The 57,671-nt window shown below is 47.8% G+C and carries 46 protein-coding genes (1 of these 46 running past the window's edge); 16 read left to right on the forward strand and 30 right to left on the reverse strand.

Annotated features, from left to right (window positions below):
* The 4 genes from IDZ20_RS01310 to IDZ20_RS01325 all read right to left on the reverse strand — a co-directional run.
* The coding region (locus tag IDZ20_RS01310) for a retention module-containing protein (RefSeq protein WP_188149629.1) at window positions 1–3,017 on the reverse strand (3,017 nt) is incomplete at its 3' end.
* Between the two features lie 39 nt (window positions 3,018–3,056).
* Window positions 3,057–4,349: a TolC family outer membrane protein gene (locus IDZ20_RS01315; RefSeq protein WP_188149630.1), complete on the reverse strand. Its 1,293-nt coding sequence runs from the start codon at window positions 4,347–4,349 to the stop codon at window positions 3,057–3,059.
* A gap of 341 nt (window positions 4,350–4,690) precedes the next feature.
* Window positions 4,691–6,070 (reverse strand): HlyD family type I secretion periplasmic adaptor subunit, encoded by a 1,380-nt coding sequence (locus IDZ20_RS01320; RefSeq protein ID WP_188149631.1) that lies wholly within the window; start codon window positions 6,068–6,070, stop codon window positions 4,691–4,693.
* A 4-nt stretch (window positions 6,071–6,074) separates the two neighbouring features.
* Window positions 6,075–8,240: a type I secretion system permease/ATPase gene (locus tag IDZ20_RS01325; protein WP_188149632.1), complete on the reverse strand. Its 2,166-nt coding sequence runs from the start codon at window positions 8,238–8,240 to the stop codon at window positions 6,075–6,077.
* A gap of 347 nt (window positions 8,241–8,587) precedes the next feature.
* On the opposite strand from IDZ20_RS01325, the gene IDZ20_RS01330 reads away from it, so the two are divergent.
* A complete protein-coding gene (locus IDZ20_RS01330; protein ID WP_188149633.1) occupies window positions 8,588–8,818 on the forward strand; it encodes a hypothetical protein in 231 nt (76 codons plus the stop codon).
* A gap of 110 nt (window positions 8,819–8,928) precedes the next feature.
* Here IDZ20_RS01330 and IDZ20_RS01335 read toward each other — a convergent pair whose 3' ends face one another.
* From IDZ20_RS01335 to IDZ20_RS01345, 3 genes are all read right to left on the reverse strand, one after another.
* Window positions 8,929–9,441 (reverse strand): regulatory protein RecX, encoded by a 513-nt coding sequence (locus tag IDZ20_RS01335; protein ID WP_188149634.1) that lies wholly within the window; start codon window positions 9,439–9,441, stop codon window positions 8,929–8,931.
* Between the two features lie 140 nt (window positions 9,442–9,581).
* The gene (recA, locus tag IDZ20_RS01340) at window positions 9,582–10,625 is read right to left on the reverse strand and encodes a recombinase RecA (protein WP_188149635.1); all 1,044 of its coding nucleotides are present in this window, start codon (window positions 10,623–10,625) and stop codon (window positions 9,582–9,584) included.
* Between the two features lie 192 nt (window positions 10,626–10,817).
* Window positions 10,818–11,357 carry a CinA family protein gene (locus IDZ20_RS01345; protein ID WP_188149636.1) on the reverse strand — a complete coding sequence of 180 codons (540 nt, stop codon included), beginning with the start codon at window positions 11,355–11,357 and terminating at the stop codon, window positions 10,818–10,820.
* Between the two features lie 141 nt (window positions 11,358–11,498).
* On the opposite strand from IDZ20_RS01345, the gene IDZ20_RS01350 reads away from it, so the two are divergent.
* Complete coding sequence (locus IDZ20_RS01350; RefSeq protein ID WP_188149637.1) at window positions 11,499–12,005, forward strand: DUF4124 domain-containing protein; 507 nt, start codon at window positions 11,499–11,501, stop codon at window positions 12,003–12,005.
* Between the two features lie 174 nt (window positions 12,006–12,179).
* On the opposite strand, the gene IDZ20_RS01355 is transcribed toward IDZ20_RS01350, so the two are convergent.
* The 3 genes from IDZ20_RS01355 to IDZ20_RS01365 all read right to left on the reverse strand — a co-directional run bounded on the left by IDZ20_RS01355 (window position 12,180) and on the right by IDZ20_RS01365 (window position 15,912).
* A complete protein-coding gene (locus IDZ20_RS01355; protein ID WP_188149638.1) occupies window positions 12,180–12,839 on the reverse strand; it encodes a YiaD family glycine zipper/OmpA-like lipoprotein in 660 nt (219 codons plus the stop codon).
* Between the two features lie 145 nt (window positions 12,840–12,984).
* Window positions 12,985–13,695 carry a pseudouridine synthase gene (locus IDZ20_RS01360; RefSeq protein ID WP_188149639.1) on the reverse strand — a complete coding sequence of 237 codons (711 nt, stop codon included), beginning with the start codon at window positions 13,693–13,695 and terminating at the stop codon, window positions 12,985–12,987.
* A 150-nt stretch (window positions 13,696–13,845) separates the two neighbouring features.
* Window positions 13,846–15,912: an FG-GAP repeat protein gene (locus IDZ20_RS01365; protein ID WP_245792043.1), complete on the reverse strand. Its 2,067-nt coding sequence runs from the start codon at window positions 15,910–15,912 to the stop codon at window positions 13,846–13,848.
* Between the two features lie 249 nt (window positions 15,913–16,161).
* Here IDZ20_RS01365 and IDZ20_RS01370 point away from each other — a divergent pair, with 249 nt between their 5' ends.
* Window positions 16,162–18,603: a cadherin-like beta sandwich domain-containing protein gene (locus tag IDZ20_RS01370; protein ID WP_188149640.1), complete on the forward strand. Its 2,442-nt coding sequence runs from the start codon at window positions 16,162–16,164 to the stop codon at window positions 18,601–18,603.
* A gap of 89 nt (window positions 18,604–18,692) precedes the next feature.
* Here IDZ20_RS01370 and IDZ20_RS01375 read toward each other — a convergent pair whose 3' ends face one another.
* Both IDZ20_RS01375 and IDZ20_RS01380 read right to left on the reverse strand, forming a co-directional pair.
* Window positions 18,693–19,655, reverse strand: coding sequence for an HPP family protein (locus tag IDZ20_RS01375; RefSeq protein ID WP_188149641.1), 963 nt, complete (start codon window positions 19,653–19,655; stop codon window positions 18,693–18,695).
* Window positions 19,656–19,821: 166 nt separating this feature from the next.
* Window positions 19,822–20,364 carry a hypothetical protein gene (locus IDZ20_RS01380; RefSeq protein WP_188149642.1) on the reverse strand — a complete coding sequence of 181 codons (543 nt, stop codon included), beginning with the start codon at window positions 20,362–20,364 and terminating at the stop codon, window positions 19,822–19,824.
* 248 nt (window positions 20,365–20,612) lie between these two features.
* Between IDZ20_RS01380 and mutS the strand changes: the two genes are divergently transcribed.
* Both mutS and fdxA read left to right on the forward strand, forming a co-directional pair.
* Window positions 20,613–23,321 carry a DNA mismatch repair protein MutS gene (mutS, locus tag IDZ20_RS01385; RefSeq protein WP_188149643.1) on the forward strand — a complete coding sequence of 903 codons (2,709 nt, stop codon included), beginning with the start codon at window positions 20,613–20,615 and terminating at the stop codon, window positions 23,319–23,321.
* Window positions 23,322–23,511: 190 nt separating this feature from the next.
* Complete coding sequence (fdxA, locus tag IDZ20_RS01390; protein WP_188149644.1) at window positions 23,512–23,835, forward strand: ferredoxin FdxA; 324 nt, start codon at window positions 23,512–23,514, stop codon at window positions 23,833–23,835.
* Window positions 23,836–24,177: 342 nt separating this feature from the next.
* Here the strand turns inward: fdxA and rpoS are convergent, their stop codons facing one another.
* The 4 genes from rpoS to IDZ20_RS01410 all read right to left on the reverse strand — a co-directional run bounded on the left by rpoS (window position 24,178) and on the right by IDZ20_RS01410 (window position 28,134).
* Window positions 24,178–25,194 (reverse strand): RNA polymerase sigma factor RpoS, encoded by a 1,017-nt coding sequence (gene rpoS, locus IDZ20_RS01395; protein ID WP_188149645.1) that lies wholly within the window; start codon window positions 25,192–25,194, stop codon window positions 24,178–24,180.
* A gap of 276 nt (window positions 25,195–25,470) precedes the next feature.
* Window positions 25,471–26,292 carry a peptidoglycan DD-metalloendopeptidase family protein gene (locus IDZ20_RS01400; RefSeq protein WP_425443400.1) on the reverse strand — a complete coding sequence of 274 codons (822 nt, stop codon included), beginning with the start codon at window positions 26,290–26,292 and terminating at the stop codon, window positions 25,471–25,473.
* Between the two features lie 223 nt (window positions 26,293–26,515).
* Complete coding sequence (locus IDZ20_RS01405) at window positions 26,516–27,451, reverse strand: DUF368 domain-containing protein (protein ID WP_188149646.1); 936 nt, start codon at window positions 27,449–27,451, stop codon at window positions 26,516–26,518.
* A gap of 41 nt (window positions 27,452–27,492) precedes the next feature.
* Window positions 27,493–28,134, reverse strand: a complete 642-nt coding sequence (locus IDZ20_RS01410; protein ID WP_188149676.1) for a protein-L-isoaspartate(D-aspartate) O-methyltransferase — start codon at window positions 28,132–28,134, stop codon at window positions 27,493–27,495.
* A gap of 100 nt (window positions 28,135–28,234) precedes the next feature.
* On the opposite strand from IDZ20_RS01410, the gene IDZ20_RS01415 reads away from it, so the two are divergent.
* A complete protein-coding gene (locus IDZ20_RS01415; RefSeq protein WP_188149647.1) occupies window positions 28,235–28,384 on the forward strand; it encodes a hypothetical protein in 150 nt (49 codons plus the stop codon).
* On the opposite strand, the gene truD is transcribed toward IDZ20_RS01415, so the two are convergent.
* From truD to ftsB, 4 genes are read right to left on the reverse strand one after another with little or no spacing between them, the layout of a single operon-like run.
* The gene (truD, locus tag IDZ20_RS01420) at window positions 28,381–29,391 is read right to left on the reverse strand and encodes a tRNA pseudouridine(13) synthase TruD (RefSeq protein WP_245792045.1); all 1,011 of its coding nucleotides are present in this window, start codon (window positions 29,389–29,391) and stop codon (window positions 28,381–28,383) included. The genes IDZ20_RS01415 and truD overlap by 4 nt on opposite strands.
* Window positions 29,384–29,857 carry a 2-C-methyl-D-erythritol 2,4-cyclodiphosphate synthase gene (gene ispF, locus IDZ20_RS01425; RefSeq protein ID WP_188149648.1) on the reverse strand — a complete coding sequence of 158 codons (474 nt, stop codon included), beginning with the start codon at window positions 29,855–29,857 and terminating at the stop codon, window positions 29,384–29,386. The genes truD and ispF overlap by 8 nt, the downstream gene beginning before the upstream one ends.
* Before the next feature lie 8 nt (window positions 29,858–29,865).
* Window positions 29,866–30,591, reverse strand: a complete 726-nt coding sequence (gene ispD / locus IDZ20_RS01430; protein ID WP_188149649.1) for a 2-C-methyl-D-erythritol 4-phosphate cytidylyltransferase — start codon at window positions 30,589–30,591, stop codon at window positions 29,866–29,868.
* 42 nt (window positions 30,592–30,633) lie between these two features.
* Window positions 30,634–30,915: a cell division protein FtsB gene (gene ftsB, locus IDZ20_RS01435; protein WP_188149650.1), complete on the reverse strand. Its 282-nt coding sequence runs from the start codon at window positions 30,913–30,915 to the stop codon at window positions 30,634–30,636.
* Between the two features lie 173 nt (window positions 30,916–31,088).
* Between ftsB and IDZ20_RS01440 the strand changes: the two genes are divergently transcribed.
* From IDZ20_RS01440 to IDZ20_RS01455, 4 genes are all read left to right on the forward strand, one after another.
* Complete coding sequence (locus IDZ20_RS01440; protein ID WP_188149651.1) at window positions 31,089–31,592, forward strand: LEA/WHy family protein; 504 nt, start codon at window positions 31,089–31,091, stop codon at window positions 31,590–31,592.
* Between the two features lie 182 nt (window positions 31,593–31,774).
* The gene (locus IDZ20_RS01445; protein WP_188149652.1) at window positions 31,775–33,658 is read left to right on the forward strand and encodes a putative bifunctional diguanylate cyclase/phosphodiesterase; all 1,884 of its coding nucleotides are present in this window, start codon (window positions 31,775–31,777) and stop codon (window positions 33,656–33,658) included.
* The gene (locus IDZ20_RS01450; protein WP_188149653.1) at window positions 33,645–36,965 is read left to right on the forward strand and encodes a PAS domain S-box protein; all 3,321 of its coding nucleotides are present in this window, start codon (window positions 33,645–33,647) and stop codon (window positions 36,963–36,965) included. The genes IDZ20_RS01445 and IDZ20_RS01450 overlap by 14 nt, the downstream gene beginning before the upstream one ends.
* A gap of 82 nt (window positions 36,966–37,047) precedes the next feature.
* Window positions 37,048–38,655: an NAD-dependent malic enzyme gene (locus IDZ20_RS01455; RefSeq protein WP_188149654.1), complete on the forward strand. Its 1,608-nt coding sequence runs from the start codon at window positions 37,048–37,050 to the stop codon at window positions 38,653–38,655.
* A 147-nt stretch (window positions 38,656–38,802) separates the two neighbouring features.
* Here the strand turns inward: IDZ20_RS01455 and dbpA are convergent, their stop codons facing one another.
* Window positions 38,803–40,194 (reverse strand): ATP-dependent RNA helicase DbpA, encoded by a 1,392-nt coding sequence (dbpA, locus tag IDZ20_RS01460; RefSeq protein ID WP_245792047.1) that lies wholly within the window; start codon window positions 40,192–40,194, stop codon window positions 38,803–38,805.
* A 289-nt stretch (window positions 40,195–40,483) separates the two neighbouring features.
* Here dbpA and IDZ20_RS01465 point away from each other — a divergent pair, with 289 nt between their 5' ends.
* Both IDZ20_RS01465 and IDZ20_RS01470 read left to right on the forward strand, forming a co-directional pair.
* The gene (locus IDZ20_RS01465) at window positions 40,484–41,017 is read left to right on the forward strand and encodes a DUF2058 domain-containing protein (RefSeq protein WP_188149656.1); all 534 of its coding nucleotides are present in this window, start codon (window positions 40,484–40,486) and stop codon (window positions 41,015–41,017) included.
* 168 nt (window positions 41,018–41,185) lie between these two features.
* Entirely contained in the window at window positions 41,186–42,211 is a 1,026-nt protein-coding gene (locus tag IDZ20_RS01470) for an integron integrase (RefSeq protein ID WP_188149657.1), read from the forward strand.
* 75 nt (window positions 42,212–42,286) lie between these two features.
* Here the strand turns inward: IDZ20_RS01470 and eno are convergent, their stop codons facing one another.
* From eno to tilS, 4 genes are all read right to left on the reverse strand, one after another.
* Window positions 42,287–43,573 carry a phosphopyruvate hydratase gene (gene eno / locus IDZ20_RS01475; RefSeq protein WP_188149658.1) on the reverse strand — a complete coding sequence of 429 codons (1,287 nt, stop codon included), beginning with the start codon at window positions 43,571–43,573 and terminating at the stop codon, window positions 42,287–42,289.
* Between the two features lie 89 nt (window positions 43,574–43,662).
* Entirely contained in the window at window positions 43,663–44,514 is an 852-nt protein-coding gene (kdsA, locus tag IDZ20_RS01480) for a 3-deoxy-8-phosphooctulonate synthase (protein ID WP_188149659.1), read from the reverse strand.
* Window positions 44,515–44,542: 28 nt separating this feature from the next.
* On the reverse strand, window positions 44,543–46,165 hold the full coding sequence (locus tag IDZ20_RS01485) for a CTP synthase (protein WP_188149660.1): 1,623 nt from the start codon (window positions 46,163–46,165) through the stop codon (window positions 44,543–44,545).
* Between the two features lie 313 nt (window positions 46,166–46,478).
* Window positions 46,479–47,828 (reverse strand): tRNA lysidine(34) synthetase TilS, encoded by a 1,350-nt coding sequence (tilS, locus tag IDZ20_RS01490; protein ID WP_188149661.1) that lies wholly within the window; start codon window positions 47,826–47,828, stop codon window positions 46,479–46,481.
* Between the two features lie 151 nt (window positions 47,829–47,979).
* Here tilS and IDZ20_RS01495 point away from each other — a divergent pair, with 151 nt between their 5' ends.
* Together IDZ20_RS01495 and greB are read left to right on the forward strand one after the other, a co-directional pair.
* Window positions 47,980–50,298 carry a S9 family peptidase gene (locus IDZ20_RS01495; RefSeq protein WP_188149662.1) on the forward strand — a complete coding sequence of 773 codons (2,319 nt, stop codon included), beginning with the start codon at window positions 47,980–47,982 and terminating at the stop codon, window positions 50,296–50,298.
* Window positions 50,295–50,786, forward strand: coding sequence for a transcription elongation factor GreB (gene greB, locus IDZ20_RS01500; RefSeq protein WP_188149663.1), 492 nt, complete (start codon window positions 50,295–50,297; stop codon window positions 50,784–50,786). Before IDZ20_RS01495 ends, greB begins: the two co-directional genes overlap by 4 nt.
* A gap of 12 nt (window positions 50,787–50,798) precedes the next feature.
* Here the strand turns inward: greB and IDZ20_RS01505 are convergent, their stop codons facing one another.
* The 3 genes from IDZ20_RS01505 to IDZ20_RS01515 all read right to left on the reverse strand — a co-directional run bounded on the left by IDZ20_RS01505 (window position 50,799) and on the right by IDZ20_RS01515 (window position 54,864).
* Window positions 50,799–52,055, reverse strand: coding sequence for an HD-GYP domain-containing protein (locus IDZ20_RS01505; RefSeq protein WP_188149664.1), 1,257 nt, complete (start codon window positions 52,053–52,055; stop codon window positions 50,799–50,801).
* A gap of 15 nt (window positions 52,056–52,070) precedes the next feature.
* Window positions 52,071–53,288, reverse strand: coding sequence for an HD-GYP domain-containing protein (locus tag IDZ20_RS01510; protein ID WP_188149665.1), 1,218 nt, complete (start codon window positions 53,286–53,288; stop codon window positions 52,071–52,073).
* A 370-nt stretch (window positions 53,289–53,658) separates the two neighbouring features.
* Entirely contained in the window at window positions 53,659–54,864 is a 1,206-nt protein-coding gene (locus IDZ20_RS01515) for an amino acid aminotransferase (protein WP_188149666.1), read from the reverse strand.
* Window positions 54,865–55,228: 364 nt separating this feature from the next.
* On the opposite strand from IDZ20_RS01515, the gene IDZ20_RS01520 reads away from it, so the two are divergent.
* Window positions 55,229–55,693 (forward strand): Lrp/AsnC family transcriptional regulator, encoded by a 465-nt coding sequence (locus IDZ20_RS01520; RefSeq protein WP_188149667.1) that lies wholly within the window; start codon window positions 55,229–55,231, stop codon window positions 55,691–55,693.
* Window positions 55,694–56,091: 398 nt separating this feature from the next.
* Here IDZ20_RS01520 and IDZ20_RS01525 read toward each other — a convergent pair whose 3' ends face one another.
* Window positions 56,092–56,451: a diacylglycerol kinase gene (locus tag IDZ20_RS01525; RefSeq protein WP_188149668.1), complete on the reverse strand. Its 360-nt coding sequence runs from the start codon at window positions 56,449–56,451 to the stop codon at window positions 56,092–56,094.
* Window positions 56,452–56,590: 139 nt separating this feature from the next.
* Between IDZ20_RS01525 and IDZ20_RS01530 the strand changes: the two genes are divergently transcribed.
* Window positions 56,591–56,980 (forward strand): hypothetical protein, encoded by a 390-nt coding sequence (locus IDZ20_RS01530; RefSeq protein ID WP_188149669.1) that lies wholly within the window; start codon window positions 56,591–56,593, stop codon window positions 56,978–56,980.
* A gap of 106 nt (window positions 56,981–57,086) precedes the next feature.
* On the opposite strand, the gene pdxH is transcribed toward IDZ20_RS01530, so the two are convergent.
* A protein-coding gene (gene pdxH / locus IDZ20_RS01535) for a pyridoxamine 5'-phosphate oxidase (protein ID WP_188149670.1) crosses the window boundary here: on the reverse strand, window positions 57,087–57,671 show its 3' portion. 57 nt of this gene lie beyond the right edge of the window; 585 of the gene's 642 nt are visible here — the last part of the coding sequence; the start codon falls outside the window, past its right edge — the gene reads right to left on this strand; its stop codon occupies window positions 57,087–57,089.

The following is a 57,671-nucleotide window of genomic DNA, read 5'->3' on the forward strand; positions in this document are numbered from 1 at the left end:
AAATCGTTGAGATCAATAGTGTAGCTGGCGAAGTCTTCGGTAAGGTTTTGATCGGCCAGACCGGAAGTCGCAGGAACATCGTTAGCTCCCGCAATCGTAATCACGGCCTCTTGCGTAACACTTCCACCCTTGCCATCTTCAACGGTGTAGCTATATCGAATACTTTCAGTTTCGCCGGAAGCAAGGTAATTATAGGCGGTTGGGTCGATATTCAACGCGTTTCCGTTTACAGAAACACCTGACGAATTACCGCCAACTAAGGTTAGATTCGCTACATTAAGCGTATCGGAGGTATCAACATCGGAACTATTCGTTAAAAGATTTAAGCTGTAACTTTCATCATCCTCAGTTGCGGACGATAAGAGCGGGTCGCTAACAACGGGAGCATCATTGGCTCCGGTAATTGTTATCTGTGCCGTTTGTGCGATGCTGCCGCCATTTCCGTCAGCGATATTGTAGCTATACTCAATAACACTCGTTTCGCCTGCAGCTAAACTGTTGTAGCTATTTGGATCCATTAAAAGCGTATTGTTTTGAACCGTTACACCGATAGCGTCCCCACTTGCAAGCACAAGGTCAGAAACATTTAGCACATCGCTAGTGTCAACATCTGACGCGCCGGCCAATAAATTAATATCCAACGCCGCATCGTCTTCCGAGGCCACAACATTAATAGTTTGAGTAACCGATGGCTGGTCATTCACAGGCTCTACCGCAATACTCACGGTCGCCGTATCTAAGCCTCCACGGCCGTCGGTTACGGTATAGTCAAAACTGGCTGGGCCGGAATAATTTTCATCCGGCTGAAAGGTGATTGTTCCGGTTGCTTCATCGACGGAAATAATGCCATTTATTACATTCTGAGCGCTAACAAAACTAACCGTATCGCCATTTACATCGACGTCATTGGCCAACAAATCTGCGATCAGAATTTCTAAGGGTGTATCCTCTAGAACACTTCCGGAGTCGTTCACGGCATCTACCGCATCATTCAAACGTTCAACCGCGACTTGTGTAGCTGAAGACTCACTAAAGCGTCCATCGGTTACGTTAACAGAGACATCGAGCTGGGTAATATTTAACGTATCGTTGGCAATCGCAGCCTGGCCAGCAGCAGTGAGCACGACACTATCACCAACAATACTAAAAAAACCATTTTCATTGTTTTCTAAACTATAGCTAAGTGCGTCACCATCGCCATCTACCGCGACTATTGTTGCAACTACTGCACCTTCAACAAGGTCAGCTTCACTCATAGGTTCGGATGTCAGGGTAACTTGCGGCGCATACTCATTTACGTTTAAAAGATTAACGGCAATATTTTGAGTGTCGAACAAGGAGCCAAAACCGTCGTCGGTTGCAGTAATCGTAACCGCGTAGTTACGCAAGCTTGTTTCGTAATCTGGTGGATTAATAAAGGTTAAAACACCTTGCTGAGTAAGCGAAAATAGCGCGGCGTCAGCACCGGTTAAGACGTAGCTAATATTATCGCCATCGGGATCAACTGCCGGAAAGTTACCAACAAATAATGTGTTTTCTAATACATCAACACTGGTATCTTCTCCCAGCTGTGGAGCGACATTCCCGACTTTAACTGTTACGTCTGAGCTAGAAACGGACTCACCACCGTGGCCATCACTAATCGCATAAGTAATCGTGTCGATACCAACAAAGTCAGTATTCGGCTGATAGGTTATAGTGCCATCGGCATTAACCGTGACAGTGCCGGTTTGTGCGCCGGCGGCAATAATACTTATGGTATCGCCGTCGACATCGTAATCGTTCGCCAACACATCAATTGAGATCGGCTGATTAATATCGGTCATAACCAAACCGTCAGCAACGGCAACGGGAATATCGTTGACCGGAGCAACGATTAGATTCGCATTATTTGCAACCGGCGATGAGTTACCATCGGTGACCAAAAAATTAAAGCTTACAGTGCCATTCCAATTCTCTGTTGGTACAAAGGTAAATGTGCCGTCGCCATTGACAATAAGCTCGCCATCATTATTCGCGACGGAAAGTGAATCTAAGTAGAGAGGGTCTAAGTCTTCGTCAGATGCGCCAGCCAGTAAAGTATCTGTATCGAATGTGATTCGGCCGTCTTCATCAATTGTACCGAGTGTTACCGGATCGCCAACTTGCGGCAGATCGTTTGTCGGGGCGACTTGTATGATGAAGCGTTCAGTAATTGGCAGAACATTCGGATCTTCACTTGCAACGGTAATCGCAACGCTAAATACACCGCTATCGGTGAGGCTCGCGGCATTACTAGGCGCACCAGAAACAACACCTGTAGTGCTGTTTAATGTAAGCCCTTCCGGTAAATTTTCGGCGCTAAAAGTCAGCGTTTGTGGCCGACCATCGCTTGTTACAACTTGGGATCCAATATCCAGAGAGAACGGTAAATCTTCTGTAGCTGCCTGATCAAGTAATGCCAAACTTAATTCAGCAGGGGGAACGTTTACAGGGTCTGGGTTACTTCGTTCGGGATCAGTATTCGATGTCGAACTACGAGTAGTGGTTTCAAAACCGCTTTCTGGCGTGACGCTATTCCCTGTCATCTGTAACCGGGTAATAGCACCAGTTGCAGCTCCCGCCGCATTGGTTTGCCCGTCACCGGCCGCAGCTGCAGGTAAAATCTCATCTAGCGTCAGGCCTTGCTCTAAAGCTTGAGCTATTGCATCAAAATTAATAGCGTCGGTAAGCGAACCATCTTCTTTCAAGCGCGCTAGCAGATCCATTAATTGTTCGTCGAGCTTTAACGCTTGGTCATGGCCAAGCGTAAATGCATCAAAACCGTCTATAGCAACAACTGCGACACTACTGCCTCGAGTGAGAAGTTCATCGCCAATCTTTAGCTTGTAGCCACTTTTTACGGCTAATCGCTCACCGTTATTAACTAAATACACTCGGCCCCAAGTGCCAGACACAGTACCAATGGTTTCATTTGCGGGTGCAGAAACAGCCGGTGCCGTTGTGCCTGATTGGGTTTCGCTCAAATTGTCAGCCATACGCTTTAATGCCTCAACTGCCTACAAATAATCGGCAGACTACTCTGTTGCAACATTGAATGCGCTTAGCAACTCACCGAGCGCGTTCAATATTCGATAGCGGGTATAAATATGATCATAACGAGCGTTAATCAGCGCTCGCTCACTTTCCACCACTTCAGTTTCAGTATTCAATAAATCTAATAATGTTCGTCGACCTATATTAAATTGCTGCGCATAGGCGACCTTAGTGTTCGACGCCGACTGCACATGCTGCTCTAAAAATTCAATCTGCGCTGCCACCGCGTCCCAAGCATTCCAAGCCAAATGAAAGCTTTCTATTACTTGGCGTCGCGTGTTGTTGCGAATATCTTTAGCCTCTTCCATTAAGTAGGCTGTTTGCCCTCGCCGCGCTTTGTCGGCACCACCTCTATAGAGGTTATAATTCATACGAAGGGCAATAATTAAGTCCTCATCTTCGCCGACAATAGTGCCTACATTTTCGTCCCAGCGCTTATCGGCTTCTAAGGTAAAAGTTGGCCAATAACCACTCGCAGCCGCTCGGTATTGCTGTTTTGCGGCACCGACATCAGCATTAGCCGACATTAATGTTGGATGCCGCTTAATCGCTTTCGCGATGCCCTCATCGCGACTGACCGGAAGCTGACCGACTGCCTCTGGCATCGTCATATTTTCGAGATTAGGGTACAAACCCGTTACCCGAAAAAAGTTGGCTTGGGCATCCGCCAAATTGTTCTGTGCCACAATCATGTTGGCATTCGCAAGCGACAAGCGTGCAGAAATTTGCTCTAAATCTGCCTTACTGCCAACGCCTTTATCGCTGCGCAGCTTCATCTGATCATAGATATTCTGGTGCTCCCAAAGCGTCGCGCGTGTGAGATCCAACAGTTTCGAATATCGCAAAACGTCCAGATAAGAAGCCGCTGTTTTTAAGGCTACACGCTCTGCCGTAGCTTGGGCTTCATGACTTGCGCTCTGCTGTCTTGCCTTTTGGCGTCCAACTTCCGCCTGGCTAGAAAAACCGTCGAATAGCGTTTGACGCGCCTGTAATCCAAATTCTCGCCGAGTCTCTTCGGCCTCTAAGTCATCTGTAGCCGGCGCTGTTCGCGTTTCACGCCCAATACCTGCGTCTATAAACACTTGGGGCAGATAAGCTGCCCTTGCCTGCCTTACCTCATATCCCCGAGATTCTCGCTCATTAATAACTGCACGAACTTCAGGGTTGGTTCTAACGGTTTGTTCAATCGCTTCTTTTAAGCTTAGCCCATAAGAACCCGACGAAATAAAACCAGATGCCAATGTGACGAATACGCATATGCGTCCAATCTTCATCTATCAGTCTTCCTTTTATTAGTATCTACACTCTATGTGCTAGCGATATAGCCAGCTTCACTAATGGTTTGTTTACCTTATCGAACGGCTTGAATTAGACCACACATCAAGGATTAAGCTGAAAAAGCAAACTTGATCGCATTCCCCCTTCCCCAAGAAGTTATGCGACAACTCTTCCACGCCGTGACGCAGGTCACAAAACGGCCATTAAACACTATTTACACCAACTAGCATAGACGAGGCCAGACCAGCTTGCACAAAGAATGACCAAAGGTAATATTTAACGACCATCGCGGGTACACAATAAATAACCCGATCGCTACTAGGTTGCACTACAAATGCTAGCGCTCACGCAAGGCAAGGTGTTTGGTTTTTAAGATAGGTTTTAGAAGGTAGTCCATAATTGTCTTGTGGCCGGTAAGAATGTCCACATTCACCGTCATCCCGGGAATAATGGGGAGTTCTGAGCCATCCGGGCCGATAAAAACCTTATTTGTTTCTACCTTTACGGAATAAAAGCTTTCGCCTTGGTCATTAACAATGGTATCTGGGCTGATATGAACAACGTTCCCGTCCAGCCCCCCCATTATCGCGAAGTCGTAAGCGGTAAATTTTACCTTTGCCTTCTGTCCGGGATGTAAAAACGCAATATCTGCTGGCCTTACGCGGGCCTCTATAAGTAGGATTTCTTCACTGGGGACGACCTCAACAATATCCATACCGGGCTGAATAACACCACCGATCGTCCTGACTAACAAACGTTTGACCGTGCCCGCTACCGGCGAAACCACCAAGGTTCTTTGCACCCGATCGACTAGAGCCTCACTGGTTGATCGCAGTAATGAGAGTTCGTTTGTCACCTCGTTAAGCTGCTCCCTGGCGTCGCGACGAAATGTAAGCATTTGGCTTTCTAGCCGTTCCTTAATTTCGGACAGACTCGACTTGGCACGAGGCAAGGCGAGCTGAGCCGCTCGCATTTCGCCCTGTAAATCGTTTACCTGTCGCTCAAGGCGTAACAACTCTACCTGAGATATAGCTCCATCAGCCGCCAGAGGCTGAGTAAGTTCCAACTCTGTGCGCAACAACTCGTAGCTACGGGCGAGCCTTGCGTACTTAGCCTCTAGCTCAGAGACCTCCTGTTTACGTTGCGCCATCTGTTGCATCAAAACCGCATTGGCGCTCTCAAACTCACGCAATCGTGACTTATAAACCGCCAACTCCTGCTGTACCAACTTAGGGTCGAAACGAGAGTCTGGTGGTACCGTAAATTCACTACCAAGGGTTTCGGCACGCAAACGTTCCGCCTTAATTTCAAGTTGCCCTTGGGTTAAGCCCGCCTCCCTCAAAGAAGATGAAAATTGCGTATCATCAATCCTCAAAAGCTTTTGACCTCTAGCGACCACATCGCCCTCGCTGACAAATAATTGCGCGAGTATACCGCCCTCAAGATTCTGAATAAGTTGTATCGATTGCGACGGGATAATCTTACCTTCGCCGCGGGTAAACTCGTCTAGTTCAGCCACGCTTGCCCAGACTAAAAATAACAAGACAAACCCGGCAACCGCCCAAATCAAATACTGCCCACCACGCGGCGACTGCTCTAATAAGGCCGCTTGAGCGGACGACACATAGTTTAGATCTCCGCTTTGTAGAGTTGTAGAACCAACGGCTGAAGCACTAGCGTCAGCTTGCGGTGCGGGTTCGTTATTTACTGCAGCCATAGTCTTAACTTATATTTAACTGACCTGATTTAAGCGCTTGCAGCACAGACTCTTTGGAGCCGTCTGCCACAATCCGCCCCTTGTCCATCACCAACACCCTATCAACCAGCGCCAACAAAGTTGTCTTGTGCGTAATCAACACGAGAGTTTTGCCCTCTACCTCGGATTTTAAGCGTGCCAGTAAACGTGCCTCACTGGTATTGTCCATGGCCGTTGTCGGCTCGTCGAGAAGTAAAATAGGGGGCGAGTTTACCAAGCCCCGAGCAAGGTTTACTGCTTGCTTTTGACCGCCAGACAAACCTTCGCCGCGCTCCTGAATTATGCGAGAAAAACCCTGAGGAAAAGTATTTGCAAATTCGGTGACGCCACAAAGGTCTGCTACACGCAAAACCTCTTTATCACTTACCCATTCATTCTTATAGGCAATATTGTCGCGAATGGACCCAAAAAATAACGACACCGATTGCGGGACGTAACCCATATTCTGACGTAAATCAGCAGGGTCTAACTGCTTTGAATCCAACCCATCGAAAAGCACCGCACCTTGCTGCGGCTGATAAAGCCCCAACATTAACTTATGCATCGTAGACTTGCCGGACCCCAATCGTCCAATTATCGCAACACGCTCACCGGCTTTAATACTGAAATTAATATCCTTTAGCGTTGGCTGTTCTTCGCCTTGATAACTAAACACGACATTTTCAAATGTAATTTCACCGCGCAATAACTCTCTCTTGATAAAGGCTACTCCGTCAGGTCGCTCTTGCGCTTTGCTGACAACGGCATTTAATGCCTCCAAAGCTAAAACCGATTGCTTATACTGGACGAGCAACCCTGCGATTTGCGAAAGCGGCGCCAACACACGGCTCGTTAATATCACGCACGCAATTAGCGCCCCCATAGTGAGCTCTTTTTCTGCAATTGCGTAAACACCAACGATTACCACTAATACCGACGAGAGCTGCTGAACAAACCCTGCGAATGTTGTTGCACTATTGGAGAGCAAACGGGATTTCAAACTCCACGAGGCCAACAAGCCAACGGCTTTCTCCCAAGCTCGCTGCACCCGACCTTCTGCACCGATTGATTTTAACGTTTCTAAATTATTGATTGCTTCCACTAAGGTAGCGTTTTTCTGCGCAGACGCAGCAAAAGTGTGCGCAACGGACTTCTGTAACAAACGCTGCACCACAAGCGCATAAACAATCACGATTGGGATCATCACTACGGGCACCCAAGCGACTGATCCACCGATATAGATAATCACCACCAAGAACAGCAGAATAAAGGGTAAATCGATAAATGCTGTAACCGTGCTCGAGGTTATAAAGTTGCGGATACTGTCAAAATCTCGTAATTGGCTAACAAAAGAGCCTGTCGACAGCGGGTGTTCAGAATACTTAGCACCCAAAACACGCTCAAAAATATAAGACGACAACAGCACGTCAGATTTCTTGCCCGCTAGCTCAATAAAGTGCGAGCGCAATGTTTTTAAAATAAAGTCGAAGATATAGACAACCCCAACCCCCAAAGCCAACGCCCAGAGGGTTTCTACCGCGTCATTCGGCACAACGCGGTCATAGACGTTCATTACAAACAATGGGTTAGCGAGAACAAATAGGTTTATAAAAAAAGAAGCGACAAGAACGTCGCGATAGATTTTTGATGAATGGCCGAGCGTGCTCCAGAACCAATGGTCACGCTGAAAATTTAGAAACGGCTGAGCGCGCGGGTCATACACCGCTTCAATTTTGGTAAAAATAGCAAAGCCACTATAGTCCTCCAATACTGACGCCATAGGTAGGACGCACTCACGCCCTAACAACGGATCAAAAACCCGAACACTAGCGCCAGCTGATGATTCATCTCGCGTATAAGCGAGCAGTACGAGTGCCCTATTATTCGTCTGCAACAATACGCAAGGCATTACCAATTCGGGGATATCGGCAAGCGGCCGCTGCTCTATACTCGAACCGAATCCAATTCGCCCTGCGGCGCGCTTAAAAAGCTCTGGCGTCAGACAACCATCAACTAAGGGCAAGCCAGAAACCAGCGACGAGACCGAATAATTTACCTTTTCGTGCTCAGCTAAATACACCAACGCTTGCAAGAGTGTATCTTTGGGTTCGTCACCGGCATTTACTGGCGCACTTTCAACGCTGCTACTCATAGGAAAGACATCACCACCATCACATCATATTGACTGAAAAGTATCGACTGAAAGGCCCTGCGACATAAGCTGTCACAGCGAGATAGGGCGCAACGCAAAAACGATCGCCGCTAAACGAAAAGAATAACCTATATTCCTCAAATTCACAGCAGCGGCGTCATTTTTTGCAAATCAGTCTAAGTTCTTGCTGGTAAACGCCTGCATGAGAGAGCTAGACTTCGAATGACGTGAAATAACGTAACGATAGAGAGTGTGTGCGAGTGGATAAACACCCCATTTTACCGGCGTATATTTGTCACCGTAAACCGCCACACCCCAGCCTGCAAACCAGCAATAGATAGCGACTCATGGACAAAAAAATACCAGAAGCAGACTCAATAAAGAAAGCCCTAGCTGCATCCGACCAAGATATAGCGCGTGTCGCAGAAGACTTAATCCAGCTGTTAATCGCAAAAAAAGTAATATTATTTACCGAGTTGCCAGAAGCGGTGCAAGCAAAACTGGTTTCTCGAGAGGCTCTGAGAAATAAACTTGACCAAGATACCGCCTGTTTTTTAGACGAAAGTGAAGCGTTATAACGAAGCTAATACTAGTGAGAATCGAGGGCCGAGGGTGAAAAACGGAAGGTTAATGAGAGGAAGTCTACTGAATGAAATGGAAAGTTAAGGGAAACGTTGGAACGAACTAGCTAAAACCCCACCGATAAACCTGTAGCATCTTGGACGCTACTATCGAGCTGGGAAAACAACTGCCGCACATCCTCAGCTCTGAAGCCGCGATAACGAAGGAAGGTCATCTGTTTATTTTTTTCGGTAAAGTCTTCAGGTCGTTTACCGTACTTCTTCCGCCAAACATTAAAAATGAGGGCTGGCCAGCCGGCCTCTAGTTCAGCCAATACGACCTCTTGGAAGTCAGACGAAATACCTTTATCGGCTAGTTCAAGCGCAATTCTATCGGCACCAAAGCCACGCATCGCCCTAGACCTTGCATAAACCATCGCGAAACGCTCATCGGATAAATACCCCGTTTCCGACAAACGCTCAATTACAGCCTCTATGGCTACATCACCATTCGAGTGGCTAGGCAAACGGCTGCGGAGCTTTGTATAAAGCTCCTTAACAGAATGTTCGCGCCGCGATAGGAGCCGAACACCAGTATTGTAGAGTTTGGAGATTTCTTCGTCTGTTAGCGACATGCTCATGTTCTCGCTTTCAATTACTCCCCCTAGCCCCAAAATCCCACACAATTCCTATGTCACTCGGTTAGTGTAGAACGACCTACCGGTCGACACTAAACGAGTCAGGCACATAACGATTCCGTGTGGGTGAAGGCCAAGAGAACTTAGGCGTCTTCCGCCTCAACTTCTGGTTTCTTGCCGTCATCACTTTTAGCGTCTGGCACGCCCATCAATTCGGCTTTAATCTTAGCCTCTAAAAGCTCAGCTATATCTTTATGGTCTTTAAGGTACTGAATAGCGTTTGCCTTGCCCTGACCGATTTTGTCACCGTTGTAGCTATACCAAGCACCGGCCTTGTCGATTAAATTCAGTTTCACACCAAAATCGACTATCTCTCCGTATAGGTTAATACCCTGTCCATAGAGAATCTGGAACTCAGCTTGCTTAAAGGGAGGCGCGACCTTGTTCTTCACAACCTTCACGCGGGTTTCCGAACCGGTCACCTCGTCGCCATCTTTAACCGAACCAATACGACGAATATCCAAACGAACTGACGAGTAGAATTTAAGCGCGTTACCACCAGTTGTTGTTTCGGGGTTACCGAACATAACGCCAATTTTCATACGGATTTGGTTAATAAAAATAACTAGGCAATTGGCATTTTTAATATTGCCGGTAATTTTACGCAGTGCTTGCGACATCAAACGCGCCTGTAAACCTACGTGGTGATCACCCATCTCGCCTTCAATTTCAGCTCTAGGTGTAAGCGCTGCGACAGAATCCACTACCAGTACGTCGATTGCACCAGAGCGAACTAACATGTCGGTAACTTCCAAGGCCTGTTCACCGGTATCTGGCTGAGAGACAATCAAATCGTCAACATCGACGCCTAACTTGCCGGCGTAAATGGGGTCCAAAGCATGCTCGGCATCAACAAAGGCACAAGTTCCACCCATGCGCTGAGCTTCCGCTATAACCTGTAACGTTAAGGTGGTTTTACCCGACGATTCTGGCCCGTAAATTTCAACAATTCGGCCTCGAGGTAAACCACCAATACCAAGCGCAACATCTAAGCCTAACGAACCGGTGGAAATTGAAGGGATGGCCTGCAACTCCTTGTCGCCCATGCGCATTACCGTACCCTTACCAAACTGACGATCAATTTGAGTCAGCGCCGCTTGCAATGCTTTTTCTTTATTCGCGTCCATTAATTCACCCTTAAAATTCGTTTGGTTAATACAGCTCGGTTAGGTACGGGTCCGATTTAGCTGTTTTTTTCAGTAGCTACTTTTTCATTAGCTACTTATAAAAGCTACCGCTCTGAGGTTAGCTACAAGTGTTTTACAACATGCTGTAAAGCATACGACAAAAATACTGTACACGCAAACAGTGTTATACATTTATACAGTGTTTTTATCGAGAAGGCATAATAGCTTGCTTAACGCATAATGTACCGATTGATACTGAACCGCCGCGCGGTCGCCAGTAAAACAGTGTCGTTCAGTTAGTACGCTTACCCCTGATACTTGGCTTAACACCAAAGGTAGCGCCCACGCAAAACATACTGTGCCAACAGGCTTTTCATCCGTTCCGCCACAGGGGCCGGCAATTCCGCTGGTGGCTATACCCCAATCGGCTGACGCCAATTGCGCGACGCCAGTTGCCATTGCCGCCACCACGGGCTCACTTACGGCGCCATACTCCTCGAGCAAATGGGGTGGCACAGCCAATACTTGCTGTTTGATGATATTACTGTAAGCCACAACACCAAGATCGAACCAACCGGAACTACCGCTAACGGCGGTAACAGCTGCCGCAATAGCGCCACCCGTGCAGGATTCCGCTAGGGCGAGATGCTGATGACGGCGCGCCAATCGCTCTCCTAGCTCGGAAGCGAGATCTAGAAGCGTGCTGGTTTTCTCGGTATGAAGGGTTGGCATCGACGCAAAATAGGACAATCGCTACAAAGTTGCAATAGATCCGGCTAAGCTACATTGTCTGAAGTCGAGGCAACTATAAGGCGACGACTCCACCACATTAGGCGCCTAGGCCACTCAGTAATTATAACCAGTATCGAAAATATGAAAAAATTCATCTTTAAAATAATCGTTTTTATTCTTCTCAGTTTCGGTATTAGCAATTACCTACTCTACCTAACCACCGGCCAGTCGCTGCTTAGCAAGCTCCGCAAACCAAATTTGCCCAATATATCTGTGGGACTAGACACGCTTAAGGGGCTGCAAGACAATCTACCTTCGATTACCAGCCAGCCCAAGGATTCCATACGAGAAGGCGTAGAAATCGCGCACAAATGGACGGATGCTCAGGGCGTTGTTCACTATTCCGCCGAACCGCCAGCTGAAGTGCAGGCGACCGAAATTATCGAGCTTGATCCAAATACCAATATTGTGCAGAGCTATAAAGGGAACAAAGAAGCCTCTGCTCTACCAGAAACTGAAACTGCTCAACCAGCTAGCACAGCGCTAGCACCAACCTCTGGCCAGAATGTACTGAACGACGCCAAGGAGGTAGAGCGCCTACTCAACGAACGTTTTGCCAAACAACGTGAGACAATCGACAGCTACTAATACAAACAAGAAAACGAGTATGAATATACCGCCCATCGAAAGCGCCTCTTTTATCGCTAGCGCCGTATTCTGGCGATAACTAAACCACATTATTCCAGACATAAAAAAGCCCGAAATCAATCGGGCTATTGTGTTGGCGTATCTAATTGCCAAACGAATACCTATCTGTTCAATCTATTCAGTAGGTTCCAACTTTAACTCAACGCGACGATTAGCCTGACGGCCTTCTGCTGAATCGTTGCTGGCAATCGGGCTAGATTCACCATAACCCGCCGCCTTTACACGGCTTGCGCTAATATTTTTTTCAAGCAGGTAATCACGAACGCTAGCAGCTCGCAATTCGCTCAACTTCTGGTTTGATGATTCAGAGCCAACTGAGTCGGTATGGCCAGAAACCATAATGCGAGTTTTGCTAAATTCCTTTAGCACCTTGCCAACAGAACTCAGTACCGGCAAAAAATCTTCGCGAATATTATAGGCGCCAGTAGCAAAGGTGATATTGCCAGGCATAATCAAACGCAAATCATTACCTTCGCGCTTAACCTGAACGCCAGTTCCCGCCAATTCTTTACGCAACTTTGATTCTTGCTGATCCATATAGTAGCCCGCACCACCGCCTACAGCAGCACCTGCTGCGGCACCGGTGAGAATAGCTTTATCGCGATCATTCTTACTCGCTGTAGCAGCGCCAATCACCGCACCAGCCAAGGCGCCAATACCAGCTCCAGTCGCCGTCTTACTTACCTCCTCTTCCCCGGTGTAGGGATCTGTCGCACAACCTCCCAAACCAGCTCCTAAAGAAAAAACTAAACCTGCTACCAGTAACTTATTCATTTTGCCTCCTGCGGCATAACTAAGAACGTCAAACCTAAACACTCGGCAAGAATAGTCCATAGCCGAGTAGTCTGTTTGAAACTGCTAACATTCTACGCTGGTACCTCACTATTACTTGAAGAAACCTCGCAAATTTTACAAATTTTTACCATTCTGTACGATTCGGCAGCAGCTTGCGCAACTCGGCATCGGTTAGGTTGCGCCACTTTCCCGGCTTTAAATTACCAAGCAAAACATTGCTGATACGAATACGTCGCAACTGCTTTACACGCATACCAAAGTTTGCGGACATTAGTCGAATTTGACGGTTTAACCCCTGGGTAAGAATAATGCGAAAGCCAAACTTATTATGTTTGAACACCTTACACGGCAAGGTCATTTTGCCGTGAATTTTTACCCCACGCGCCATTCCCCGTACGAACGGATCGTTCACGGGCTGATCGACCGCAACGAGGTACTCTTTTTCGTGTTTATTTTCCGCACGCAGCACCTCGTTAACAATATCGCCATTGCTGGTGAGAAGAATCAAACCTTCCGAATCTTTATCCAGCCTGCCGATAGGAAAGATACGCTGCTGATGGTCGATAAAGTTGATGATATTGCCCTTGATCGACTCATCGGTTGTGCAGGTAATACCGACCGGCTTGTTGAAGGCGATATAAACATGCTTCTTGCCCGCTTTTTTTACCCGCTTCGAGATTACCTCTCCGTCCACTTCTACTCGCGCACCATCAGGTACTTCGGCGGCAATTCCAGCTACAACACCATTGACAACAACACGGCCTTCCTCAATTAAACGGTCGGCTTCTCGTCGTGAGCATTCGCCCTGCTCACTTAAATATTTGTTTAATCGCATGATGGTTCCAATAGCAGGTCGACGAGCGGCGTCGAGGCAAAAATAAAAAGCTGGCAGAAGCGGCCAAACCGGTCAGAAAACGCGGCAGTATAAACACCCTTGGCAAGAGAGCGCCAGCCTAACCGAAACCTGAACCGGAGGCCGAGCCCGCTAGTACAAGTAAGCCGCCCCTGCTTTGCTGGCATTGTTATTGGTTTGGCTGCCCGACAACCCTGTAGCGGTGCTGCGCTCCAACGGCGCACCAACCAACAATGCATTCCCCGAGGAATCCAAACTTAAGCTAGCACCAAACTTGTCGCCAGCGTCGGTATTGGGTGCCTTTACATAGCTTAGCTGGTGCCAACCATCTTCATTACTAAAGGTATAAACGGCACCCGCATCGGTTGCGCTGTTGTCATACTCGTTACCGTGCAACGCAGTCGCCGAACTGCTCTCGCCAACCGCACCAACCGCAATTAGGCTGCCATCACCATTAATCGCTATCGACGAGCCAAAGCGGTCACTCGTATCGCTATTCAAAGCCTTCAAATATGAATCCTGAGACCATTGCTGACCTGAAAGATTAAAAATGTACGCTGCACCCGCATCCTTAAACGAAGTATCCGCCTGATCACCATCTACACCAAAGGCATTACTCGACTCCCCCGGCGCGCCAACAACAAGCACTTCACCATTTGCCGCAATAGCCACACTGGCACCAAACTGCTGACCAGAGGCTTTGTTGGATGCCATAAGCGTTTGCCCGTAATTCCAATCTTGCCCACTACGATTAAAGATATGCGCTTTACCCGCTAAAACAGCAGAGCCATCTTCAGTCGCGATAGTTTCATCCGCCGAGAACTTTGCCCCAACAACCAAGCGGTTACCATCGGCTGTTAAGGATAAGGCGCTGCCGAAGTCATCACCGGTCGCGGGTACTGGCGCCGTTAGATAAGACTGCTCGCCCCAGTTGTCGCCACTCAAACTAAATACATAAACCGCACCGGCATCGCCATTTAGCTCTACATCACTACCCGTAGCGGCTACAGCTAAGGTTGCGCCAAAATCACTTAGCTCAACTTTACTACCGAATAAATCACCCGACGCACTGCGACTACCTTTTAAGTAACTCTGCTGAAACCAAGTATCGCCAAAACGTCTAAACACATAAGCGGCGCCAGAGTCTTGCTCGGTATTGTCGGTAATATCACCGTTAATAATAGTCGCGGCGCTATCTTCATAGGGGGCGCCAATGGCCAGCGTATTACCGTCGCCACTTAAGCTCAAAGCGCTACCAAAACCATCGCCTTCGTCAGGAAAATTAGTTTTGATATAGGCTTGTAATCGCCAGCTCTCATCGTCTTTCACATAGACATACACAGCACCCGAGGCACTTTTTGAATTGTCGCCCTCGTCGCGATTAACCCCTAACGAGCCGCTATCCTCACCCGGTGCGCCAATAGCAAACGTATTGCCATCGGCACTAATAGCAACAGTACCAAACTGATCGGATGCCTCCGTATTAGAAGCCTTTATATAACCAACGGCCTGCCGCATGTAGTTGTACAGCGAAATAGCATCCGTATTTGAACAGTAGGCATTGGTACACGCTTCTAATTTATATTCAGCGCCAAGCCAATCCTGTTTGTGCACTGCAACGTCCATGGTGTAACCAATTGCAGAACTACTAAACACCCGCCCTTTTTGCTCAAACTCAGCGGTTTCGTTTTTCTTTTCCAACAACCTATAACTTGCCGCTCCCGATACCGCGGGCCAACTAAACACCACAGTTTTAAAACCGTCCCTCGCCCTCAGCGCTACATCTACCGTTGTTACTGTAAACGAGTCCTCGTAATCGCCAACCGTTAAGGTTGCTTCTGTTTCTGTAGAAAGCAGGTCTGATGACAACAGTCTGACATAAACGATTTGTTCATCATTAATTTCCCCCTCCTCATCTGTAAACTCACCGCCATCGATTGAATACTCCCCGCCGACAATGCTAATGGTTGTTTCCGTATCAATGCCTTCTACGGTTATGTAATCCGAGACAATATACTCGCCCAAGCCAACGTCATATTCTGCGGTAAAATAAAAATCGTCTGGGCTGGTATCGTCCGAGCTATCGCCAACACCCCCGCATCCAACAATTAACATTGCCGCCGTTGAAATAGCGGTAAGTTTGAAAAAATCGACTAACTTAACTTTGCCAAAACCGTATATAAATTCAATTATTTTCATATTGCCTACTCAGGATAAAGATTAATATTCGCAGCTCTGACGCGGCAACCGTTCAAAATATCCCTGGTGGTTAGCAACATTTACGTTACTTAACAAAACTTAACATTACCCTGACATTAACCGCCATCCAGTTACAAAACTTTACTCTGCAATATTCTACAACGCGGAACTTCATTGTTCCGCGGACGGTCTTTTATGACTTACACAATAAACATATAGCCCGCCACCCTTATTAAAAAGCCAATCCATATGAACCCTTCTTCAAAAATAAAATACTTCGCAGTCATATTGTTTGCGTTTCTATTAGCCTCCTGCGGAGCATCGAGCACAACAACGGTAGAAGCGATTGATGACTTAAGCCTCACCTCGGTAGACATCGACAATATAGCGTTCGACTTCACTCCCACCAAAACGGGCCCTTACGAAATTGAGGTGGAAAACAACATTAGCACCATCAGCGTCGTTGCCACCGCTGCGAACAACTTATCGACGTTAATTTATTCCATAACCAATAGCGGCGGCACCAGTGCACCAATCGATCGAGCATCTGGCGAAGAATTCGAAGTGCAATTAAAAGAGGGCGAAAATATACTCATAATTCAAGTCGAGAATGAAGATGGCAGCCACACGTCCATCTATCAATTCCAAATTTATCGACAAGCTACCGAAGCAAGTTTAGCGCTCTACAGCTTTTTCATTCCGGTAAGTGACGGCGAAGCAGCGCTATCGCTAACGCCAAACTTCCAACCAGGAACCTATTTCTATACGGCAAAAGTAAGCTATGGAACATGCCGCTATGTATTGCAAGCCTACGCACAACAAAAATATTCGACCGTTGAAGTGAACGGCACCGAAATTGAAGATTACGAATTGTATTACCAGAATTTAGACCCAGGCGAAAATACCATACACACCTACGTAAGTTCTTCTAATGGCGCACGCACCGAGCGCTACACCACCAACATCACTCGTACACTGCCCTCCAACGCCGAATTACGAAGCAATGCTCGACTAAGTGGCCTGAGCATTGACGGTTCTGACCTCAATTATATTTGCGATCAGTCTTCCTATAGCATTGATATAAACAACAACGCACAAAGTATTAATTTAACTGCGACAACCGAGACCGACGGCGCAAAAATAGTTGTCGGTAATGTTGAAGTAGAGAGCGGAGTCTCTACCGAAATCCCCCTAGAGCAAGATGCAAACGAACTCATCATTCAAACCCTCTCCATAAATGGAGCGCAGACTAACGCCTACCACATTTACCTAAACAGGCTTGATGTCAATCGGGTATATGTCGACACGCCAGAAGCGCTTCAACTCGCATTGGCCAACGCAAATCCGAGTGACGAAATCCGCCTTCGGCCAGGCATTTACACAAGCACCCCCTCATTCCCGGCGAGTGGATCAGCTCAAGCGCACTTCCATTCAAATCGCTCGGGAACAAAATTTAATCCAATTTATTTAATTGCAGACTCAAGCAGCGAAGAGACCGCTTTAGAAGGCAGCCAGGGTTTAGCAACTATCGGCCTAGTTCTGAGCGGCGACTACTGGGTAGTATCCGGGCTCGACATTCGCAATGTCGATACCGGTATTAAGCTTGCCGGCGCAAATCATACAAAACTGCTTTCGCTTGAGTTTTCTAGCATTACCGACAGTGCCCTAGTAACCAGCAACGGCGCTTCAAACACCATTCTTATGGGGTCGAGTTTAGAGGCTAACACCAAGGACAGCAGCGAACCGATATCCAAACTAACACCCATGATACGTTTTCAAAGCGATCTTGAACCGTCGACAAACAATCAAATTTTGCGGAACTCAATTAGCGCTAACCTAGATAAGCCAATGCTTGTAATCGATGACAATGTCGATCAATCAGTCATTGAGGGGAATTCATTTTCCCTTAACACAACCAACACAAACAGCAAGGGTTCGCCGGTAATTTCCCTCCCAGGGGCCAACAGCCTCGTTCGTTTTAATACCTTTTATTTACAACAACAACATCCCGATTTCAACACGATTTCTGCCGAGTCAAACGCAGAAAGCCAAGGCGCAATTAAAATCTATCAAAACAGGTTGGATACGGAACAACAATCGCTGATTTTTGTAAATTCAAACTCGGCCATTGATCTACAAGTAGGCGATAACTATTTGGCAAGTGAACAAATCGATGACACCGACCTACTACCAGTAAGTTACAGCGGCAACGCGGTAAACATTGTTACCGACCTTTCACCGCGCTTTCAAATTAAAGCGCTGGGGCAACCGGATGTTTGTGTTGGTATTGTTGAATCGGAAGATGTGGACGATCTTTATTGGGCGGTAACAACATCCTGCAGTAACCGCACATCGACACTTTGGCAGTTAGAGCTTGCCGGCGACCACTACACCTATATCAAAAACCTTTCGATAGAAGATGGCTACCTAATGCCAAAAATTGGCTTTAGCAGTATGTGTGAAACTCCAGAAAGTGCGACAAGCAACGCCTATCTAGCGGAAAAGTGGAGCGGGTTTGTGCAGCAGTGGATTATTTATACGGACGACAAGGTTCAATACCTTATCAACAAAAACAACACAAGTTACGGCCTCACCATTGGCGGCGGCGCCTACAGCGAAGGCTCGCCACTAGTCGCCTGCCCAATAGTGGGCATAGAAGAGCAACAATTTGAATTGGTCGAGATTAACTAACAATAGAATTAACGAACTTCAATTCAATACAATGCGGTTTAATCACCGCATTGTATTGATAGTACTCGCGCCAATGACAGCGCTACATATTAGCTCGCCTTAATCCACCGGTTCTCGCTTTGAATGACTTCAAACCTTGCCCAACTCCGAAACTCTTCACGAAGACAAATACCGGTATCGTAGGATTGATGGCCAGCGACTATTTTAAAAATAACTTTATCTTTTGACGGTAATAGATTGCCATCTGCAGCATCTACAACCTGCCTTATACTCCACAACTTACCCAGCTTGCCATTACTGTAATATTTCCCCGGTTTAATTTCGGCCGGGTGAACAATATTCATTTCGGCGTGTTTTTTTGCTCGCTCAAGCAATTCCGTTAAACCTTCTTCGGTAATATCAACAAACGAGTCATGCTTTTGAATGGCCGCCGAAAAATCCTCCTGTGTTAACTCGAACTCCCGAGTCTGGGCTGGTGGAACGCTAGACGGCGCACTTTTGTAATACAGGTGGGCAGGGTAACGTCGCCACCGAAAGAAAAAATTAAACCCTACAGCAACAAAAAAGATACATCCCACATTCAATAAAACCGGAACCACCATATAAAAATATTCGAGATTTTGAATGGCATCTCCACCAATAACCGTCGTCAGAGCCGTGGCGCCGCCGGGTGGATGAATACACCGCAGGTAATACATTGCGGCAATCGCAAAACCGACGGCCAGCGCCGAAGACAAGACACTCACGCCCAAAAAGCGAACAACGCTTACTCCGATAAACGCCGAAATAAGATTCCCACCGAGTAACGCCCAAGGCTGAGACAAAGCGCCATGAGGCACGGCAAAAAGCAACACAGCACTAGCGCCCATCGATGCCACCACTAAACAGGCACTCGAAAAATCTAACACCCCGAGGGTAAGTAAATATTGAGCCAAGCCCGCGACAACTAGAATGCCAACACTCCCACCCAGTGCCGAAATTAGCTTTTCGCCATGGCTAGTCGTATTCCTGGGAATGCCCAGCCATTTGGATAGCTCGTTGAATCCTTGCATAACCCCACCATCCCCGCACCAAAATGAAGCATACTAGCCAAGCGGTTGGTGTTCAGCAAGGCTTGCTCGCCTAACGCGCGCGCACTTGGCTTTTAACGAGCTTTTTTATTGAAAGAATTAAGCTCTGAGCTGTTAGAGAAAGGCCATCAATACGCAGTTAAGATAATCAATCTTCATGATCATACTCATCTGTATATCCATCGACTTTAGTTGATTCGTTGAAGACTTTTTCATCAGTATCGTCCTCGCTTGCAGCGTCTCCTTCAGCCTCGTCACTGCTGCCGTCTTTTTGGGCTAGCTCGTCATCAAAGTAGTGTTCAATTGAGAACTCACAACTTACAGCACCGACACCGTCACTCGAAGAATACGAATAGTTTGCAACAGACTCAGGGTGCTCCCAAACCTCTAGGGTAAGAAGCATGTCGTGCCCGCATGATCTACAGGGGGAATCTAACTGCGCTATATAGCCTATATAATCATCATCTTCAGATTCTGCGCTAGTATCCTCATTAAATGATAAAGACTGCCCTTCAACCGTATAAGTTTGCTTACAGCGGGTGCAGATATAACTTACATATCCATCGATGGTGACATTCATATATTGATTACCTGAGAGGGATATTGCCGCGGCGAAATGCACCGTTGGCGTTTGTTTTAGACGCGACTGGCCCGCGTTAACGTTAGCGGAAGTGGTGTGGAGCGCGGTCAATTCTACGTCGGTTACGCCTTCGCCTGTGCGTTTTTTCGCAACCGAGCGACTTATTCCAAATAGCGACGAAAGTATTTTTACTCTCGCTTTTCGGTAGATTTCACCATCAACTCAACGAATACTACCTTTACGCCGGTTAGATTTTCCCTTTTGAGCAATTGATTTAGTTGGGTCTTACCGCCACATCCCGTAGAATACCTCGCGACCTAAGCCGCAGCACTTACCGCCACTAGAAACAATTAATCATTATGAATCAAGACGTTACAGACACCGAAAAGCACACCCCCATGATGCAACAATACCTAGGCATCAAGGCAGAGCATGAAAACGAAATTGTGTTTTACCGCATGGGCGATTTTTACGAGTTGTTTTTTGATGATGCGAAGAAGGCTTCGCGCTTACTGGATATTACCCTTACCGCGCGCGGTAAATCTGGCGGTGAACCGATTCCTATGTGTGGTGTGCCCTATCATGCTGCTGAGGGTTATTTGGCCAAGTTGGTTCGCCTCGGTTTGTCTGTAGCTATCGCCGAGCAAATCGGCGACCCGGCTACATCTAAGGGGCCGGTGGAGCGCAAGGTTGTGCGTGTTGTTACACCCGGCACGGTGAGTGACGAAGCGCTTCTAGATGCAAGCCGAGACAATTTATTGGTGGCGGTGTGCTGCAGCGAAGGACTGTTTGGGTTGTCGTGGTTGGATATGGGCAGCGGTCGTTTCGCCCTTAGCGAAGTGGAAACGGTTGAGGCGCTGTTAGCGGAAGTGGAGCGCTTGCGCCCTGCCGAACTCCTAGCGAGCGAAAGCCCTTTATTGCCCGCAAGTATTCGCCAGCGTACCGGTTTTCGCAATCGCCCCGAATGGGAGTTCGATCTCGGCACCGCTCAGCGGCTGCTCACTCAGCACTTTCAAACAAAAGATTTAAACGGCTACGGCTGCGAAAGCCTAACCCTAGGCGTAGCCGCTGCAGGCTGTTTGTTTGGTTACGCGCGTGAAACCCAGCGTACCGAACTGTCGCACATTGGCAAGCTTTCGGTAGAGAACCCAAATGAAGCAGTGATGATGGATGCGGCTACGCGGCGCAATCTTGAGCTGGATTTAAATCTAACTGGGACGGAAGACAACACCCTTTACAGTGTCTTAAATAGTTGTAGCACGGCGATGGGCGGCAGGTTGTTGCGACGTTGGCTAAATTATCCACTGCGCAATCAAGCGGTTCTAGAGCAACGCCAAGGGGCTATTCAGTTGCTGCTTGAGAATTATCGCTTTGAACAATTACATCGCAGCTTAAAACATGTTGGCGACCTCGAACGTATTCTCGGCCGAGTAGCGCTACGTTCGGCGCGCCCGCGAGACTTATCGAGATTACTTAGCTCTCTGGCGCTCTACCCAGAAATTCAATCACTGTTAAACGAAGCCGCAAAAAGCACACCGGCAAGCCTGAAATTAGCCGAGCTAAGTGAAGAAATAGCGGAATTCCCAGAAATCGTCGACCAGTTAAATCGAGCCCTAATTGAAAACCCGCCGGTGGTGATTCGCGAGGGCGGTGTAATTGCCGAAGGCTACGACGAGGAACTAGATGAACTGCGCAATATCAGCAGCAATGCCGGCGACTATCTTTTACAAATGGAAACCCGCGAACGCGAACGTACCGGTTTAAACACTTTAAAAGTGGGCTATAACCGCGTGCATGGTTACTACATTGAGCTGAGTAAAAGCCAAGCGGAAAAAGCACCGGTGGAATACATTCGCCGACAAACGTTAAAAAATGCTGAGCGGTTTATTACTCCAGAACTAAAAACCTTTGAGGACAAAGCACTGTCTGCGCGCAGCCGCTCGCTTAGTCGCGAAAAAGCGCTGTACGAAGAATTAGTGGAAATGCTAAACCAGCATCTGATGCCGCTACAACATTCTGCTAGCGCCGTTGCCGAGCTAGATGTTCTCAACAGCCTCGCCGAGCGCGCTGATCAATTAGCCTTTGTTTGCCCCATTTTTACCGACGAACCCGGCATCCATATTGAACAGGGCCGACACCCAGTGGTGGAGCAGGTGTTAGAGCATCCGTTTATTGCCAACGATCTAACTCTGGATCAACAGCAACGCATGCTGATTATCACCGGCCCGAACATGGGCGGTAAATCAACCTATATGCGGCAAACGGCGCTGATTGTTTTACTTGCCCAAGTCGGCAGCTTTGTCCCTGCGCTCGCCTGTAAACTTGGTTTAGTGGATCGGATATTTACCCGTATAGGGTCCAGTGATGATCTCGCTGGTGGACGCTCTACTTTTATGGTTGAGATGACCGAAACCGCCAACATTCTAAATAACGCCACCGCCAACAGCCTAGTGTTGATGGATGAAATCGGTCGCGGCACCAGCACTTACGACGGCCTCTCACTGGCCTGGGCCTGCGTTGAACAGCTGGCCACACAAATCCACGCGTTCACGCTGTTTGCCACGCACTATTTCGAGATCACCGCCCTGCCGGAACAGCTTAAATCGGTTCGCAACGTGCACCTCGATGCGACAGAACACCAAGATAACATCGTTTTCTTGCACAACATCCAAGCTGGACCGGCCAACAAGAGTTACGGTCTGCAGGTGGCGAAGCTGGCTGGTATTCCGCCGGCAGTACTGCACAACGCAAAAATCCAGCTCGCGCGGCTGGAATCAATAGGTCTGGTAAGCGATTTTCCCGCATCACCTAATCTAAACACAGACGATGCATCCGCTAGCCCGCGAAGCGCCACAAGTGAACCGCAAGAACTGCAAACCTCTACCGCACAAGAGCACGCCGCTACCCAGGCAAAACCAAAGCCCACTAATGCCGAGGCCAGCCCTCAAACCGACCTATTTACCCAAGCAGACAGCCGAGTAGAAACCACTTTAAAAACGGTTGATGTTGATGCGCTGTCGCCACGGCAAGCTCTGGAACTACTTTATTCGTTAAAATCGATGCTATAACATCGATACTGTAAAAGGGCGCCGTGTGCTTACGGCGTTGTTTCCATGACATAATTCGTTAAACTACGCAGAACATGGCCAACAGGATGGCCGCATAATAGAGGGTACCAAGGCCGTTTCCCTCTGCGCCCTATCCTGCTAGAATGCGCCGCTAAATTTTCAGAGCTTAATCTTTTCAGGGGTTGCCAAAATGACATTTGTAGTGGGTGAAAATTGTATCAAGTGCAAACACACTGATTGTGTTGAAGTGTGTCCTGTAGACTGCTTTTATGAAGGCCCAAACTTTCTCGTTATTCATCCCGACGAGTGTATCGACTGCGCGCTATGCGAGCCAGAATGCCCTGTAGACGCCATTTTCTCGGAAGATGAACTGCCAGCCGATCAAGAAGCCTTCATTGAGCTCAATGCCGAACTGGCTGATGTATGGCCTAATATTACTGAAAAGAAAGAATCCCCCGCTGATGCCGAAGAGTGGGACGGCGTCGAAGGCAAGCTCCAACACCTAGAGCGCTAGAATTTAATCGCTTAATGAGTGAATTAAATAGCTTAGCTTTTAGCCGCTCTAATTAGACGAAAATGCTATATCTCTATAGCCATAAAAAAACCCGCATTGAAGCGGGTTTTTTTATGGATGCTTGTTTTCTTTTATTTACTACGATACGGCTATTAACGGCCGCTATCATCGACTAGGGCTATTTACCTAGTTAGGACTGTCCAATTAAGGCAAGCTATTTGATGCTTGCGCTAAGCTTACACCCTACAAGGTCGCAAGGTACAAGTTTGCGCCGCACCAGTCTTACATTAACCAGTCTTACATTAACCAGTCTTACATTAACCAGTCTTACATTAACCAGTCTTACATTGCGCCAAATAAAGCAGCAGCGTCTAAACCTTGTTTTTCGAGGATATCGCGCAAGCGGCGTAATGCTTCTACCTGAATTTGACGAACACGCTCACGGGTTAAACCAATCTCGCGACCAACCTCTTCTAAGGTGCTGGTTTCGTGACCGCGCAAACCAAAGCGGCGGGCAACAACTTCACGCTGTTTCTCACTCAATTCGTCTAACCAGCCATTTAAACTCTGGCTGAGGTCACTGTCTTGCAACAACTCTACAGGGTCAGAGACTTGTTGGTCCGGAACAGTATCGATAACAGTTTTGTCCGATGACATACCAATCGGCGTATCCATCGAAGTAACCCGCTCATTAAGAGCCAGCATACGCTCAACGTCGGCGACGGGCTTATCGAGCAAGTTGGCGATCTCTTCCGCTGAAGGCTCGTGATCAAGCTTCTGGGATAGCTCACGGGCAGCGCGAAGATAAACGTTTAATTCTTTAACAACATGAATTGGCAGACGAATGGTGCGAGTCTGATTCATAATCGCACGCTCAATGGTTTGACGAATCCACCAAGTTGCATAAGTAGAGAAACGAAAGCCGCGCTCTGGGTCAAATTTTTCAACCGCACGAATCAAGCCTAGATTGCCTTCTTCGATCAAATCTAACAACGCTAAACCGCGATTCACATAACGGCGCGAAATTTTTACCACTAGGCGAAGGTTGCTTTCGATCATACGTTTACGTGCAGCATCATCGCCTTTAAGCGCCTTGCGTGCGTAGTAAACTTCCTCTTCCGCGCTTAACAGCGGGGAAAAGCCAATTTCATTTAAATAGAGTTGGGTAGCGTCTAGATTACGCTGATGCGTATCATCTGCGTCTACATTGAACAATGCTTCTGTACGAGCTCGCTGGCGAGTAGAGGCTGTTTCCTTTTCCACTTCTTCCGGTTCGTCGAGTTGAATACTATGAGCAACTGCTGCTTCGTTCTCACAGTTCGCGTAGGACAAAATTGATTCGAGTTCTTGAACAGCCATGACATGACCCCTGTAACCGTAGTTTATCGTAGCAAGCATCCACACTCGCGGGTTTATAGTTGGGTTAGGAAATTTCTTCGGCCCCCTCAAGCAGGAGAATCAGCTCATTTATTGTTTGAGCGGTAAACTCTGGCTCGGCCTGTAACAGTTAATGTCGGCAGCGTGGAAAATACTTTAGGCCATTAACCATTTTATTTACTACTTTTGGCTGATAGCTGGGGAATGCGTCCGAACGTTTAAAAACTAAATGAACGGCGCGGGGGAGGAGCAGGAAGCTTATCTACGAGGTAGGTACTTTAGCGGGTCCACAGGTTTTCCATCGTAGCGAATCTCAAAGTGCAGTTTCACTGTTTCGGTTCCTGAAGAGCCCATTTCAGCAATTTTTTGCCCACTAGCAACTTCGTCGCCCTCTTTAACCAATAAACGTCGGTTGTGGGCATAAGCGCTTAGGAGCTTGTCACTGTGTTTAACGATCAGTAACTTGCCGTAGCCTCGCAGACCAGCACCGGAATAAACAACCTTCCCAGCAGCGGCAGCCAACACAGACTCTCCTAAATTCCCGTGAAGATCAATACCTTTGTTTAGTCCGCCGTTTGAGCTAAAAGTAGCAATTATATTTCCTCTGGCCGGCCAAACCCACTCAAGAGACTTAGTTTCACCACTTTTAACCACATTTTTAACGACTTCAGGTGTTGTTTTTATCGAACGTTCTTTCGAAGCCGAATGCTTATCGATCACAACAACTGGCGCGGGACTAGGGGTCGATGTCACCGAGGGTACCACTGGTGACACCGTTGGTGGCGTAGCTTCGAGGCTAACCTTGGGGGTATAAGCGGTGGTGGGAAGTGTTAGATTGAGCCTTTGACCTGGATATATCGCGTAATCGGAATCTATTCCGTTAGCATCTGCTAACGCTTGAAAGCCCAAATTATAGCGCCATGCGATCGAGTAAAGCGTTTCTCCCTGAGCGACCGTGTGAGTCGTAAGACGTGTACCTGGCGGCGGTTCGCGATCATTCACGGGTGGAACATAGTTCCCGCTGCTACAGCCGACCAAGCAAGTTAACATCGCAACAAAAGTGATCGTTATTCTGAACACCGAACTAGATATTGGCATTCAACTCGGCCTCCGTCATTTGGTTTGTTCAAATCCTGAACCGGCGCGCTAATAACCAAAAATAGAATATTTAGCGATTAATAAGATTAATTTATTAAAAATAAGTCTATACAAGATAACTAGTTTTTCATGTTTTTTTGGGTAAATCCGAACTTACCCCATGCTTTTGAACAAAATAGACTCATTCTTTTAACGAGTTAATTGTTTAATGTCGTGCCATACGCTCAATCAAAAGTACTAAACCCAGCCCGACCAAACACATTAACAAAGCAAGTACCAGTTGTGACTCTTGTCCTGCTAGTATCATATAGTTCGCAGGTGAAACATTTTGCTGAACAAGTGGGATAATCTCGCCGTGGCGATCAACCGTTGACTCCAAGGTGACCTTCCAAGGCCATGTAACATTTAATGAACCTATTAAGAAACCTATCAGGGTAGCGAGAGTGACCGAGTGAAAGCGGCTCAGGAGCCACGATAAAAAGCGAGAAAAGACTAATAAACCGGCTACGCAGCCAGCACCGAAGCTAGCCAAGGCGATAAGGTTTAAATCACTAATCGCCTGCAAAAACACGGGGTAAAGCCCCACCAGCAACAAAATAAAGCTACCGGAAATACCGGGCAGTATCATCGCGCAAATCGCTACAAAACCACCTAAGAACAGCATCCACCAATCTCCGGCGAGCTGTGTAGGGGAAGAGATTGATACGCCGTATACAAACGCCGCGCCTAATATACAGCCGACCACCTCTCGCCAGTGCCAACGAGGCTGTTGCTTAACAAGTAAAACAATTGATGCAGCAATAAGCCCGCTAAAAAACGCCCATACCAACAGCGGGTAGTTCTCGAGACAAAAGCCGATGACAGTTGCAAACGTCTTTAAGCTAATTAATATCCCGCCAAACACGGCAAGTAAGAAGTTGCCGTTGATATAGCGCCAAGCACTGGCGATACCTTCGCTAAATAAAACCTTCACCGCCGCTGGGCCAATCTGCTTTAGCGAGCCGAGAAGTTCATCGTAAATTCCGGTTATAAAGGCAACGGTGCCACCCGATACGCCGGGAACAACATCCGCGGCCCCCATGGCTAAACCTTTAATCATAAGAATGAGATAGTCTTTTTTGGTACGAGAGGAAGTTGTCATGGTCAAATTCTTAACATGTATATAAATGAAGGAAGATTTATCTAGCGTGTGACACCCGACAGTAGCGGTACAAAACGTACGGGCTCTAGACGTTGGGTTTTGAATTCGTCGGAATCACCCAAACGCACGACCAGCGTGAGTTCTTGGGTATCTGCGCCAATAGGAATAACGAGCACACCATCTGGGGCGAGTTGCTGCTTGAGGCTATCAGGAATATCGCGCGGCGCGGCGGCGGAAAGAATGGCGTTGAACTGACGGCTTTCGGGCCAACCCAAACCACCATCGGCATGACGAAGCGTAACGTTGCGTAGGCCCAGCAACCGCAAACGCTCACGCGCTTTGTCCTGCAGCGGCTTAATCCGCTCAACACTGTAAACGTGCCCCACCAACTGCGCCAATATAGAGGTTTGATAACCGGAGCCGGTACCAATTTCCAACACTTCATCAAGCTTACCGCCAGCGCTCAACAGAATCTCTGTCATTCTGGCGACGATATAGGGCTGAGAAAGTGTTTGGCCGTGGCCGATTGGCAGAGCCGTATCTTCGTAGGCGCGATGAGAAAGTGCTTCATCAAGAAAGATATGTCGAGGGGTGTTAGCCATGATATCCAATACCATCTGGTGGCTTACCCCCTGTTCGATTAGGCGCTGTACCAGCCTGTCTCGAGTGCGTTTGGACGTCATGCCCACGCCTTCTAGTTGTATACGATTCACGAACCCCCCGGGTTGCACCGCAATGACGACACATTGCCAATGCCAAATTATCCTAAAAACACGTTAAAACATGAACTTAGCCACAGCAGGAGCTACTGGCTTGGCACTTTATATTCCATACACAGTGCGCGACTATAGCACACCAACTCCACGCCTATCCGCACACGGAAAGCCGCCACTAACACCGCCAGCGACTCCTGAAGAATCGACAAAGATTTAATCTGAAACCTGTTCCGCGGGAATCAATGCACAATTACGCAACTGAGCTATCTCACGCAAAACTGATGTTGCATAGGATCCAGGCGGTAAAGACATGGAAAGCTGTAGGTTTTGATCAGACAGCTGCCAACGCATGTCGTCGGGCCGCAACACTAAATTGCGGCGCTCCTGACTTAACCCCTGGTGCTCCAAGGCATTTTGCCAATCAGCTAGATGAGCAATCAGCCCAGCTTCCAATTCAGCTAACTCCGCCCCGACAACGCTGCGACCTCGACCCCATAACGGGCCCGTCGGAAATTCCTCTCCCTCTATAGGCGTAAGCCAGTTTTCGGCGTTTACACGGTGGGCCAAAACTAGGTTGTAAAGATAGGAGCGAGCCGCCGACACGACCATTTTGCGCATATTCCGACTGCGGATTTTTTCACCGTCGGCAAACCAGCGTTGCGCCCAATTTAGATTGTTGCCCTCGCGGCCAAAACGCTGTTCGCCAAAGTAATTTGGCACACCCTTTTCAGCAATCGCCTGCAGACGTTCCTCTAAACCGTCAACAGTATCGAGGTTACGCAGCACCAAGGTAAATCGGTTCGCGCCGTGTTGACCGCGGCGTAATTTGTGACTGTGGCGCGCTTCGGCAAGTAATTCTAGCTGACCATTAAACCCCGCGACGAAATCTTCGGCATTTTTACCGGCAGGCTGTTTTGGTAAGTAAACGCTAAACCATTGCGATGTCACCGCGTGGCGATCTTTCAAACCACAAAAGCTCACATCCATCGGCTTCACAGCAAAATATTCCGCTAGATGCTCTGCAACCCAGCCAGTATTTTCACCGGTTTTTTTAAGCTGCATGCAATAGTGTTCGCCCTCGCCACTCAGCTCGAAGCCGAGCAACTCGTCAACGACAAAGTCTTCTGGACTTACTCGAAAGTCGGCGTGACTAATCGGTAAGCCGTGGGCGTGAGGAAATTCTATAGAAAAGATTGGGGGCGTAGATGCCACTGAATCAGACATGTTGAATTAACACCGTTGCAAAGGCGGAAATACCCTCTCCTCGGCCGTTAAAACCCAAACGTTCTGTGGTGGTCGCTTTTACATTAATATTGGCGATGCTGGTATCTAAGTCTTCTGCGATTTTTGCGCACATATTAGAGATATGAGGGGCCATTTTAGGGGCCTCGGCAACAATAGTAAGGTCGGCGTTTACGAGGCGATAACCTAGCCCCGTTAGTTTTGCGCAAACCATACGCAGCAACGCTCGACTATCCGCATTTTTAAACTGTGAATCGTTATCGGGGAAATGCTTGCCAATATCGCCTAAACCCGCCGCACCGAGTAAAGCATCGCACAACGCGTGCAAAAGTACATCGCCATCTGAATGAGCAACTAACCCCTTGTGATACGGAATAACCACGCCGCCGATTACAATTTTATCGCCCTCGCCAAAGGCGTGAACATCGAAACCTTGTCCTATTCGCATAACCATTTTTACTCTTGATTTTCGGAAAAGTAGAGCTGATTTTGCACAACAAGGTTGGCGAGCTCTAAGTCTTCCGGGAGGGTTATTTTGATATTGTCACGGCGATCGGAAATCACTTTCACGCTGCCGCCCACATGTTCGATGGCCGATGCCTCATCAGTCACCACTAAACCTTTAGCTCGACAGAACTCAAGCGCGGTTTTTAACTTTTTTAACGGGAAAATTTGCGGGGTATGAGCCTGCCAAAGGTTGCTGCGGTCTTGAGTGTTTTGCACGTTATTACCGTGAGTCACACGTTTCAGGGTGTCCGCAACTGGCGCAGCGAGTATGGCACCACACTGCTCGGTGGTGGCGAAATCAATGAGTGTTTGAATTTTGGTGGGGGACACGCAAGGGCGTGCGGCGTCGTGTACTAATACCCATGTAACCGCATCCGTACCAGCGCTAGTGTCGATATGCTGAAGTGCATTGAGTACCGAGTCGCTACGTTCCTTCCCCCCCAAACATAAAGTAATACGGGGATGATTCGCCAGAGCGGTTTTTTGCCACCAGGCATCTGCCGCACTAAGTGCCACAACAACGCCGCGAATAGACCCGCATGCCAGCAATTTCTCCACGCTAATTTCAATAACGGTTTTACCAGCAAGTGGTAAATATTGTTTGGGAACGTCGCTTTGCATACGCGTGCCAATTCCCGCGGCAGGGACCACTGCCCAAACGTTATTTTCGGTCATTCGCTACGCTCTAGGCATTTTCTAAAGTTTAACCTCAAGGCGCTATTCATCTTTTTCTTCCACAATCATGTAGTAAGTCTCGCCTTCTTTAATCATACCCATCTCGCTGCGGGCACGCTCTTCGATAGCCGTGTAGCCATTTTTAAGCGCTTTAACTTCGGCGGCAAGCAACTTATTTCGGGCTTTTAAACGCTCGTTTTCCGCGCTTTGCTTTTCGATTTCTCGCTGCATCCGCACCATGCTCGCCACGCTCCCATCACCCACCCAAAGGCGGTACTGAAGCGAAACAAGGATCACAATAAGGGCAATTAGGAGCCATTTCATTGGCGCTGAGTCCAGTTTAAACAGGGCGCAAAACTACCACAGTCGAGGTAGAAGGATAAAGCCTGCCATTGTAGCGACTTGAGGGACTTGAGGGTAGCGACTTGCAAACGATCCAAAATAGCCCAAAGATAGCAGCCTTACGAGGCTGCCGATTTATAGTGAGGAAAACGAACGTGATTAAATCAACGGATCAACATATAACCACTAGCGCCAGAACTGTCGGCCTAAAGGTGACTCAGCGCCTAGCTGGAATAGTAATGTTAATAGTATTGGTAGGCTGTGCCAGCCTGAAGTTAGAGCAGCCACGTGTTGCCCTAGAAAGCATCTCCCCTCTTTCCGGAACCTCCCTGCAGCCGCGGGTAAAGGTCACACTCTCAATAACCAACCCAAACAGCATTGCTCTGCCGCTTAAAGGGATGAGCTACACCATAGCCCTAAACGGTGTTGAGCTTATCCAAGGCGCGAGTAACGACCTTCCCACCATTCCCGGATACGGAACAGAATCCGTCGTCGTAGTGGTCGGCGCCAACCTCAGTGCTGCGCCAAAGCTATTACTGCGTTTTTTAGTCAACCCAACGCAAACTTTTGACTACGCATTCAAAGCCAAAATTGACCTTAAAGGCCCCTACCCCAGCTTCAATATTGTCGAAGCGGGGGAAATAGAAATTAGTCGCTAAAAGCGACAACTTTAGTTACTAACTCTATCTGCCGAGAAGCTTACCCAGTAACCACAGGTATAAATGTATAACGAAGTTTGAGGTTGTTCATAATCCTAACAACAACCGCACATCACATATCCATCAGAGCAGCTACACTTAGCCACGGACAAGATAAAAGTCATTTTCAAGGAAGCCTAGCAATGTCTCTGCCACGACTATTGATAGTAGATGATACAGCCGCCAACATTGACTTACTAAGAGAAACCCTCGCTCCGGTTAACTGCCTTCTTTCGATAGCGACCGATGGCGAGCGAGCACTCACACTTGCCCATCGGTCACTACCGCAACTGATTCTTCTCGACGTTATGATGCCCGGCCTTGACGGATTTGAGGTGTGTCGACGCTTGCGGCGTAACCCTGACTTCAACCATACATCGATCATCTTCGTAACTGCTCGCACCGAAGATGTTAGCGCCGGATTCGAAGCCGGCGGCGACGACTACATAACCAAGCCAATTAATGCTAGCGAAGTTCTCGCGCGCGTACGTCACCACCTTGAAAAAGCCGAACTCCTCCGCGCCCTAAATGAACTCAACGATACCCTCGAAACCAAAGTACAAGAACGCACCATAGCACTAGCCGAAACCAATAAAAAACTACAAGACGAAATTGAAGAGCGTCGCTATATGCAGGGCAGAATGCAATATTTTGCAACCCATGATTCGGTTACCCATTTATATAACCGCACCGCGCTCGTCGAAAAAGTCTCCAACCTCATTACCGATGTGCAACTCTATCGGCGCGACGTAATATTTGTATTAATGGATATTGAGCAATTTCAGCTGATTAGCGAAAGCTGTGGCTGCATTGCTGGCGACGCACTACTCAAACAATTCGCTGACTTAGTCAACGATGCTTGTACATCCGAAATGTTTTTCGCACGAATAGGTGGCGATAACTTTGCACTTGTCTGTGAGAACAGTACCCCAGAGGAGGTGGAAATATTTGCCAAAAAAGTCGTAACAATCGTCGGCGCTTATAAATTCAGCTGGGAAAACCGCATTTTCGAGATCTCTACAACCGTTGCCATAGTGCCACTCTCTCAAGAAATATTAGCCTACGACCAAGTTATGCTAGTGGCAGATGAGATGTCCTATATCGCAAAGCGCGAAAGCGCTAATGGTATTAAGCGATATCAGCCTTCCCATACAGAGTCGCCCAATGCACGCAACTACACCATCAACTGGGCGCTAAAGCTTGTGGACTCGCTCAAACACGACCTTTTCGAATTGTGGTTTCAAAAAATTTCGGCTCTACCCTCTACATCGAAAGCCATAGAATCCGAAACATCAACTGAACGCCCGCAAGATAAGTTAGAAATTTTACTGCGGCTATTCGATCCAGAAACCCAGAAAATAATTCAGCCCGATAGCTTTATCCCGGCCTCAGAGCGACTCAATTTAATTCCGCATATTGACCGCTGGGTAATCAATCAAACGGCAAAATATTTATCCGAGAATGTAGCGCAATTCAAAAATGTAAAAAATGTTTCAATTAACCTATCAGCAGCATCAATGCGCGACACGCAAATGACCGACTACATAACCTTCACACTTAACACCTATAACATCCCCGCCAGTAAAATCTGCTTCGAGTTAACCGAAACTGAAGCTATCGCGGACATCAGTTTGGCGAAACGCTTCCTAGAGACTCTCAGTCGTCACGGCTGCAGTCTCGCTCTGGATGACTTCGGTAGCGGCTATGCATCGTTTAACTATCTACGAGATCTACCCTTCGATACCGTCAAGATCGACGGAGTGTTTGTTAGGGATATGGACAAAAACCCGTCTTATCGCGCACTCGTCAAATCTATAACCGAAATAGCGCATGGCTTTGGCAAAGAGGTAGTGGCAGAATACGTAGAAAATAAAACCGTGCTAGAAGCCGTAAAAGCGCTGAATATCGAATGGGCACAGGGCTATCACTACCACAAGCCTCATCGTCTAAACAAAGACAATATGAATAAAGCTTTCCAAACAAAGCACATTCAGACGAGCGACCACCAACTCAATGCAAAAAAATAGACTTTTCGACTACCTATTCCCTCACCTTGGAGCCACTCTAGCGCGGAGCCTGAGGCGAAAATCGATCGCCGTTACACTGTTACTCGCTACGTTTTTAACGGTTACCGCTCTAACTGCTTACAGCTATCACCAACACAAACAAGAATATAACGCTTACCGCTCTCTTATCGATACCCAGTTACATGGCGCCGCCATTGCAACAGAACTCATATTAGGAGCAGGAATCCACAAAAACTTTCTCACTGAGGGCTCGATTACAGAGCAACAAGAAATTGAACTCGCAGATAAAATCAATAAACTTAATGCATCCTTTGGACTGAAATACATTTATACAATGGTGCAAGATGCTTCGGGAAATATCCGCTTTGTCATATCAAGCCACACCCCAGAAGCGATCGCTAATAACACCTCAGAAACTTGGTATTGGAAGGTTTACGAAGATGCTCCGGACGAGCTTTACCAAGCCTTCAATCAAGACCAATCCGTTTATGTAGAATACCGAGACACCTGGGGAGAACAGCGTTCTATTTTTTATCCGGTCAAGACTAATCCAACGCAAACTTATGTTATTGGGGTAGATTATTCGATCGATAAATTAAACAGCCTATCGCGCCGTATTTGGATTAACATCGCGTTAACACTTGCCGTGCTTTACGCCAGCATACTGCTGTGGTCACTGGTCTACTACCGTGTGACATATAGCTCGCGGGAAGCTACGCAGCAACTGGAACTCGCACTATCTGCCGCTAAACTTCTGGTTTGGAGGCTCGATGTTAAAACCCATGAAATTCATTTTAACTGTGGCCCCGATTCCTTTTTAGGCTACGAAACACAGCATCTCCCTAAATCGCTGCTGGACTTCTTTAAGCTTATACATCCAGACGATATCGAGATGGTAACCCACCAACACAAGATAATGCTGTCGAGCGCACCAACAGATAGCAACCTATACCACGTCCAGTTTCGAATGAAAGGTAGAGACGGAAACTATGTTTGGGTTGCAACTAAAGGACGCAGTTTTATCACCGGCAACCGCACCCATAGAATTGGTATCGTAGAAAATATCGACACCCTAACTAACACTCAACTGAAGTTGAAAAACTCGAATAAAGATCTCGCCGAACGCGAATACTTTATCGATAAGGTAATGGAGAGCACCTCTGATCTAGTATGCCTAAAAAATGCAAACGGTAACTATATAAGCTGTAATGCGGCATTTGAAAAGATATTTAACGTGCCCAAAGAACAAATTATCGGAAAAACCGATTTTGAGTTAACAACACAGGACACCGCAAGACAATTGCATAGCAACGACCTAAATGCACTGCAATCTCCAACAGCACTGCGTGTCGAAGAATGGATCAACTACGCGAGCGATGGCAAAGAACGTCTATTCGAAACCATAAAAACACGGATTCTAGATGATGAGGGGAACCCCGTAGGTTTAATTAGCGTTGGCCGAGACATAACCGAGAAACATGCGCTCTTTGACGACCTGATTAAGTTCAAACGCTTTGCCGAAAACTCCGGCCAAGGCTTTATTATCGCCAGTATCGAATCCAACATTCTTTATAGTAATCCGCAAGTCGAAAAGATACTCGGGGTTAAGACTCCACATAAAAAGCTAGAAAGCTACTACCCTAAATTCATTCACAGCCACCTTAAATTCTCTGTACTTCAAACGGTTCTGGAAACGGGAACATGGACCGGGGAATTACCGATGCTCGGAGCGGACGCTATCACCGCGCCCTACCACACAACTTTTTTCTCGATACAGAATGAGCAGGGGCTCGACGTTTATATCGGCAACATTATTACCGACATTTCATCTTTAAAAGCAATTGAAAATGACTTGGCGGACGCTAAGGAGGCTGCAGAAAAAGCGAACCGCGCAAAATCTGCATTTCTTGCCAATATGAGCCATGAGATACGCACACCATTAAATGCAATTCTCGGCTACTCACAACTACTGAACAACGAAACGGCGAGTACCTCTATAAAGTCAAAGTTGGATCATATCTACAGCGCTGGAAAGCGACTACTCGGATTAATCAATGAAATACTCGACCTATCAAAGATTGAAGCTGGGCATATTCAGTTAAATGAGAATGTATTTGATGTCGCTACTGAACTTCAAGAAATTGCCAACATTATGCACGGCAAGGCAGAAGAAAAGGGACTGAACTTTGAGTTTATCGACTCCATCAAAGTGCCCTATCGAATACGTACAGATAAACAAAAGCTCGGGCAAATTCTGCTTAACCTCACAGGAAATTCCATAAAGTTTACCCATTCCGGTACTGTAAAACTTAAACTCTCAGCGAGTTTTCAAGGAATAGTCATTGAAATTTCAGACACTGGCGAAGGCATGGAAACGGAAGAGATAAAAACGCTTTTTGAGCCGTTCAATCAGGGCTCCGCAGGAGTTGCTCACGGCGGCGGCACAGGTTTAGGGCTGGGGCTATCTAAAAAATTAACGCAACTTCTCGGCGGTGATCTTTTACTCACTAGTTCAAAAGGTGTCGGCACTACCGTTCAGGTAACACTGCCATTTGCCCCTGAAAATGTTTCTGATTTACAACCAGTACGGCCCGCCCCCGGTGGATTTAAACTGACTGACGATCAAATTGTGTTGGCGTTAGTGGTCGACGACGACCCTGACAGCCGCGATATTCTAGCGACACTGCTAGAACAAACCGGCGTGAATGTACATAAATGTGACAGTGCTCTAGACGCAAAATTATGGTTGGAAACACATGAAACTGACCTGATTTTTACCGACATTAGAATGCCGGGGATGAGCGGAGAAGAATTTTTAATATACCTACGCTCAATCGAAAAGTATCACGATATTCCAGTGGTTGCAGTTAGCGCATCCACGCTAAGTCAAGAACGATTTCACTTTCTAAATATTGGCTTCACCCAATTCATTAGCAAACCTATTCAATTTGAACATGTTTATCAATTCTTACAACAAACACTTTTTCCCGAAACTCTTTCCGACTCAGACACCCTCGCTATCACTACCACTAGCGAAGCCGTTCCGCCACTCTCTGCACAAGGTTTAGATATCCTAGCAGGCGCAAATAGCAAGTCTCCGTTATTAACAGATGAGGTACGTAATCATTTAGCTAGTATTCGTGAAGCGGCCGTTGACGGTGATGTCGATCTCGCCAACAGTCACTTTCAAGCTATCTTACAAACCGACTTAGATGCGAAACAACACCAACAACTTAAGGGCGCACTAGCGCGTTACGACTTCGCGGCTATCGAGACGTTAATTGCCGATTGGCTGAGCGCGGTATAAAGCGACGCTACACGCGGGTAGTGATAGACTCGTCCTTACATTTATTCTGTGACACCTTTTGTCAGTCAACACAGGGCATATCATGTTAAAGCGCGGTATAGAAATACTGAACGACCCACGATTAAACAAGGGTTCAGCCTTCACTCACGAAGAACGAATTCATTACGATTTACTCGGTTTGCTTCCAGCAAGAATTAGCTCATTCGATATGCAATTAGCCCGCGCACTCGCCAATGTGAGGCGCCAACGCGACGATATAGACAAGTATGTGTTTCTCTCTTCACTGCAAAAGCGCAACGAACGTCTCTACTACCGCCTCTTGATTGATCACATCGATGAGCTAATGCCCGTTGTCTATACACCCACCGTCGGGCAGGCCTGCCAAGAATTTGCCCAGCTGTTTGCACAAACTGCGGGCATGTATTTATCGCTAGACTTTCGCGGCCAACTTCGCGAAATTCTCCGCAACTGGCCGGAGCGTGATGTTCGATTAATTGTGGTAACCGATGGCGAGAGAATTCTAGGGCTGGGGGATTTGGGTACAAACGGTATGGGAATCCCTATCGGTAAACTCGCACTCTATTGCTCGCTTGCGGGAATAAAACCCGAGCAGTGTATGCCTGTGGTACTCGATGTCGGCACCGACAACGAAGCACTCCGTAATGACACCCTTTATCTCGGTATGCGCGCACCGCGTCTGCGAGGTGAAGAGTACTTAAGCTTTGTCGACGAATTTGTATCCTCAGTTAAACGCTTGTACCCCGACGCGCTACTGCAGTTTGAAGACTTTGCCACCAACAACGCCATTACCCTACTCGACCGCTACCGCGATCAACTACTTTGTTTTAACGACGACATACAGGGCACAGCATCTGTTGTGCTCGCGGGACTTTACGCATCCACCCGCGTCACCAATATTCCTCTCGCTGAAATGCGTTTTATGTTTATAGGTGCAGGCTCTGCCGCTACGGGGATTGGCGAGCTATTAGTACAAGCGTTAATTTGCGAAGGGTTAACTGAAGCCGAAGCCTACGGCCGGCTCATTTATTTTGATCGCGATGGTCTCGTTTGCAACAGCCGCACAGATTTAATTGACCATATCCGCCCATTCGCAAAAGATGGTCCAGCCATTTCTATGCTTGAAGCCGTAGAGTCATTTAAACCCCACGCGTTAATTGGTGCTACCGGCACCCCCAATATTTTTACGGCTGAGCTCGTTGGCGCTATGGCTCGACACAATTTGAAGCCCGTGATTTTCGCCCTATCAAACCCTACCGCGCGCGCCGAATGTACGGCCGAGCAAGCCTATTTATGGACGGAAGGTCGCGCCGTATTTAGTTCGGGTAGCCCATTCAAGCCAGTTCACATCGACGGTGAAATTCGCGTTCCAGGGCAAGGCAACAATGCCTATATTTTTCCGGGGCTGGGATTGGGGGCTTTGACTTGCCAAGCAAGCGGAATCGACGATGACATGCTAATAGCAGCGGCGCGTACACTTGCTGAATCTGTATCCGATCAACAATTGAAGCTAGGATGCTTATACCCACCGTTAAAAGAAATCCGTGAAGTATCGGTGAGAATCGCCATGGCAGTAGCTACAACAGCGGCAAGCAATGGAAAAACGTCGTGCAATATAGACGACAAATTTGAGCAGGACCTACGTGAATATCAATACTGGCCAGACTACTAAACCGGTAAAGCTCTAGCGCTCGATCCCAGTTTATTGACGGCGAGCTCAGTTAACCTAAAGTAATTGAGCCCACGGCATTATAATCCGACGCTTTTTCGTGAAGCTGTTCAGCCTCACGAAAAGCGTTCTACAAACATTCATAGTTCGTTATAACCCAATTTTTCGTACGCGAAAGCTGCGCCCTTTGATTTTCCCCCTACCCAAAATCGCCATCGCCATTTTGAAATCGGGACGCGCCACAGCTACATAGGCACAGTTGTCCATAATATTTATCTTTCCAATAGCCTTGCCCGAAATTTCTCCCGCAGCCGTTAACGCGCCCAGAATATCGCCAGCGCGTACCTTCTGCTTTTTACCACCGTCAATTTGTAAGGTCGACATAGCCGCTTGCGGCGCCGTCTTATTTAGCACCGACTCCGAAGGCAAACGCTCGGCGCTGATCATAATTTCGAGATAATCTTCAAGCATTTTAATTTTGTAATGCTCGCTGTCTGCATAAAACGAAAATGCCATACCACTTGCACCCGCGCGACCGGTACGACCGATGCGGTGAACATGAACTTCGGTGTCACGAGCAAGATGATAGTTAAAGACAGCATCGACGGCATCTATATCTAAGCCGCGTGCCGCCACATCGGTGGCAACTAAAACAGATGCACTTTTATTCGAAAAAAGTGTAAGTGCCTGATCTCGATCGCGCTGTTCAAGATCGCCATGTATTGCAAGGGCATTAAAACCAGAACGCTTTAGCTCATCGGCAAGCGCTTGAGTTTCACGTTTGGTATTGCAAAAAATTACGGAAGATTCGGGCTGGTGATGTAACAGCAACAAACGCAATGCGCGCAGACGGTCGTCGTCATTCCCAACCTTATAAAAACTCTGGTCGATGCTACTGCTATCGTGATGCGATTCAACTCGGACAATTACCGGTGAGCGCATCACCCGTGCAGCGATATTTTCAATCTCACTGGGGAAGGTGGCGCTAAACAGAAGTGTTTGCCTGCGCGCTGGTGTATGAGAAATAATATCTTCCACCGCCACCTGAAAGCCCATCTCTAACATTCGATCGGCTTCATCCAAAACTAATGTGTGGACATGATCGAGCGCCAGCTTCCCTTTACGCAAGTGCTCTTCAATACGTCCGGGCGTTCCTACAATAATATGAGCGCCGTGTTCCAAGGATCCAATTTGCGGGCCGAACGGCATACCCCCACACAAGGTCAGCACTTTAATATTGTGTATCGCCCTAGCCAAACGTCGAATCTCACGAGTAACTTGATCCGCTAACTCACGCGTCGGGCAAAGTACTAAAGCCTGAATTCTGAACAGCTTTACATCCAATTTATTTAGTAAACCTAAACCGAATGCTGCGGTCTTTCCGGAGCCGGTTTTGCCCTGCCCGATGACATCTTTACCGGCAATTATCGGCGGTAAGCTCTGAGCTTGAATTGGCGTCATTTCGGTATAACCGATGGACTCTAAGTTTGTTAGCAACTCGGGTTGCAGCTCTAGTGAACTAAAAATCGCGTCGTTCAAGATCTGTTCCTTAAAATAAAGAGGGTATAGAAGCTGGAGCATTAAGGCTGTCTCACCCAAATGCCAAATAGCTTGCGGCGCTATGATAAACCGCTAAGGCTATTTAGCCTATTGAAACAGGGCGTTTCCCTGAAAGCGACCGCCGCTACTCATTTAATCGGTCTTATAGAGAGCGCTAATACGCACCGAGCTGTTGAGCCATTTAGCCACGACTCAAATAAGGTGTAGAATAGCCAAAAAATCGCTGCGCGCTAGGCAAGCCCTAGAGCACGCCCTTTAGGAGTCTTACACCATGAGTAGTTTACAAGATCAGCTACTGAAAGCTGGCCTTATCAATGAGAAGGCCGCAAAACAAGCCAAAAAAGACAAATCTAAACAGGCGAAAGTACAACGCAAGTCGTCTGGGCCCGTAGTTGATGAGACTAAACAACGTGCCAAACAAGCGATGAAAGACAAGACCGAGCGTGATCGTGAGCTGAATGCAGAGCGTGAAGCCGAGCGCCAGCAAAAAGCCATTCAAGCGCAGATAAAACAATTAATCCTTACCAACCGAATCCGACGCGACGGTGATATTGCTTACAATTTTACCGATGGCACAACAATCAAAAAGATCTACGTTTCACAAGCTATCCACAATCAGCTATCGTGGGGGCAAATTGCAATCGTAAAGTTAGACGACAGCTATGAGTTAATCCCGTCTAAAGCGGCCGAAAAAATTGCCACCCGCGACTCAAGTGTACTTATTGCTTTAGCGGCGAAAAATGACGAAATTGCCGATGACGACCCCTACGCCGACTATCAGATCCCCGACGATTTAATGTGGTAAACCCTAATATGTCGTACTTGTTCCGCGCGCAATCTTGCCGCGGAACCTTCCAGCCTCACCCCCCGCAACTCCCCAACACCTCCCCCGCAACTAACAACCCTGTTGACATATATCCGAAGGCAAACAATACTGTATATACATACATAAAACCGGATTTGGGAGTACAGGATGAACTCACTCTTTTTACAGCAGGTACGACTTGTTATTCGCACTAAGTATTTGAGCTATAAAACTGAACAGACTTACATCTATTGGATTACGCGCTTTATTCGTCACCACAATTACCAACACCCAGAATCGCTGGAAGAAGCTCATGTCCGCGACTTCCTTTCTTATCTTGCTCTCACGGAAAACGTAGCGCCGAACACCCAAAAAGTCGCGCTTAACGCGCTAGTTTTCCTCTATCGCCACGTCTTACAACGACCGCCTATGGAATTCGACGATTTTTATCGCGCAAAAACGGCGCCAAAACTGCCAGTAGTGCTAACACCGTCTGAACTGCGCGGGCTTTTCTCGCTGATCACGGGCGTTTACAAACTTTGCGCCTGTTTGATGTACGGTTCAGGCTTACGCGTAATGGAAGTCTCTCGTTTGCGTGTACAAGATGTCGACCTAACCACACTGTCTCTTACCGTGCGAGAAGGAAAGGGACGAAAGTCTCGGGTGGTTACCCTAGCCCCGGAGCTGATGCCCTACTTAAAGCGACGTATTGAAATTGTGCGGGCCTACCACCAAGAAGATTTGGCGACTCCCGGCTGGGAAGGTGTTTACCTGCCCTTTGCACTCGCTAAGAAGTACCCTTCAGCACCAAAAGAATTAGGCTGGCAATATCTCTTTCCCGCAAAAAAGCAGAGCCTAGATCCGCGTACAGGCCTGCTCCGCAGGCACCACATTGGCGAACAGGCCATTCAGCGTGCGGTTAAAAAGGCGGTGCGCGCTTCCGGTATTTTGAAGCCGGCTTCATGTCATACACTGCGCCACTCGTTTGCCACTCATATGCTGCAAAAGGGCGCCGATATTCGCACGGTGCAAGAACAGCTAGGGCACTCGGATATACGTACAACAGAAATCTATACGCACGTTCTTCGTCGCAACGGCCATGTGGTATACAGCCCTCTGAGCGATTTAATGCTGGATCCATCCCTCCCCCCCAACATTTCTGAACCACAGGCAAGTTATAGCCTTTGCGCTTAAGCACACCGAATCCAATTGTTACAGGCAAAAAAAAGCCGGCTAGAGAGCCGGCTTTTAATCAATGCTGTCATTCGATTATTTGAATTCAGCACGACCTCTGTAAGGAGCCTTGCTGCCAAGCTCAGCTTCAATGCGCAACAAACGGTTGTACTTAGCAACACGGTCTGAACGAGACAAAGAACCTGTTTTGATCTGACCAGCTGCAGTAGCTACAGCCAAATCGGCAATGGTGGTATCTTCAGTTTCACCAGAGCGATGCGAGATTACAGCTGTGTAACCAGCGTCTTTCGCCATTTTGATCGCGTCTAAAGTTTCGCTTAAAGTACCGATTTGGTTGAACTTGATCAAAATTGAGTTGGCGATTTTGTTATCTATACCGCGCTTAAGAATCTTGGTGTTAGTAACAAACAAATCATCACCAACAAGTTGAACGCGATCGCCAATTTTCTTGGTCAACACATCCCAACCGTCCCAATCGCTCTCGTCCATACCATCTTCGATAGAAAGAATCGGGTATTTTGCTGCAAGCTCAGCTAGGTAATCGGCAAACTCAGCAGGAGAGAATTTTTTGCCTTCTCCGCTCATGTCATAAACGCCGTCTTTGTAGAACTCTGACGATGCACAATCAAGTGCAAGCGTAACGTCTTCACCAAGCTTGTAACCAGCAGCAGCAACAGCTTCAGCAATCGCTTCCAAAGCACCTTCGTTAGAAGGTAGGTTGGGAGCAAATCCGCCTTCATCGCCCACTGCAGTATTTAAACCGCGAGCCGAAAGAACTTTTTTCAAACTGTGGAAAATTTCTGCACCAATACGCAAGGCTTCGGTGAAGGTTGGCGCGGCAACAGGCTGAACCATGAACTCTTGAATATCAACGTTGTTGTCGGCGTGCTCGCCACCGTTAACAATGTTCATCATCGGTACTGGCATAGAGTAAACACCAGGAGTGCCGTTAATTTCAGCGATGTGAGCGTAAAGTGGAATACCTTTAGCAATTGCAGCAGCTTTTGCAGCGGCAAGAGAAACCGCCAAAATTGCGTTCGCGCCTAGCTTACCTTTGTTCTCAGTACCATCAGCTTCGATCATGATGTTATCGAGTTCACGCTGAGCGGCAGCATCTTTGCCGACCAATAATGGCTTGATAGTATCGTTAATGTTGGCAACAGCTTTTAACACGCCTTTACCCAAGTAGCGGCTTTTGTCGCCGTCGCGCAGTTCAAGTGCTTCACGTGACCCTGTTGAGGCGCCAGATGGTGCACAGGCACTACCGATTGCACCAGACTCCAATACCACTTCAGCCATTACGGTTGGGTTACCGCGTGAATCCATAACTTCAAAGCCAATTACGTCTACTATTTTGCTCATAGTGAATGTCTCTCTTGTTTACAAAAAGTTTACTTATATAAAACGTCGATAATAAGAACTACTCAATAAATCTGGCAGCGCCAGATCAGTTACTGAATTTCCAAAGGTGGCAGAGATTTAATTAAATCGTCGACCGCTTTCATCTGCGCTAGAAAAGGCTCTAGCTGGTCGAGTGGCATGGCACTTGGTCCATCACACTTCGCCTGATCAGGGTTGGGATGGGCTTCCATAAATAAGCCGGCAATACCCACGGCTAAACCCGCACGAGCCAATTCGGCCGACTGTTCACGCCTGCCGCCCGAGGCCGCACCCAAAGGGTCGCGGCACTGCAGAGAATGGGTAACATCAAAAATAACGGGCATACCCTTACTGACATTAATCATAGTGCGAAACCCGAGCATGTCGACAACCAAGTTGTCATAGCCCATACAGGCGCCGCGCTCGCATAAAATGATATTGCTGTTACCACCCTCAACAAATTTCTCCACAATATTTTTCATTTGCCCTGGGCTCAAAAATTGTGGTTTTTTAATATTGATAACAGCATTAGTTTTTGCCATGGCGGCAACCAAGTCGGTTTGACGCGCAAGGAATGCGGGCAGCTGAATAACATCGCACACTTCTGCCACCGGCGCCGCTTGATGAGGTTCGTGCACATCGGTAATGACCGGGATACCGAATTCAGCTTTGACCGCTTCGAATATTTTTAACCCCTCTTCCATGCCCGGCCCACGGTAGGAGTTAATCGACGATCGATTAGCTTTATCGAATGAGGCTTTAAAAACATAGGGAATACCCAGTTTTTTTGTAACGGTCACATACTTTTCGGCAATGCGTAACGCTAGGTCACGCGATTCCAACACATTCATCCCACCAAAAAGGGTAAACGGCTTGTCGTTGGCAACCTCTAAATTGGCCACTTTAATTGTTTTGTTGTTCAATCGTATCTCCTGACCACAAGCGGCTAGTTTAACCGGCAGCGTTCATGGCAGCTTTGATATAGCTTAAAAATAGTGGATGGCCATCGCGGGGGGTGGAGTTAAATTCTGGGTGAAACTGACACGCCACAAACCACGGGTGATTAGGTAATTCAACTACCTCAACGAGCGTATCATCTGCTGACCAACCGCCGACGTGTAAACCCGCTTGTCGAAGCTGATCTAAATAGCGATTGTTCACCTCATAGCGATGCCTATGGCGCTCGACGATTAAGTCTTTACCGTAAATTTCAGCAACCTTAGAGCCTTTTTCTAGATGACACTCTTGCGCGCCAAGTCGCATGGTACCGCCCAAATCAGAGCTTTCATCACGCGTTTCTTTGTCGCCGTCAGAGGTGATCCATTCAGCGATCAAACCAATCACTGGGTGCGGAGCCTTCGGATTAAATTCCGTGCTATTAGCGCCATCCAAGTTAACAACATTGCGAGCGTACTCAATCACCGCACATTGCATGCCCAAGCAAATGCCTAAATAAGGGACGTTATTTTCACGCGCGTAACGCACGGCTGATAACTTGCCCTCTAAACCGCGTTCGCCAAAGCCGCCCGGAACCAAAATGGCGTCGGCATCGGCCAATAAGCCTAAGCCTTGCTCTTCAATATCTTCGGCGTTGATAAAATTCATTTTCACATCGCAGCCCGCATGCAGGCCGGCGTGCTTAAGTGCTTCGATCAAAGATTTGTAGGCGTCGAGCAAGTCCATATATTTGCCGACCATCGCAATGGTAACCGAGCTAGTGGTGGAGCTCTCTAGACGCACAACTTCATCCCACTCAGAGAGATCAGCTTCTGGTGCTTCTAGATTGAATTTTTCAAGTACGATGTGATCGAGGTTATAACTCTTCAATAATCGCGGAATAGCGTAGATGGAGTCGGCGTCGGCCAAGGGCACTACTGCACGCTCTTCTACGTTGGTAAATAAAGAGATCTTGCGGCGCGAATCGACATCGATTTCTTTTTCGGATCGACACAACAAGATATCGGGCTGCAAACCAATAGAACGCAGCTCTTTAACCGAGTGCTGAGTAGGCTTGGTTTTTGTTTCGCCGGCAGTGGCAATATAGGGGACGAGCGTAAGGTGCATCAGCAACGCACGCTGACTACCCATTTCTACTTTGAGCTGACGTACGGCTTCCAAAAAGGGCTGGGATTCAATGTCGCCAACCGTGCCGCCGATTTCAACCAGTGCGATATCGTGATCGGCGCCACCGCTCAAAATACGGCGTTTTATCTCGTCGGTGATGTGCGGGATAACCTGAACGGTACCGCCCAAATAGTCACCGCGGCGCTCTTTGCGCAATACGGTTTCGTATACGCGACCGGTAGTGAAGTTGTTGCGCTTGGTCATTTTGGTGCGAATAAAGCGCTCGTAGTGGCCGAGGTCCAAGTCTGTTTCTGCGCCATCTTCGGTCACAAAAACTTCACCGTGTTGAAACGGGCTCATGGTTCCTGGGTCTACGTTAATATAAGGATCCAGCTTCAGAATAGTGACCTTGAGGCCACGCGCTTCCAACACAGCAGCTAGAGACGCTGAAGCAATACCTTTACCCAAGGACGAAACAACGCCGCCCGTAACAAATATAAATCGAGTCATTGAAGCCCTTTAGTAAATAAAGACTGTTATACACATATGGCAGACACAGCTTGAACAGTTTGAGGGATCGTACTTGAAGTCTCTTACTTGAAATTTCTAAGCAGAACACCAAACGTTAATTTGCATCCAAAACTACGCCGGAAAAACTAGAGTTACCGAAAACCTGAAATCTACAAAAGCAGGCATTACCGAGAGTAGAGAGCACTGATGGGACGGGACGATTTCGTCAATCAAACACCCTGTTGATTTTGCCCTCAGGACGGGGCGCCAGAATACCAGAAAGCATGGTTTGTCTCAATCCGAGAATTGGCCTTTATTCGCTGCTGACGGTTCGCCAACGGACTTGTAATCCACCCAGCTTTTGCCAACCGGCACAGATCCAGAGGTCGCCAACTGCGACCAATTCGTCGCCAGAATAGATCAAAGGTACCGAATCCCGTAGCCATGGCTCTAGGTTATAAGCTTGCAAAAGCTTTTTTAGGCTTTGCGAATGAGCGCGTCCCGCTGGCTTACACCTTTCCCCGCCCTGCCGAAATCGAACCTGGTATTGACCAGACGGTAAACCCATGCGCGAGGCTGACGGCGCGGCGCTCAACTCAAACACGCCTAATCTGAGCGACGAGCTCGTATTCCAGTCAAGACAACTCGACGGCTGCTCGATGGAAACTCGCGACAAAAGGTACAAGCGCTGCTGATAGCGACGCACCGACACACCCTGCCGCTCACTTGGATTTGACAACCCGCTCCCCCAGCAGACTTCAGGGTTCGCATCTGCGCTCGCATTCAGGAGTTTTTCTAGCTCGACAAATTGTTGCCGGGACGGCACTGGATAGCCTTCTGCAAGTAACCAGTAGCGCAGGATATGCTTCTGCTTAGGCCAAGGAAATTCGCCGAGTTGTGTTAAATCCAAACTTACCCCCAAACGCTCGTGCCGGGGATCGCAGGCCGCGAGATCCTGCTGTAAATATGCCTCAAGCAAATCATCTGCTTCGGCCAGCAGGTTCGCGGTTTCACCAATTTTCATTGAAGCATTAGGCCAACGCTGTGCCAGCAGGGGCAACAATTGATGACGCAAAAAATTGCGATTAAAGCGCTCATCGCGATTGCTTTCATCTTCTATCCACTGCAAACGATTAGCTTCTGCATAACGCTTAAACGCGATCAGTGGCACGTCTAGCAATGGGCGTAGTAAGCATTTGTTATTGGCGGCATTCGGCAACCAGCCTTTCCGTTTTATCGCCGCCAGCCCCTTTAGGCCCGCGCCTCGCACCATACGCAACAGCAGTGTTTCCGCCTGATCTTCAGCATGATGAGCAGTGAGTAAAATATCCTCCGAGGATAAAACCGAATCGAATGCGCTATAGCGCGCCGAGCGTGCCGCGGCCTCCAATCCCTTACCCTGCTCCCTCACCTGTACCGTACAGGTAACAATCGAGCACTGCCACAGCGCCGCAACACGCTCACAATGCGTTTGCCAGTGTTGTGCATTTGGAGACAGCTGATGATTGATATGTAACGCTTTCACAGGAACCGGCAATTGCATTGCCAATAACGCATGGAGCAACACGGACGAATCCAAGCCGCCACTGTACCCAACCCAGATACAGCGGGCGGAGCTGAGTTGGGCCTTATACTGTTCGAGAGCGTGCGATATGGGGTCCATAGAATCCGGGCTGTTGTAACTTTTAGTGCTTGTGCGTCATATACGACATGATGCGATAGGCGGCAGTGTACCAAGGGCAGACACTTTTGGGTAAACTGGCCTTTCGCCTATTCCGCAAAGAATTTCTAATCAGGTGCTATCGCAAACCGCTATGCAAAACTCGTCGCACGATACCTTCAATATAATTACCCCCAATATAATTACCCCCAATAAAATCAGCGCCAATACCACGCCCTCGGCAACACCAAGATCAAAAACAGCATCCAGCATCAGCAAAACCCAACGCGCTTTCGGCTGCTGGCCGTCCGCTATCGACGGCGATCAGGTTGCAGGGAAATCACCGCGATTAAGTGAACCTAGCATCAATCAAGGGCGTCTTTTTTGGTTACAAACCCTACCAGAAGAAAAAGGGCGGGTGACAATAATGATGCAACCAATAGCAGCGATACTTTCACCAGACTCAAGCGCTGCGCCAACAAGTCTATTACCCAAACCGCTCAGCACACGTTCCAAGGTGCACGAATATGGCGGTGGCAGCTATCTGGTGGACGGTGACGACCTCTATTTCGTACTCGCCGACGACCAACATATTTACCATGTCGACATTGCCGCCGCCGTATTTGAGCCAAAACCACTTACCGATACTCGCGCCGATTTCAGCCCAGCGGGCGAGACACTTGAATTGCGCTTTGCCGATCTCCTTCTAGATAAACACCACAACCGTATACTCGCGGTATGCGAAGCCCATCAACCCCCAATAGGCGGCGTTCACACAGAACCCCGTACCCGCTTAGTAAGCATTGGTTTGGATAACCCCTGCAGCATTACCACTGCTGCCGAAGGCAGCGACTTTTACGCTTCGCCCTGCATCTCTGGGGATGGACAATGGCTGACTTGGCTATGTTGGAACCACCCCAACATGCCCTGGGACCAAACGACGCTTAACGGGGCTAAAGTGGCAAGTAACGGAGACATTTCCACACCTCAATCGATTGCAGGAAACGGCCAAGAAAGCCTGTTTTTGCCACGCTTCTCTGGTAACGGCGATCTTTTGTTTGTCTCGGACAGAACCAACTGGTGGAACCTCTATCGCTTAAGCCAGAATCAGCTCGAGCGATGCCTCCAGCAGTCGACCAATAGTGAACAGCCGACAGCCCTAACCGAAGAACTCGCCGAGTTTGCTACACCGCAGTGGACCTTCCGCATGTCCACCTACGGTCAGCTAAATCAAGATACACTTATTGCCGCTTGCTCCCGCGAAGGCAGCTGGCAACTCGGGCTAGTGCCATTAAAAAACAACCAACCATCACACCAGGGTTCGCCTCAACAGCCCAGCTTCAAAGCTATAGACACAGCAGCGGAAGGCCATCCGCTCAGCGTTATTTCTGACCTTGCCACTCAGCCTTGCAGAAGTGCCGAAGCTGACGAAGATTCGACGATTTCAGACGCCGCTGTCTGCGCGTTTATTGGCGCCTCGCCAACAAGTCTGCCGAACCTCTATTTGTTCGCGCCATCCAATAACGGCTCACAGATCCACAAGGTCACAGATATCGACGCACAATTATCGTCCGACAATATATCTATGCCACAGCCCATTAGCTTTCCAACTGGCGCCCAGCAAGAGCACGCTCACGGGTTTTACTACCCGCCCACAAACGCCGATTATTCGGCCTCCGAAAGTTCCAGTGTGGCCAGCGGCGAGACAAGGAGCGAAGAGGCAAGTACCGATAAGACAAGCCCATCGAAACAAAACGAACCGGCTGCGCCGCCAATGATTTTTATTTGCCACGGTGGTCCGACCGGTGCGACGGAAGCGAGTCTGAATTTAAAAATTCAATATTGGACTAACCGCGGCTTCGCCGTAATGGATGTGAATTATCGCGGTAGTACTGGCTTTGGACGACAATACCGCCATAGCTTACACGGCAACTGGGGGATGAAAGACGTTGAAGATATGAGTGCCGCGGCGGACTTTGCCATAGCGCAAGGCTGGGCCAACCCAAAACAATTAATTATCAAGGGCAGCAGCGCCGGTGGTTACACAACACTTGCCGCATTAGCGTTTAGCGAACGTTTTAACGCGGGCGTAAGTCTTTATGGTATCGGCGATTTAGAAACACTCGCTCGCGATACCCACAAGTTTGAAGCGCGCTACCTCGATTCATTAGTTGGCCCCTACCCGGCAGCGAAATCCATTTATCAGCAACGATCACCGATTCACTTTGTCGAACAAATTAACTGCCCAATACTCGTATTTCAAGGATTAGAAGATCGTGTAGTGCCACCCAACCAAGCCGAAGCTATGGTACAAGCCGTAAAAGCCAAAGGTATTCCGGTTAGCTACATAACCTTTGCCGACGAGGGCCACGGCTTTCGCAATGCAAAAAATATTGCCACTATGCTGACCCATGAATATCGGTTCTATTGCGAGCTGTTTCAGCTTGGCATTCAAAAAGCAGGATTGAAGTGAGAACACAATTAATTACGCAGCAGGGTTACAACGACTTAAAGCAAGAGCTTGATGAGCTTTGGCGTACAGAGCGGCCAGAAGTTACCAAAAAAGTGGCTTGGGCGGCGAGCCTTGGCGATAGAAGTGAAAACGCGGACTATCAGTACAACAAGAAGCGCTTACGCGAAATTGATCGCCGCGTTCGCTACCTGCGCAAATGTTTAGAGAACCTCAAAATCGTTGAGTATCGGCCGGAGCAAAACGGCAAAGTCTTTTTTGGCGCCTGGGTGGAAGTTGAAAATGATGCGGGAGAAACACTCAAATTTCGCATAGTTGGCTACGACGAAATCTTCGATCGCAAAGATTATATATCGATCGACTCACCAATGGCGCGCGCCCTACTGAAGAAACAGGTAGACGACGAAGCGGAAGTCCAAACACCCTCTGGAATAGTCGTTTGGTATATCAATTCGATCAACTATGAAACACCCACAACCGAAAGCGGTTAAAACTCGTATGCGTTAAAGCGAAGTTAAATAGCCCTTTTCAAAGCATTCGCGCAAATAAATATTACGGTAGCCATCGCGCTGAATCGTTTTAATTTGATACTGGCTGCTAAGCTCACCCGCTAAGGTAGTCGCCAAATCCACCAATCTGTGAGTACAGGGCAATTTTTCTTCGTCTCGCATAATGAGTACTTTGGGTAGGTGACGACTTTGCACATTGGTTTCTACAACCACACCCACACAACCATTGTGCAACTCAACAATACTACCCGGCGGGTACAAGCCTATCGTTTGAATAAACGCCAGTGCAAGGTTTTCGTCAAACTGTTTGCCGCGTTCTTCGTAGATAATTTTTAGTGCCTCTGTGGAGGGTTTAGCTTGCGCATACACTCGCTCACAAGTCATTGCATCATAGGAATCCACAATCGAAATAATTTTACTGAATAGCGAAATATCTTCAGAGGGAAGTCCCTGCGGGTACCCCTTCCCATCCGGCCGCTCATGATGGCAGTAGGCTACGTCAATCGCGCCTTCGTACATATTTTTACTCTCCGACAAAAGCTTCCGACCATGGGCAGCATGAGCCTGCATGATCTTCATTTCTTTGTCAGTCAACCTGCTAGGCTTATTTAATATTTCAATCGGCACTCGGATCTTACCGACATCATGTAATAATCCGCACAACCCTAGGTTACTCAGTTGTGGTTCTTTAAACCCTAAGCTACGGCCAAATATCAAAGCAAGAATGCAAACGCTCAAGGAGTGCTCAGCCGTATACGAATCTTCACTGCGCATTTTCGTCATCCACGCCAATGCATCTGGGTTACGCATTACTGACTGCACATTTTTATCTACAATTACACGAGCCTTTTTCTCTTCTATTGCACGGCCTAGACGAACATCCTCCATCATGGTTTGTGTGTATTTAGACGTTTCACTAAAGAGTTTGCGGACAATCGAATGTTCTTCCGCTATTGGCGTGCTTACATGAAAGAGTGCATTGGAATTTTGGCTGGCATGGCGCTGCGAGAGCATATCGGCATCTTTCGCAAACGGGATTTCGGTGTTGTGCACCCAAACATACTCACAATATTTTGCCACCTCCTCGACATCATTCGCCGAGTGAATTAGAAAACCCTGTAACAGAAATGGCGTTTCAAGCCAGTCACGATCGAGTCGCGTAACATACATACCCGTACGCAAATCACGCACGTGTATCTTACGATCGTAACGACTCGGAAAATCTATGGGGCTATCACGCTCGTCGGACATAAACTTCACCTACTTCTACATTTTTAACACGAGACCTTTCTTCTGGTATTCCCGTAGAGAAATTCCGAAGCTACCGTCGCGCCACACCTGTTTAATTAAATATTTACGCGGCAAATCTCCATGTTCGATTAAAGACAGATCTTTGATCATTTCTTTCGGGCGCAGGTTTTTCTCTTCATCCAACAGCAATATAATCCGAGGTAAGTGACGTAGATTCGGGTTGGCCTCAACCACGATTCCAACCTCGCCACTATAGAGTTCAACCAAACTCCCTGCCGGGTACAAACCGATGGTCTCAATAAATTTGAGTGCGAGCGTTTCGTCGAAATGTTTACCGCGTTCGTTGTAGATGATTTTTAACGCTTCAGTTGATGTCTTTGCGTGTGAATAACATCGGTCGGCGGTCATAGCATCGTAGGCATCAACAATTGCAATAATACGGGAAAAACGCGAAATTCCATGACCTGGAAGCTTGCGCGGATACCCCGTACCATCAATGCGTTCGTGGTGGCTATAGGCAACATCAACAACGCCACTGTATATCCCCGAAGTCGATAACAGTAAATTTCGGCCATGTACCGTATGCGCCTTCATCAAACGGTATTCTTTCGCGGTAAGTGCTGCAGGCTTGTTTACAATTTCTTCCGGCACACGCATTTTGCCAACATCATGCAACATGCCGCACAAGCCGAGGTTTTGCAGTTCCGGCTCATCCAAACCAAGCTGACGGCCGAAAGCAATTGCGAGAATACACACATTGAGGCAGTGCTCTGCGGTGTACTCCTGCTGGTTGCGAATCTTGGTCATCCATAAAAGTGCATCAGGGTGGCGAATCACCGACTGGACACAATCGTTCACCATACTCCGCGCTTTTTCACCGTCTAAGGCGCCACCAAGCCGAACATCGTCCAGCAGTGTTTTAGTCAGCGAACGGGCGCTACGAAATGTTTTATAGGTTTTTCGATGTTCGTCCTCTAACGGCACTTCAGGTAAAGGTGCAGAGCGCGCACTCGTCGCACTACCGACACCGCTACTATGCGCGCTGGCTTTCGCTGAATAGTTACTATCAATCCAAACGTAATCGCTAAACTCGGCGATGATTTCAATATCATCGCGCTCCTCGATTAAAAATCCCTGCATGATAAATGGAGTATCCAACCACTCCCGGTCAAGTTTGGAAACATACATACCAATACGGAGTTCGCCGACATGGATTTTCTTTGTGTTCGACATGTTCACCTTAATAAACGGGTAAAGGCAGCTTATTCAGCACCCAGTTCACACGGTTGTAGCTTCTATGAAGGTAGGAGCAAAAAACTCGTTCAGGGTATAAATTCACCCAGTCAAATGAGTATAGTTTGTCTTATTGTGTTTTGAAGGGAAGACTAAAAATCGAGGCGAAATTATCTGTAACCTGTAACCACAGCAGGTCTTGGTGTCAAAGTATTAACACCGAAGAAAAGGGAGCGCAGGGAAACCAAAAGAAGCCAAATAAATGACACACGCTAAGCAAGGAATACAAAAGCTCACAAACAAATGCCCTTTCGGGCAAGACGATAACCGTCATCTACAAAAGGTATTGTGTAACGAAGTTAAACCGATGTTAAGTGTCCATAACAGCAATTAAGCTTTCACAGAAATAATCAAGATTAGTCGGGTTTAATCCCGCGAGACTAATCCGCCCCGAATCCACCATATAGATTCCGAACTCTGTAATTAGCTTAGCAACCTGCTGTTGATTAATGCCGACAAACGAAAACATGCCCTTTTGTCGTGCGATATGATCAAAGCGTCCGTCTGCGCCGATAGTGTTTAACTGTTCTACAAGTTGCCGTCGATTACTGACGATACGAGTGCGTGCCGTTTCTAGCTCCTCTCGCCAGGATTTCGCTAGAGCCTCATCGGACAACACCTCGGCGACAATAGCCGCGCCATGAGACGGCGGCATCGAATAGATGCCACGGACAATATTAGCAATATGACTTGCAACCGCATTTGGCTGCTGAGATATCACACCAACTGCACCGACTCGCTCGCGATATAAACCAAAGTTTTTCGAACAGGAAATGGCTAATACAACTTCCGGCACCTGCTCCGCCAAAAGGCGTAAACCTGCCGCATCTGCATCTAAATCATCACCAAAGCCTTGGTAGGCCATATCCACAAACGGTATAAAACCCTGACTATTCGCCAAATCACTTACCGCCTGCCATTGCTCGATACTGAGGTCTGCACCGCATGGGTTGTGACAACAACCATGTAAAAGCACAACATCACCTTCAGCAACTTTACCCAAGGTCTGCAGCATCCCTTCAAAATTCAGCTGATGGGTATCCGCGTGGTAATAAGGATAGGTTTTTATCTCTACCCCCGCATTGCCTAGCAGTGGAATATGGTTGCCCCAAGTGGGGTCGCTTACCCAAAGCGTGGGTCGAGTTCCAGCACTCGCACCTCGGAACCCCGCCAAGCGTACGATTAATTCAGCTGCAACACGCAGCGCCCCACATCCGCCGGGAGTTTGCATTAAGACAAGATCAGCAAGCCTAGAATGCTGAACGCCCATAATTAATTCCGACATCTTTAGATTGAAATCCGGATTGCCCGCCGGACCGATATAGGCTTTAGTTTGCTCGCTCTCCAGCAGCCTCCGTTCGGCCACTTTTACACTCGCAAATACCGGTGTATTTCCCTGTGCATCTCGATACACACCAACACCGAGGTCGACTTTTTGCTGGCGTGGGTCCTGCTGAAAGCGGGAGATAAGCCCTAAAATGGGATCGGTTGCGAGCGGCGGCAATAGGTTAAACATAATGAAAACTCTTACGTATATTACGGACTAAAGTTGGCGTTAAGTTGGCGCAGGCTCCATCCGACGCGATCGAGTCCACTAAGAACCCGCGGCAAAAGTTGTACACTGTTGTAAGCAAAACCGCTAACCTTAAGTCTCGCGCTGAAAAGCGGTCAGAAAACACTCTTCGTTGCTGTCTTTGACTAAACACGTTGGTCGCTAGGTTCGGAATATCTAATCTAGATGATCGCTTTACGAGACAGTAGCTATAGTAGACAGTCGCCTTAATAGAGGCGGCGATTATAACGACAACAATCACCATCGCAACTACTATAGTGGCAATTGCCAGACCCGCAAAACCAAAACCTTAACGAAAGCGAACCCTATGCCCGATCTCGACCACCACGATATTAAGATACTTAAGTGTCTGCAGCTTAACGCCGACATTTCCATGGCGGAATTGGGCGATAAAGTAGGCCTTTCCCATACGCCGTGTTGGCGCAGAGTAAAGTCACTTGAAAAAGAAGGCTATATAAAAGGGAAAGTGACACTGCTGGATGGCGAAAAGCTCAACTTAAGTGTCGCCGTTCACGCCTATATAACAATCAAAAGCCACGACGAAGCGTCTCTCGTGGCCTTTGAATCGGCGGTGCAATCAATAGCCGAAATAGTGGAGTGTTACTCGATTACCGGTGACAAGGATTACCAGCTGAAAATTATCGTCGCTAGTGTCGATCACTACGAAAAACTACTTAAGAGCACCCTCGTGCATCTACCCAATGTAGCCTCGGTGAATTCGGTATTTGCACTTAAGCAGATCAAATACACGACTCAACTACCCTTGCCCTAACGCCCCAACAGCCTGCCATAACTTAATCGCATTCAGCGCTCCGATAGCCTTTCGTTCAAGCATAAAAAAAGCCCGCCAATGGCGGGCCTGAGATTCACACTAAACTTAACACAATGACTAATCAGCAAAAAACAACGTAAAAAATAAAACAAACATAATAACAACATCAAAGATTTAGAAGTTCAACGAGTGACTAACTCGGTGGCTATTCGCAAAGCGGTAGCTACTGGATAACTTCAAGTTACATATAGTTTATAACACAAAAGAACGAGTTGAAAAGGAACAATAAGCAATAAAACCCAGCAAAACCCATCACTTTTCTAATTAAAAAGCATTAGCATAAGGTGTCGAAAGCTAATGCCCAGCAACGAAAATCAGTTTCCGGCTTCAATATCCGGCTATAGAAACAATATCCCCCCCCACACCACAGCCCACACCAGAATACCCAATAACACGGCTGCAGAGCCCATATCCTTTGCTCTTCCCGCTAATTCGTGGTGTTCTAAACCAACCCGATCAACAACAGATTCTATAGCGCTGTTGAGCAACTCGATAATTAAAACCAGCAGTACGGTCACAATCATTGCGATTTTTTCCAACTTAGCAACATCCAACCAAAGTGCTAAGGGAATTAAAATAATCGATAGCACTAACTCCTGACGGAACGCTGCTTCAGATTTAAACGCTGCCACAACGCCGTTATAGGAGTAATAACCAGCCATAATCACTCGTCGTAAACCTGTATTTTTGTATGTCATAAAAGCTCTAATGCCTCCTAACGGCAAGAATATGTTCTGACGATGTATTTTTTATTACAATTTATCATTACGAAAGTAAAATTCGCACGTTTTTTGCTTAATGGATGCCGGCACCACAAGTAAACGCCAAGAGGCTTCCATGAATTACACCAAACCCATGATTGACGTCGTACGTGAAATTCGGCGACGAGCACCAGCCGACGACAAACCGAGCATCAAACTCGCCAACCCCGAACTCCTTCGCGAATTGATAGACGTCTACCATCAAACGAGCGACAACATCATTCGCGCACTCACGCGAGAACTGCTCAATATGGCTGGAACGCCTTGGCCGGAGCGACTTTTAGATCAGACTCACTTAGAGGAGCACTACGCTACCCGAGTCTATCGCGGTCAAACAACGCTGGTAGAACGTGCCCGTCTCGCAGAAAACAAAACATCGAGCTCATCCGAGCAGCTCTCGCACACAACATCAACAGTAGCACCCAAGAAGCCAATTAAGATTTATCGCGGTCAAGTTGTCGCCTAAACCCTAAAGTCTAACACTGCTCCCTGCGGGCTTAAGCCAAACCATTTTAATGGCACAACATTCAACAATTGTTCAACAACCGAACACTTAACCAATCCGCGACCCATTAGGGTGCGAGTCGGTTCGCTTCCCAGCTTGAGGATGCAGTACTAAATCTATATTCAAAGCGATCGTGGAGCCTGCTGCCGCCGCCCTGCCAAAACTCAAATACACTTGGCACAACCCTGTAACCACCCCAAAAGTCGGGCAGCGGCACCTGTCCCGCCGCGAACTTTTCTTTCATCCGCTCATACTGCATTAATAGTGCTTGGCGAGATGATATTTTGCGGCTCTGCTGAGATGCCCAAGCTGCCAGTTGGCTGTCACGGGGGCGGGACAGGAAGTATTGCAATGACTCCGCCACAGGTACACGCATCGCTAAGCCTTCAATTTTGACCTGACGCTCCATCGAGTGCCAAGGGAAATGCAGCGATACCCGCGGGTTATGTGCTATATCTTCCGCTTTCCGACTGCCAAAGTTGGTGTAGAAAACAAAGCCCTCGCTATCAAAATGCTTCAGCAGCACAATGCGCTGACTCGGCTGCCCCTCTGGCGATACGGTCGCCAGCGTCATCGCCGTGGGGTCGGCCATACCCGATGCAACGGCCTGATCCAACCACAGCTTAAACTGCTCAAATGGATCTTCGGAAAG

The sequence above is a fragment of the Teredinibacter waterburyi genome, assembly GCF_001922985.1.
GTDB lineage: Bacteria > Pseudomonadota > Gammaproteobacteria > Pseudomonadales > Cellvibrionaceae > Teredinibacter > Teredinibacter waterburyi.

Excerpts from the sequence above, each read along its gene's own strand:
- IDZ20_RS01365 (WP_245792043.1), bottom strand. The coding sequence starts at position 15,912 with ATGAAAATAATTGAATTTATATACGGTTTTGGCAAAGTTAAGTTAGTC.
- IDZ20_RS01410 (WP_188149676.1), bottom strand. The coding sequence starts at position 28,134 with ATGACGTCCAAACGCACTCGAGACAGGCTGGTACAGCGCCTAATCGAA.
- IDZ20_RS01515 (WP_188149666.1), bottom strand. The coding sequence starts at position 54,864 with ATGTTTAACCTATTGCCGCCGCTCGCAACCGATCCCATTTTAGGGCTT.
- IDZ20_RS01520 (WP_188149667.1), top strand. The coding sequence starts at position 55,229 with ATGCCCGATCTCGACCACCACGATATTAAGATACTTAAGTGTCTGCAG.
- IDZ20_RS01360 (WP_188149639.1), bottom strand. The coding sequence starts at position 13,695 with ATGCGATTAAACAAATATTTAAGTGAGCAGGGCGAATGCTCACGACGA.
- IDZ20_RS01495 (WP_188149662.1), top strand. The coding sequence starts at position 47,980 with ATGCAAAACTCGTCGCACGATACCTTCAATATAATTACCCCCAATATA.
- recA (WP_188149635.1), bottom strand. The coding sequence starts at position 10,625 with ATGGACGCGAATAAAGAAAAAGCATTGCAAGCGGCGCTGACTCAAATT.
- IDZ20_RS01455 (WP_188149654.1), top strand. The coding sequence starts at position 37,048 with ATGTTAAAGCGCGGTATAGAAATACTGAACGACCCACGATTAAACAAG.
- IDZ20_RS01320 (WP_188149631.1), bottom strand. The coding sequence starts at position 6,070 with ATGGCTGCAGTAAATAACGAACCCGCACCGCAAGCTGACGCTAGTGCT.
- IDZ20_RS01530 (WP_188149669.1), top strand. The coding sequence starts at position 56,591 with ATGAATTACACCAAACCCATGATTGACGTCGTACGTGAAATTCGGCGA.
- truD (WP_245792045.1), bottom strand. The coding sequence starts at position 29,391 with ATGTCTGATTCAGTGGCATCTACGCCCCCAATCTTTTCTATAGAATTT.
- IDZ20_RS01510 (WP_188149665.1), bottom strand. The coding sequence starts at position 53,288 with ATGTCGAACACAAAGAAAATCCATGTCGGCGAACTCCGTATTGGTATG.
- IDZ20_RS01375 (WP_188149641.1), bottom strand. The coding sequence starts at position 19,655 with ATGCAAGGATTCAACGAGCTATCCAAATGGCTGGGCATTCCCAGGAAT.
- ftsB (WP_188149650.1), bottom strand. The coding sequence starts at position 30,915 with ATGAAATGGCTCCTAATTGCCCTTATTGTGATCCTTGTTTCGCTTCAG.
- tilS (WP_188149661.1), bottom strand. The coding sequence starts at position 47,828 with ATGGACCCCATATCGCACGCTCTCGAACAGTATAAGGCCCAACTCAGC.
- ispF (WP_188149648.1), bottom strand. The coding sequence starts at position 29,857 with ATGCGAATAGGACAAGGTTTCGATGTTCACGCCTTTGGCGAGGGCGAT.
- IDZ20_RS01505 (WP_188149664.1), bottom strand. The coding sequence starts at position 52,055 with ATGTCCGACGAGCGTGATAGCCCCATAGATTTTCCGAGTCGTTACGAT.
- IDZ20_RS01325 (WP_188149632.1), bottom strand. The coding sequence starts at position 8,240 with ATGAGTAGCAGCGTTGAAAGTGCGCCAGTAAATGCCGGTGACGAACCC.
- IDZ20_RS01525 (WP_188149668.1), bottom strand. The coding sequence starts at position 56,451 with ATGACATACAAAAATACAGGTTTACGACGAGTGATTATGGCTGGTTAT.
- IDZ20_RS01370 (WP_188149640.1), top strand. The coding sequence starts at position 16,162 with ATGAACCCTTCTTCAAAAATAAAATACTTCGCAGTCATATTGTTTGCG.
- IDZ20_RS01315 (WP_188149630.1), bottom strand. The coding sequence starts at position 4,349 with ATGAAGATTGGACGCATATGCGTATTCGTCACATTGGCATCTGGTTTT.
- IDZ20_RS01335 (WP_188149634.1), bottom strand. The coding sequence starts at position 9,441 with ATGAGCATGTCGCTAACAGACGAAGAAATCTCCAAACTCTACAATACT.
- IDZ20_RS01470 (WP_188149657.1), top strand. The coding sequence starts at position 41,186 with ATGAACTCACTCTTTTTACAGCAGGTACGACTTGTTATTCGCACTAAG.
- IDZ20_RS01405 (WP_188149646.1), bottom strand. The coding sequence starts at position 27,451 with ATGACAACTTCCTCTCGTACCAAAAAAGACTATCTCATTCTTATGATT.
- IDZ20_RS01465 (WP_188149656.1), top strand. The coding sequence starts at position 40,484 with ATGAGTAGTTTACAAGATCAGCTACTGAAAGCTGGCCTTATCAATGAG.
- IDZ20_RS01450 (WP_188149653.1), top strand. The coding sequence starts at position 33,645 with ATGCAAAAAAATAGACTTTTCGACTACCTATTCCCTCACCTTGGAGCC.
- fdxA (WP_188149644.1), top strand. The coding sequence starts at position 23,512 with ATGACATTTGTAGTGGGTGAAAATTGTATCAAGTGCAAACACACTGAT.
- ispD (WP_188149649.1), bottom strand. The coding sequence starts at position 30,591 with ATGACCGAAAATAACGTTTGGGCAGTGGTCCCTGCCGCGGGAATTGGC.
- IDZ20_RS01330 (WP_188149633.1), top strand. The coding sequence starts at position 8,588 with ATGGACAAAAAAATACCAGAAGCAGACTCAATAAAGAAAGCCCTAGCT.
- eno (WP_188149658.1), bottom strand. The coding sequence starts at position 43,573 with ATGAGCAAAATAGTAGACGTAATTGGCTTTGAAGTTATGGATTCACGC.
- mutS (WP_188149643.1), top strand. The coding sequence starts at position 20,613 with ATGAATCAAGACGTTACAGACACCGAAAAGCACACCCCCATGATGCAA.
- IDZ20_RS01345 (WP_188149636.1), bottom strand. The coding sequence starts at position 11,357 with ATGCCAACCCTTCATACCGAGAAAACCAGCACGCTTCTAGATCTCGCT.
- rpoS (WP_188149645.1), bottom strand. The coding sequence starts at position 25,194 with ATGGCTGTTCAAGAACTCGAATCAATTTTGTCCTACGCGAACTGTGAG.
- IDZ20_RS01350 (WP_188149637.1), top strand. The coding sequence starts at position 11,499 with ATGAAAAAATTCATCTTTAAAATAATCGTTTTTATTCTTCTCAGTTTC.
- IDZ20_RS01355 (WP_188149638.1), bottom strand. The coding sequence starts at position 12,839 with ATGAATAAGTTACTGGTAGCAGGTTTAGTTTTTTCTTTAGGAGCTGGT.
- IDZ20_RS01485 (WP_188149660.1), bottom strand. The coding sequence starts at position 46,165 with ATGACTCGATTTATATTTGTTACGGGCGGCGTTGTTTCGTCCTTGGGT.
- IDZ20_RS01415 (WP_188149647.1), top strand. The coding sequence starts at position 28,235 with ATGAACTTAGCCACAGCAGGAGCTACTGGCTTGGCACTTTATATTCCA.
- IDZ20_RS01445 (WP_188149652.1), top strand. The coding sequence starts at position 31,775 with ATGTCTCTGCCACGACTATTGATAGTAGATGATACAGCCGCCAACATT.